Source organism: Desulfobulbaceae bacterium DB1, from assembly GCA_001914235.1.
GTDB lineage: Bacteria > Desulfobacterota > Desulfobulbia > Desulfobulbales > SURF-16 > DB1.
The window spans coordinates 230,686-288,356 of record MQUF01000014.1; the positions used below are offsets into that span (position 1 = coordinate 230,686).

Consider the following 57,671-nt stretch of genomic DNA (forward strand, 5'->3'; position numbering starts at 1 on the left):
GCATGAAAGCGCGGCCCCGCTTTTTTTGCCTCCAGCACGGTGATGTCGTGGGGCAGCAGCTCATTGAGTTCCGCCGACAGGGTGCCGGGCTCAAGGCTTGCGGTGGCGGCCAGGTGGGCGGTGAAGCGCAGGGCGTGAACCCCGGCATCGGTGCGGCCGTTTCCCTGAATATCAACCGGGCCGCCCACGAGGGTTTCCGCGGCATGCTGCAGGGCGCCTTGGACGGTACGGGCGTCGGCCTGCTTCTGCCAGCCGCTGTAGCGGCCGCCGTCATATTCGATGGTCAGTTTGTATATCTGCTCCGTGTCGGTCATGGTTTGACTTTTGCCTGATCTTTTGCTGTACTGAGTTTATGAAGGAAAGATGGGGTAATACCATCTTCGTGATGAGGAATCATTGCGCACCATATATCATGATGCCGGAAAAAGAAAGTGTCGCCGTCGGGCCGGTCGCCCCGCACGGACGAATATGGCGGCAGCGGTTTTTTGATTTTTTTACTTGTAAGGACGAAATCATTCATGAGTGAGCAGCAGGCCAATAACCCCTTGCACGGCGTCACCCTGGAGCAGGTCATCACCAGCCTGGTTGACCATTACGGCTGGGAGGCGCTGGGCAAACGCATCGCTGTCCGCTGTTTCACCAGCGACCCATCCGTGGCGTCCAGCCTCAAATTTTTGCGTAAAACCCCATGGGCCAGGAAAAAAGTGGAGAATTTATACGTCGCCACGCTGAAACGCGCGGGGAAAAGAGGGCGGTCGCATGACGGGTGACGGGCAGTATTTCAGGGCCGGGGTGGGGGCGGTCATCAGCGACGGAAAAGGGCGGGTGCTGGCCTTTGAGCGGGTCGATACGGCGGGTGCCTGGCAGCTTCCCCAGGGTGGACTTGAGGCGGAAGAGGAGCCGCTGCAGGGGGTTCTGCGGGAAATCCGGGAAGAAACGGGAATTCCGGCGGCGGCGCTTGCGCTCGTCACCGCGTATCCGGAACCCCTGGCCTATGAGCTGCCTCCCCATGTCCGGAGCAAAAAAACCGGGCGCGGCCAGGTGTTGTACTGGTTTTTTTTCAGGTTGCGCGACGAAAACGTCATTGATCTTGCGTTAAGCGGCGAGTTCCGGGCATGGCGCTGGCTGGCTTTGCGGAATCTCGCCGCGACGACGGTTGTCTTCCGTCGTTCCCTTTACCGGCGGCTTGCGGATTATCATGCGGCGAGCAACCCCCATGATCAGGGGGGCGGGACGTGAAGGATTTTTGCGGAAACAGCGCTTGTTTTGTGGTATCAAGGGATGCGGCTGTCGGTTTCGCCGGGGATCCGGGGGATCGGAAACCAGACATAACGTTTCGAATCGGCAGCGGAGTTGCGGAGAAAAGGATGAAATGAAAAAAAAAGACAATCTTTCCAGGATTCTTGTCATTGATGATGACCCGGATATGTTGCGGTTGGTGGAGTCGATGCTCGTCCCCGTCGGCTACCAGGTGCTGACCGCCCCCAGCGGCAGGATGGGGCTGGAATTGGCGGAAATCTCCAGGGGGAATGTCGATCTGCTGCTTACCGATGTCGTCATGCCGGAGATGGGAGGCGAGGAGGTGGCCCTGGCTTTCAAGCGCACCTATCCGGGGACGCGGGTCTTGTTCATGTCCGCCTATCTGAAGCCGTCCATGGGAAAATACGGCGATGTGTTCGGGTCTGTCGAGTTCATCGTCAAACCTTTTACCTCGGCGAAATTACTTGGGAAAGTGAAGAAGATGCTCGTCTGATTTTTTGCCCGCATGATTTTTTCAGCAAATCAAAAATCCTTGCCATGCCTTTCAAGAAAAATGCGCACGTTTTTTCTTGCCCGCCTGATCCGGCCATTTTTTTGGAGCAATTTCTGAATTATTTTGCCCTGTTCATCTTTTTACGGTTAAAGTAGCCGATGATGCTTTCTTATTGGAATTTTGCGGAGGGAACATGGGGGGACGGATAAAGGGAAAAGAGAATGAGCCGCCGGTGCAGGAGCTGTTGCGGGCAATTCCGAAGGTGGATGAATTCCTGGGTTGGCTGGGCACTGTTGATGCCCCGGCACGGTTTGTCAAGGGCGCCGTCCGGGAGGTGCTGGCGATTGAGCGGCAAGAGATCCTGAGTGGGAGCCCCCGCCGGGACACGGATCTGTCCAGGGAAGTCTTGTCGGCGAAATTCGAAAAGCGGCTGCGCGATAAGCTGACCCCGAATTTTCGCCGGGTGATCAATGCCACCGGAGTTATTGTTCATACCAACATGGGCCGCTCGCTTCTGCCGTGGGAGGCCATGGATGGACTTGTCAGGGCCGGCAGCCGTTATTCCAACCTTGAATTTGATCTTGCCACCGGGAAAAGGGGCAGCCGCTACAGCCTGGTGGAGGATCTGCTTTGTGAATTGACCGGGGCCGAGGCCGGACTGGTGGTGAACAATAATGCCGCCGCGGTGCTGCTTTGTCTCGATGCCCTGGCCAAGGGGCGGGAGGTGATTGTTTCCCGCGGCCAGCTGGTTGAAATCGGCGGTTCATTCCGCATCCCCGAGGTGATGGAAAAAAGCGGCGCCCGGCTGCGGGAGGTGGGCGCCACCAACCGGACCCATCTGCGCGATTACGAACAGGCGATCTGCGCTGAGACCGCCCTGCTGCTGAAGGTGCACATGAGCAACTACCGCATCATCGGCTTTACTTCCGAAGTGTCGTTGTCGGAATTGGTGGATCTGGGCCGCAGGCATGGCCTGCCGGTCATGGATGATCTGGGCAGCGGCAGCCTGGTTGATCTGACCCGGTTCGGCCTGGAAAAGGAGCCGACGGTGGGCGAAGCCGTGCAGGCGGGGGTCGACGTGGTTACCTTCAGCGGCGACAAGCTGCTTGGCGGTCCGCAGGCGGGTCTCATTGTCGGTAAGCGGGAAATTATCCAGACCATCAAGCGCAATCCGCTTAATCGGGCCCTGCGCATCGACAAATTTACCCTGGCGGCCCTGGAGGCGGTTCTGCGGCTTTATGCCGACGAGGAGCAGGCACTGGTGAAAATCCCCACCCTGGCCATGATGGGGATGCCGCTGCGCACCATTGAACAACGGGCGTCGCGGCTGTCGCGCCGGATCAAAAAAAGACTTGGCGAGGTCTGTCGGGTGGGGATCGAGGCCGCGACCTCCCGTGTGGGTGGCGGCGCCATGCCGGAGCAGGATTTGCCGAGCCGCGCGGTGGTTCTGCGGCCGCTTTTCATGAAGATGAGCGATCTGGAAAGAAAATTGCGGGACAATGAGCTGCCGGTGATCGGCCGCATCGTTGATGAGGGGTATCTGCTCGATATGCGCACGGTGGCTGATGATGAAATTGCACCCTTGGCCTCCGTGCTGCTGGCCGTTTTTGAGGTGGAGACGTCATGACTTTTCCTTTTGACTGCAGCGTCAAAGAGCTGGTGGAGGCGGATCTCGATCTTTTTTCTTTGGAGTTTGCCGATATCGTTTCCCTCTTTTTTTCGTGCCGGCAGGTTGGTTTCGCCGGCGCCGGCCCGACCGGGGCGATGGGCCCCGACCGGCAGGCCGGGGTGGAGATGGTTCGCAACGAGCTGAAGCCGGTGGTGGAAAGTGGAGAAGCGGACCGGCTTTTTCTTCCCTTGTGGAGTGGAGAGTCCCTGGTGGGGGTTGCGATCCTCGACGGGGACAAGGGAACGTTTCAGGAGGCCTCTTCGCCCGTGCTGTTGGAAAAAAGCCGGCTTGTCTCCCGCCTGCTGAAGCCGGCCAGGCAGTCGCTGCTTGATCCGGTCACCGGTTTGCCTAATATCGTTTTTCTGGAAAGAAGGCTGCGGGACCTGTGCGAGACCCAGGTCGAAGAAGGCGAGTCCGCGCCTTTTTCCCTTTCCCTGCTGGAAATTCACCCGCGGGCCAGGGATGCGGCGCAGGCCATGGCGCTTATTGCCGGCAGCGCATCCTTTCTGGAATCGCTCATTGGTCACCTCTGCACGCTGTGTCATCTCGGCAACGGTATTTTCGCCTTTGTTCTGGAAAAGACCGGTGAGGCACAGGCCATGAAGCTCGCGGACATGTTGTTGCGCTGGCTGAAGAGGGAAGGGGTGGCGCGAAGCCGTATCGGCATCAGCACCCGAGAGGGAGAAAGCGGGCAAGCGGATGCCCGGCTGTTGCTCGAACAGGCCTGGGATGCCCTGGGAATTGCCAGGAAGCGCGGACCCTTCGCCCTTTGTTCCTTTCAGGCCATGAGCGGCCGGGGCGCCCACCCCCTGTGCCCGCCTTCCGCCCGGGTTTTCTTTGAGTTGAAGAAGCTGTGGCGGGATGCCGATCGGTTCGCCCTGATACTGCTTCATCCGGACCAGATGCGGGAAGGTCTTGTTGTGCCCTGGGATGAATGTGTTGATGAGCCGATGGTGCGGATCGATGATCAGGAGGCCTTTGTGTTTCTTGAAAATGCCGGCCTGGAAAAAGCCGAGGCATGGTGCCGGGATTTCCAGCTGCGGGCCAGGGAGCCAAATCTCAGCTTCTCCATCGGCGGGGCCCTTTATCCGCAGGGCAATTTCAAAAAAGCGGAATTGCCGGCAAATTGCCGCAAGGCGCTGGTTCATACCGGTTTCTTCGGGGCAGGCTCCGTGACATTTTTCAGCGGCGTCAGCCTGAACATCAGCGGTGATATATTTTACAACGAGGGAGATCCGGCCAGGGCGGTGCGTGAGTACAGGCTTGGGCTGCGGCTTGATCCGCACAACATCAATCTGCTCAACAGTCTCGGCGTCAGTTTTGCGCAGATGAATCTTTATAAAAAGGCCATCCCCCTTTTTCAGCAGGTGCTTGGTCATGATCCGCTCAATTTCATGGCCCTGTTCAATCTGGGATTCGCCTATCTGGCCTGTCATCAGGAAGGGCCGGCCTTGGAAAGTTTTGAACAGGCGCTTACGCTTGACGACACCAATTTCGACCTGCTGCTCCAGCTCGGCAAACTGTATTGCAAGGTGGGGCGCTATGGTGAAGCGGTCAAGGTGCTGGGCAAAGGTGAGCAGGTGGGGCCGGTCGGCACGCGGGATATAAGCCACGGAGCCGTTTATCGCTTCCTCGGCGAGGCCCGCAAGGGGCTTGGCGAAAACGTGCAGGCCATGATCAGTCTGCAGAAGGCGGTGCGCCATAATCCCCGGGATGCCGCAGCGCTCAGCATGCTGGGGGAGCTTTACTGCAGGGAAAAACAAGGCGGTGAGATAGCCCTTTCCCTTTGTCGGCAGGCGGTTGAGCTGGATGGGGCCGATTGGCGGCATTGGTCTCGCCTTGGTTTTGTGCTGCTTGCGCTGGAAAGGGATGATGAGGCGTTGCGGGCCCTCCGCAAAGGCCTGGCCCTTTCCGGTCGGAACCCGGAGTTGCTTTGCCGCTTGGCCCTTCTTTATGAAAAGCGGGGCAAAACCGGACTGGCGGAGAAGATGTACAAAAAGATTCTGCGGGCGGACCCGGGGCATCCGCGGGCGGCGAACGGGTTGGCTGCGCTGGCGCGGGCCCGCGGATGAATTTAATCGGACGGAGTTTGATGGATGAAGATGAAATATAGCGGTAACGGGGAGAATCAGCAGTACTGGCTGGATAATTTCAAGGCAGGGGACTCCTGGCGGCTTTTTCGCATCATGTCCGAATTCGTCGACGGCTTCGATTCCCTGGCCGCGGTCAAGAGGCCGGTGGTTTCGGTTTTCGGTTCGGCCCGTACCCCGGAGGACGACCCCTATTACCAGCTCGCCGTGGAGATAAGCCGGCGGCTGGCGGAAAGCGGCTATGCCATCATGACCGGCGGCGGCCCCGGCATCATGGAGGCGGGGAATCGCGGCGCCGCCGAGGTGGGCGCCCTGTCCATCGGTTTAAACATCAGTCTCCCCTTTGAACAGGAAGGGAACAAGTACGCCAATCTTCCCCTTGAATTCAAGTATTTTTTCGTCCGCAAGGTGATGCTGATCAAGTATGCCATGGCCTTTATCGCCATGCCGGGCGGATTCGGCACCATGGATGAGCTTTTCGAGGCCATTACCCTGATTCAGACCAGACGCATCAAGCCCTTTCCCATTGTTCTCGTCGGCAAGGATTACTGGGCCGGCCTGGTTGAGTGGATGCGTTCCACCTTGCTTGCCGCCGGCAATATCAAGGAAGACGATCTCTTTATTTTTCAGGTATTGGACAGCGCCGACGATATCGTCAACTACATTCGCCGCACGGTTATCATCTGACGATTTCCCTTTTCCCGGAAGTACCCTCCACTTTGTACCCACTCAGGCAAAATTTTTTTTCTTCCGCCGATTTTTCTTTCATTGAGCTGTTCTTTACCATATATTGCGCGCTGAAAAGAAAATGGCACAATATATGGTGAGCAGCTCTGTCTGACCTCCTTTTTCCCTGTTGTTGTCCCAGTTTTCCTTTATATTTCTTCTTGACACTTTTGTTCTTTGCTTCGTATAAGTATCGTATTGTGGTGTAAAGTGGGGTAAAAGGGTGAGCAGGGGTGTAAAGGGACATGAGTGAGCAATTTGTAAGAAATCAACCGAGCCGTTTTCGCGGCAGATCGGAGCATGCGCTTGACGGCAAGGGAAGACTGAATGTGCCGTCCCGCTTCCGTGATGTGTTGCTGCGCGACTACGATGATCGGCTGTTGATAACTCCGCCCTGGCGCAACTGTCTCCGGATTTATCCTCTTCCCGAGTGGGAGAAAATGGAGGCCACCCTGCTGGACAAGGAGAAAAAGGATCCGCGTTTTCAGAAGATGATCCGGTATCTCATCGGTGGTTCCATTGAGTGTCAGATAGATAAGAACAGCCGCATTCTCCTTCCCGTGCATCTCCGTAACCTCCTCAATCTGAAAAAGGATGTGGTGATGAACGGCATGGGCCCTTTTTTTGAGATTTGGGACAAGGAGACCTGGGAGGCTGAGAGCATCATGACGGAGCAGGATTTTGACGCTTTTGATGCGACACTCCATGACCTCGGCCTCTTTTAGGTGAAGAAGATGCCGCCGGTCCATCAGCCGGTTCTACTGGATGCGGTTATCCGCTATCTGGCGCCCAGGGATGGCGGGCTTTATGTGGACGGCAATCTGGGGCTTGGCGGTCATAGCGGGGCAATCCTTGCGGCCAGCGGTCCCGGCGGCAGGGTGATAGGGTTTGACTGGGATGAAGAGGCCGTTCGCCGGGCCGGCGAAAACCTGGGGGAGTATGGGGCCCGCATTACCATTGTCCGGCGGAATTTTGCCGAAATCCGCGCCGTGCTTGAAGAACAGGGAGAGGCCGGGGTGGACGGTCTGCTCCTTGATCTCGGGCTTTCTTCCATGCAGCTTGATGTCAGCGGCCGGGGGTTTACCTTTCAGGGTTCCGAGCCCCTGGACATGCGCATGGATTGTCGATCGGCGGAAACAGCGGCGGATTTGCTCAACCGAGCCGCCGAAGGGGAGCTGGCCGACATCTTTTTTTATTACGGCGAAGAGCGGCAGGCGCGCCGCATCGCCTCACGGGTGGTTGAGTACCGCAAGCGAACGCCGTTTGCAACCACCGCTCAGCTGGTGGAAATAGTCGAGGATGCGATTCCGCGCCGCTTCCGGCCGAAAAAGATTCATGTGGCGACAAAGGTGTTTCAGGCGCTTCGGATAGCGGTGAACAAGGAGTTGGACAATCTGGAGAAAATTCTGGCCGACCTGGATGAGATCGTCAAACCGGGTGGCCGTGTCTGCATCATTTCCTTTCATTCGCTGGAGGACCGTCTGGTGAAAAATGCCTTTCGCAATAATCCGAAATTGACGACGCTGACCACAAAACCGGTCATGGCTGATGAAAGGGAGTTGCTGGCTAACCCCAGGGCGAGAAGCGCCAGGATGCGGGTGGCTGAAATGATGATGGGGTCGTAGAAAAGGCAGAAGGGGGAGGAGAAATGATAACAGGGTATACGTCACGGTATGGGGTCGCCATCGGCAGAAGAGTTGTCCGGCAAAAAGTAAGCCGGGATGTGGTCTTGAACGGCTGGTTCTGGAAGTTGTGCGGCGGGGTGGTAATCGCCGCCACCCTCATGGCTTTGGTGGGCAGTTGCTGGTTTTCCTGGAGCATAAAACGCGGACTGGGGGACATGGCCGCCGAAATGGTGAGAAAACAGGAACTGCAGAAGCAACACTCTGAGCTGATCGGGCAAAAAAACAAACTTTTTTCCCGCAGTCGCATTGAGGTGGTTGCCGCGAGCAGGCTTGCTCTGTATCCACCGGATGAAAAGGATCTTGGGGGTGGGCTTGTTGTCAGGGTGCCGAGGTAGATGAAAAAAGGCAGAAGCCCCATTCTTGACGGCTGGCGGAAAAGAGGAGAAAAAGACAGGCAGGCGGAAAATAAAAAAAGACTGATCATGCTGGGCGTCATTACCGCGGCAGCAGTAGCTTCCCTGCTGGTCTGGTGGTATTTCAGCCGGGACAATGCGCCTGCTCCCGAAGTGAAGCCGGTGGGCCGGCAGGAAAAGAAGGTCGCCGTGCCGGCCGGGAAGGATGAGGTCAAGCGCAAAACGATTTTCGATCGGAATTATCATGAACTGGCCCTGAGTTTCAATGTCAACTCAATTTATGTCAAGCCGCTGGAATTTGATGATATCGAAAAAACCGTCCTGAAGCTGGCAAGAGCGCTTGATCTTGATGAGCAAAGGGTGCTCACTGAAGTGAAAACCCAACGGAGCTACAAGTGGCTGGTAAAATATATCCCGCCTGAAAAGGCTCGTCAGGTTCGGGAGTTGAAGCTTCCCGGCGTTTATTTTTATGAACAGGAACAACGGTATTATCCGCATCGTCAGGAAACGGCCCATATCATCGGTGAAGTGAAAGACGGGCACGGCCTGTCCGGCATCGAATATTTTTATGACGGCTTGCTGTTCGGCGTTCCGCCGGAGGGCACGGGTGGAAAACAGGGCGCAAAGGGCAAGGATCTGCTTCTTTCCCTTGATGTGAAAATCCAGAAGCTTCTGGAGCAGGAAATGGCCCAACTGCTGGAAAAAATAACGGGGCACGATGGCGAATCGGCGAACAACCGCACCGGGGTGAATTCCCTGCTGATGGACGCGCGGACCGGCGAGGTGCTGGCCTGGAGCAGATTTCCTTCCTTTGTCGACATGGAAGTCTCCGGCGGCGCGATGGACCGGGAAGACAAACTGCTTTCCGGCGTGGTGGAGCCGGGCATGCTGTCCATGATTTTTAAAGTCGGTGCAGCCTTTGAGGAGAACATCTCTCTCGACGGATCGGAACCCGGCGAGGCGGATGAAATCAAACATCTGGTGCCGCGGAAAATGAAAATAGTTCACGGCGGGCCGCTGAAGCCGGAGTGGGTGGAGCTCCCTGATGGCGGATATGTATCGGAGTGGCTGGCCGGTGCTTTGTCCGAGGAGGCTGTCGCAACACTGAGCGATTTTGACGATTATTTTGACGATACGGGGGGATGCACCATTGATTTGCCGGGCAGTAACGGCGGGGAAAAAACCGGAATTTCACATTTGTGTCTGTTTGCCTCGATGCTGAATGGGGGTGACAAAATTGTGCCGCATTTCATGAAGGCATCGATTGCAAATGAGGGGCAGGAGGAAAAATGGCAGGCATCTGCCGGGGAAAATAAGGTCATAGGCGCGGAAGCGAGCCGTGACCTTATTCGTTTTTTGCGTGAATCAATGCCGCGGGGCGCGAACGTACTGACCGCGGAGATGCTGCAGCCGGTGAAAAACGACTCTGCATCGGAGGAGCAGGAGGGAGCAATCGCTTCCATTCCGCATGCGGTTACCCCGATCCCTGGTGCGCAAACACCGGTCAAAGGCGGCAGGATTCCCAAAAGTATCCGCTGTAACGGCGTCGTCCTGGCAGCCGCCCCCGCATCGGTGCCGCAACTTGTCCTGCTGCTGCTTGCCGATGATGCCCGGGTTGATATCGAGGGTTTCTCCCCGTTTAAACAGCATGCAACCATTTTCATGGAAAAGGCGTTGAGGCTCCATATGCAAAGAGAAGGTCGCCGCGCGGTCTCCTTGAAAACGTCACGGGAATCGCTGTTTCAGGAATGGCTCCGCCAGGGGGGGAGGATCGGCGGGGAAGTCAAACCGGCCGAGGACAAAGAAAAGGACGTTATGATTGACCTGCGCGGCATGAGCCTGCGCAAGGCGCTGCAGGAGCTGGATCGCTATCACGTCAAAGTGGTGGTTGAAGGGTCAGGCGCGGTAACACGACAACATCCGCCCAAGGGAAGCAGGGTGCGGAAGGGAAGCGTGGTCGTGTTGCAGGCGGAGTCAAAGTAGGTTGTTCATGGAAAAAACGCTGGGGAAGACACTGGGCACGCTTTGCGAGGCCCTCGGCATATCCTGCCCGAATGGCGCGGATCAGGTCATGATAAGCGGCATTACGGATGATTCCCGCGCTGCCGGGGCGGGAATGCTGTTTGTCGCCGTTGCCGGCATGCGGGTGGACGGTCATCGCTATATCGGAAACGCGTTGGAAAACGGGTGTGCCGCGGTTCTTGTATCGCAGGACATGCGGGAAGACTGGACGGTGCCGATGATTCGAGTGAAGGATACCTCCCAGGCACTTGGCATTCTTGCCGCTGCATTTTATGATTATCCCGGCAGTCGGATGACCATGATCGGAATCACCGGAACAAACGGCAAAACCACCAGCAGCTATCTGCTGGAATCCGTGATCCGGGCAAGCGGCGGCACCCCCGGAGTCATCGGCACCGTTGCCGTGCGTTTCCAGGGGCATGAAACCCCGGCATCGCTCACCACGCCGCAGCCGGTGGAGCTGCAGAAGCTGCTTTGGCGGATGCGGGAAGCCGGGGTCACCCACGTGGTGATGGAGGTTTCTTCCCATGCCCTGGCCCAGCACCGGGTCAACGGCTTGCTTTTTGACGTGGCGCTTTTCACCAACATCAGCAGGGATCATCTCGATTTTCACGGCACCATGGAAAATTATTTCTGCGCCAAGGAAAAGTTGTTTGCCGATTATCTGAAAAATGGCGGGCGCGGGGTGCTTGTTCTGGACAGCGACCCGCAAGCAATGTCGGGTCAGGCGGGCTGGATCGAAAGGTTGACTGATGTGCTGGGGCAATCGGGCCGCAAATGTTATACCTGCGGAATCGGAGCAGGCGACATCGCAGTCGAACAATTTCATTTTGATCTGCAGGGTATAACCGCCCATGTCGCTGCGCCGGCATGGACGCTCGCGGTGAAGAGTCCGCTGGTGGGAGAATTTAATCTCAAAAATATCGTTGGGGTCATCGGTTGCGGAGTGGCCCTTGGTTTTGCGCCGACTGCAATCAGCTCTGGAATCGGCCGGCTTCATGGGGTTCCCGGTCGGCTGGAAAGGGTGGTTGCCGATGAAGGGGATGGACAGGCCGGCAAGGAAGAATTCTCGGTATTTGTTGATTATGCCCATACGCCGGATGCCCTGGAAAAGGTGCTGCAAACCCTGCGGGAACTCAATCCTGCCCGGTTGATCGTCGTCTTCGGCTGCGGCGGGGATCGCGATCGGGGAAAGCGAGCGCTGATGGGGAATGTCGCGGGCCGCATGGCGGATGTGGTGGTGATCACCTCGGACAATCCCCGCAGTGAAGCTCCTGCCGGGATTCTTGAGGAAATAGAAAAAGGGGTGCGCCTGGTCGGTCTGGAGAAGATCGACGCGGCGCGGCTTCTCCAGACCGTCGACCGCAAGGGGTATGATGTTGTCGAGGACCGGGCGGAAGCGATCAGGATTGCCGTATGCGGCGCGTCCAAAGGTGATGTCGTCCTGATAAGCGGCAAGGGACACGAGTGCTATCAGATCATTGGCGACAAAAAGTTTGTTTTTGATGACCGGCAGCAGGCCCGAGAGCAGCTGCGTAAAACCGGAAAAGCAGCATAAGTGAAAAAGGAGAATGGGTCATGGAACTTGGAAGAAGTCCGGAGAAAGAGTTTTGCCGGCATGCAACCGGCCGGTCGATTACAGATTTCGGCTACGGGTTTAATACGATGCAGGATCCGGTCTGGTCATTAAGCCAGGTGTTGATGGCCACGGGAGGGCGGTTTGTTTCCGGCCCGGCCGATGCCAAGTTTCGGGCAATTTCCACCGATAGCCGGACGCTGCAGCCGGGGGATCTTTTTCTTGCATTGTCCGGTGATCGCTTTGACGGGCAGCAGTTCATTCCGGAAGCGATAAAAAAAGGAGCGGCTGGAATTGTTGTCGGGTCGGTTCCTGAAATGGCCGTGCCGGTGCCGGTCATTCTGGTGCCGGACCCACTGCGGGCCCTGGGTGATCTCGCCGCTTACCGCCGGGCGCTGATGGCTAATCTGCAGGTCATTGCCGTAACCGGCAGTTCCGGCAAAACCACGGTTAAGGAGATGTGCGCGTCGATTCTCAAGCAGGAATACAATGTGCTGAAAACCGAAGGCAACCTGAACAATCTCATCGGCATGCCGCTGTCCCTGCTGCGGGTCGATTCCCGCCATGACGTGGCGGTGCTGGAAATGGGGATGAACCGGCCCGGGGAAATTGCCAGGATGACGGAGATAGCCGACCCTGATATCGCCTGCATCATCAATGTCCAGGGCGCGCATCTGGCCGGACTGCGGACCATCAATGGGGTGGCGAGGGCCAAGGGGGAACTCTTCCGGGGCGGCAAGACATGGGCCAAGTTCTGTGTCAATGTCGATGACAAGCATGTGCGTGAGCTGGCCAGGGAATGCCCCCAGGAACAGATCACCTTCGGTTTGACCCGCAAGGCATTTATCCGGGCCACCCACGTCAAGAATCTCGGCGAAGAAGGAATGCTCTTTACCCTGCATGTCGGACAGTGCAAAAACCGCATTCATCTGCACGGCCTCGGCGAGCATAATGTCGGCAATGCGCTGGCCGCGGCAGCCATGGCGCATGCGGCCGGATGCCGCATGGAGCAGATAGTCAACGGACTGATTGCATTCATGCCTTATGACAAACGTCTGCAGGTGGTAAACGTCGGCGGGCTGAAGGTGGTCAATGACTGTTACAACGCCAATCCTTCCTCCATGCTCGCCGCCTTGAACGCGGTGAAGGGGATGAAGAAAAACAGAAAAATTGTTGCCGTGCTGGGTGATATGCTGGAACTGGGCAGCGAGAGCGAAAAGGAGCACCGCCGCTTGGGTGAAACGGTAGCCTGTAAAGGGTTTGATTATCTTTTTGCCATCGGCGAGTTTGCCAGGAAGGTGGTCGAAGGGGCGCTGGATGCACGAATGACCATGAAGCAGGCCCGGCAGTTGGAAAGCAAGGAGGAGATCGTTGATTCCATCGTCAAGCTGATCGCCCTGGGCGAACTGGAAAAAGGAGATTATGTGCTGGTCAAGGGATCACGGGGCATGAGGATGGAAACCATTATCGAGCAGCTCGACAAGAGACTCTAAGCGCGGCAAGCCATGCTTTATCATCTGCTTTATCCTCTTCATACCCTGTTCGGCGGATTTAATGTATTTCGGTACATTACCTTCCGTTGTATCGGCGCTATTGTCACCGGGTTTCTGATTACCATCATCCTCGGACCCCGGTTTATCGCCTTCATGAAGAGCAGGCAGGTCGGACAGGTGGTGCGGGATGACGGGCCGGAATCCCATTTCAGCAAACGCGGGGTACCGACCATGGGTGGATTGCTCATCATCGGTTCGGTAACGATGTCCACCCTGCTGTGGGTTGATCTGACCAATCTGTATGTCTGGTTGATACTGGCGCTGACCCTCTGGTATGCGGCAATAGGCGGCATCGATGACTACCGGAAGATAAAAAAGAAGAACAGCAAGGGGCTGAGCGGCAAGGCGAAAATGGTGCTGCAGATAGCCGGAGCAATGACGGTCGGGGCAATTTTGTTGAATCAGCCGGGTTTTGATACCTCGCTGAGTTTTCCTTTTTTAAAGGACATCCAACCGGAACTTGGCTGGTTTTACCTGCTGTTCATGGTGCTGGTGGTTGCCGGGGCATCCAATGCCGTCAACCTCACCGACGGACTTGACGGTCTGGCCACCGGCCCCACGGTGGTGACAAGCGGCGTCTACCTGCTTTTTTCCTATCTGGCCGGGCATGCGGGGCTGGCTGCTTATCTGCAGATTCCTTTTGTGCACGGAGCAGGCGAAGTGACTGTTTTCTGCGGGGCCCTGGCCGGGGCAAGTCTCGGTTTTCTCTGGTTCAACGCATTTCCCGCCCAGGTCTTCATGGGGGATGTGGGTTCTTTGTCCATCGGCGGCGCCCTCGGTATCGTGGCGGTTATCACCAAGCAGGAAATCTTGCTGGTGCTGGTGGGGGGCGTTTTTGTCATGGAAGCGATTTCCGTCATCCTTCAAGTCGGTTATTTCAAGATTTCCGGCGGCAAAAGGATTTTTCTCATGGCGCCGTTCCATCACCATTTTGAAAAAAAAGGCTGGCAGGAGCCGAAAGTGGTGATCCGCTTTTGGATCATTTCCATCATCCTCGGCCTGATGGCCCTGGCAACCTTGAAGCTCAGGTAACATCGATGGAATTGATAGATAAATTGAAAAAGAATCCGGCCGGTTGCAAGGTTCTGGTGGTCGGTTCGGCAAAATCCGGATTCGCCGCCCTGAAAATGCTGCATAAAATGGGCGCGCGGGTAATGCTCAGTGAAAAGTCGCCGGAAACTTCCCTTGACAGGGAGCTGGTCGATTGGTTGCTGGTCAATAAGGTGCCCTGTGAAACGGGCGGTCATAGCCCGGCGCACTTTCTTGAAGCTGATTTTATCGTGGTCAGCCCCGGAGTGCCGTTGGATATGAAAGAGCTTTGCGCCGCCCGGACGGCGGGCAAGGAGATAATAGGCGAACTGGGGATGGCTGCGGCGTTTCTGCAAATACCGATTGTCGCCGTGACCGGCACCAACGGGAAAACAACCGTTACCCAGTTGATCAACGACTTGCTGGTTTTCGCAGGCCGCAAGGTATTTCTCGGGGGCAACATCGGAACTCCGCTCACCGAATACCTGCTGGGGGAGCAGGATGCAGAGGTGGCGGTGCTGGAGGTGAGCAGTTACCAGCTCGATACGGCGGGAGACTTCAGGCCAGGTGTGGCGCTGTTGTTGAACATCAGTCCGGATCATCTTGACCGGTATGCATCGTACGCTGATTATGCTGCGTCGAAAATGAAAATTTTCATGAATCAGAAGCCGGATGATGCCGCCATTCTCAATGTTGACGATCGGGAAACCTTGCGTAACCTGCCGAATTTTTCCGTGACGGCGGAAAAATTCTGGTTTGGACACAAACTTGACGACGGAAACGGCGCCTGCGCCGGAGCGGAGGAGAATGAGATCGTCCTGCGCGGCACCATGGAGGGGGAAAGATATCGGTTGCCGGAAAGTCTCGGGAAATCGCCGAACAGTGAAAATGCCATGGCAGCGGTGCTTGCCGCCAGGTTGATGGGCTGTTCCCCGGAAATTGTGCAGGAAGGTCTGCTGCGCTTCCAGCGTCCGGCACATCGACTTTACCGGGTGGCGGAAATAAACGGGGTGACCTATATCGACGACTCCAAGGCCACCAATGTCGGGGCGGTGAAATCGGCCCTGGACGGCATGACCCAGCCGGTGATACTTATCGCCGGGGGACGAGATAAGGGTGGTGATTACCGTTATCTTGCCGACAGCATTCGCGCCAGGGTGAAAACAATGGTGCTCATCGGCGAGGCCCGGGAGAAAATGGCGCACTCATTGGCCGGACTGACGGAGATAAAAATGGCGGACAGCCTGCGTGATGCGGTGGAAAAAGCCTGCCGTGCCGCGCAAACCGGTGATGCCGTGCTTCTTTCACCGGCCTGTGCGAGTTTTGATATGTTTAAAAGTTATGCGGACAGGGGGGAAAAATTTCAGCTTGAAGTGAAACGTTTGCATGAACGGAGCTGATTGGTTTGTTTGCATGTTTTTGCAGCTCGGCAGTGGTCGTTTGAGAAATGACCACCGGGACGCAATTGAAAAATGACCGAAGTGTAACTGAAAAATGATGCTGTGTCACTGGGAAGGGGAAAATGGAAAAAATATGCTGTCGCTGCAGGCGAAATGAACGTGAGGGGCGGTGGGTGCCGATCAAGGATGAAAATGAGAAAAATTTTTCATATGGATATTGCCCGAACTGCTACCAGGAAACCATGGCGGAAATAAAAATGGCTTTTGAGTACAGGCTTGAAAAAACAGCCGACTTGCGGATGTGAAAAGAAGCAAACCATGATGGGGCGGAGGGAGATTCGAATTGTTGTCAGCGGCGGAGGAACCGGAGGTCATCTTTTTCCCGGCATAGCGGTGGCCGAAGAGGTCATGGCGCGGTATCCAGGCAGCGAGGTGCTTTTTGTCGGCACCGGACGTCCCACCGATGAACGGGTGCTGGCCGGGAAAAAGTTCACGAAAACCTCAATTCGCTGCGCCGGCTTAAAGGGGAAATCCCTTTGGCAGAAAATGTCGGCAATGGTGCAGCTCCCCCTGGCGACATTTGCCGCGGCACGGCTGATGCGCGCATTCCGGCCGCGGGTAGTGCTGGGCGTGGGAGGATACGTGACCGGTCCGGTGTTGCTGGCGGCAAGACTTCTGGGGGTTCCGACCTGTATTCATGAACAGAATTCTGTTCCCGGCATGGCAAATCGCAAGCTGGGCAGAATGGTTGATCGGGTCTTTCTTTCCATTCCGGGCAGTGAACGATATTTTCCCCCGGAAAAATGCGTATTGACCGGCAACCCGTTGCGGCAAGAATTGATGAGGGCTGCTGCAGCGGCACTTCCGGTAAGAAAAAAGAAAACTTTGCTGGTACTCGGCGGCAGCCTTGGCGCGCATCGGATCAATACCCTGATGGTGGAGGCCATGGAGTTGTTGATGAAGGGCACGATGGAGGGTTTGAAGATTATCCACCAAACCGGGCCGGCGGATGAAATAATGGTTGGCGAGGGCTACAGAGAGAACGGGGTTGAGGCGGAGGTCGCGCCTTTTTTTGACGATATGGCGGGCTTGTACGCCGGGGCCGATCTGGTGGTGTCCCGGGCCGGAGCCACATCGCTTGCCGAAATGACCCTGTTTGGACTGCCCATGATCCTCATTCCCTATCCCTTTGCTGCGGATGATCATCAGCGCAAAAACGGAGAATATCTGGTGCGGGGTGGGGCTGCGCAGCTTTTTGACCAGGATGCGTTGACCCCGGGAAAACTGGCCGATGCCATCGGCAAACTGATCAATGACCCGGAAAAAATGGCCCAAATGGGGCGGGCGGCAAAAAAATTCGCCCGGCCCGATGCGACAGGGGAAATTGTTGCGCAGTGTGTGAACCTCATACAATAAGATGAATGCAAACGCGCCGGTATCGAATCGGCGACTGGGTTAAATAAAACATTGTATAATAAAACGAAACATATTCATTTTGTCGGCATCGGCGGCATCGGTATGAGCGGCATCGCCGAACTGCTCCTGAATCTCGGCTACAAGGTGAGCGGATCCGACCTGCGTGAAACCGACATCACCAGAAGACTGGCTGCTCTCGGCGGCAGGATCCATAAAGGCCATGAAGGGGCATGGGTGGAAAATGCCGATGTGGTGGTTATTTCTTCGGCAGTGAAAGAAGACAATCCGGAGGTGATCGCGGCGCGCGCGGCCTTTATTCCGGTAATCCCCAGGGCGGAAATGCTGGCTGAGCTCATGCGGCTTAAGAAATTCGGTATTGCCGTGGCCGGCAGCCACGGCAAGACATCCACCACCTCCCTGGTCGGCTGGATTCTCGGCCAGGCAGGTTTTGACCCGACGGTGGTGATCGGCGGAAAGGTCAACAGCCTCGGCACCAATGCCAAGCTTGGCGAAGGAGAGTTTCTGGTGGCGGAGGCGGATGAAAGCGACGGTTCTTTTCTCCAGCTTTCGCCGGTGATTGAGGTGGTAACCAACATTGATCTGGAACATCTTGATTTTTATGAAAATATTCATCAAATCAAGCACGTTTTTCTGGAGTTCATCAACAAGATTCCTTTTTATGGAGTGGCCGTGGTCTGTCTTGATGACGACAATATCGCCTCGCTGCTGCCGCATATCAAGAAAAGGGTTATCACCTATGGGTTGACGACTCAGGCGGATTACAGCGGTCGCTTGATCAGGACGGAAGGATTGACCACCCGTTACGAGGTTTGCCGGGGCAGCGAGGTGCTGGGTGAGGTGCGACTGGCATTTCCGGGCAGGCACAATGTGTTGAACAGCATTGCCGCCCTGGCGGTCGGTCTGGAGCTGCAGATTCCCTTTGCCCGAATAGTGGAAGCCCTTGCCTCGTTTTCCGGGGTGCAGCGGCGTCTGCAGATTAAGGGTGACGTCCGGGGAATAACGGTTATTGATGATTACGGCCATCATCCGACGGAAATCAAGGCGACACTGTCCTCCATCCGCGATGCCTGGCCGAGCCGCCGAATTGTCGTCATGTTTCAGCCGCATCGTTATTCGCGCACGCAGGGACTGTTCAAGGAGTTCTGTACCGCCTTTCATGATGCGGATGTGCTTTTTTTGACGGAAATTTATCCTGCCAGTGAAAAGCCCATCCCGGGAGTCACTGCGGAAAGCCTGATGGTCGGGATCAAGGAGCATGGACAACGTCAGGTCTTTTTGGCGGAAAAGATTGATGATGTTGCCGCGTTGGTACTGCCCGTGCTGGAAGAAGGGGATGTCGTGCTCAGCCTGGGAGCCGGTGATATCTGGCAGGCCGGTGAGCAGATTGTCGCCGCATTGTCCTGAGCGGTGATTGTGTTTTGCCGGTGGTTGCCGGGACGGCGTCGGATCAGGCAAATGCAGAGGTCGAAGGCATATGGGTGGAGTAAAGACACGCGGGGTTAATGAAGGCGAAACGACCTCGCCTGCCGGCAATGAAGCAAAAAAACCGGACTGGGCCGACCTGTTCAACGACGGGATAGCTGATTTCTGGAACGGCGAGGTTCACTGGAATGCCTCCATGGCTGCTTACACCACCTTCAAGGTCGGCGGCCCGGCTGAAGCGATTGTTTTTCCCCGGGGGCGCAATGAACTTTCGCTGCTCATTCAGGGTTTGCGAAAAATCAATGTTCCCTGGCATTTGCTTGGCCGCGGCAGTAATGTGCTGGTGGCGGATCAAGGGGTAAAGGGCGTGGTGATTGTCCTTGGTCGTGATTACGGGGCCATTGAGGTGGACCACCAGTATGCGGATGGGGCGCTTGTCCGGGTGGAAGCGGGCTGCGGCCTGGGTCGGCTGGTCAACTGGACGGCGCGGCATGGATTGAGCGGCCTGGAGTTTGCCGTTGGAATTCCCGGCAGCGTCGGCGGTGCGATCGTGATGAATGCCGGGGCGTGGCAAAAAGAAATGAAAGATGTTCTCGCCCTGGTGACGGTGATGAACGGCAGGGGGTGCTGCTCGGTGAAAAAAACCGAAGAAATGCACTTCGCCTACCGGACATGGGGAGAAAAAAAAGGAATAATAGCCCTGGAAGGCTATTTTCGCCTGCAGTCGGATGATCCGGAAACAATACGGGGCAGGTGCGTGCATTACCAGGAATTGCGCAAGGAGCGGCAGCCGCACATGGTGGCAAGCGGCGGTTCGTTTTTTAAAAATCCGTGCAAGGGTAAATCCGCCGGGCAGCTGATTGATGAGGCGGGGCTGAAAGGTGTGTCGGTGGGTGCGGCCATGGTCTCGCCGGTTCATGCCAATTTCATTGTCAACACCGGCGGGGCGACGGCCGGCGAAATCGTGCTGCTGATGGAGCTTGTGCAGGCGAAGGTGAAAGAACAATCCGGTGTGTGGCTTGAGCCGGAAGTCAGAATGCTGGGCATGGAATGCGTCATGCCTTCTTTACGCTCTCTTGCTGTGGAAGAATGATGCCATGAAAAGAACAAAAAGAGGATTGCAGGTACAGCGGGCCGGGGAAAAAAGCTGGTCCGGGGAGCATCTGCTGAAAACGGCGGGTGTTGGCTTGGGCGTGGTTTGTGTCGTTGTCGTCTTTCTTTTTGCCGCATACCAGGGCCTCAGCCGGACTGTTTTTTTTCAGATCGAAGAGGTGAAGGTTTCCGGCTGTGAACGAATGACGGCAACCCAGATTCTTGCCTGCACAGGGCTTGACGTGCAGACGAATTTGTGGGCAATACGAACCGGTCGCATCCGGAAGCAGCTTGAAGAGCAGGACTGGATTGGAAAAGCCGAGGTCGCGAGAAACTGGCCGAACAAGGTGTCTGTCGTCATCAAGGAGCGGGTGGCCGTTGCCCTGGTAAGCAAGAAAGCAGGGCTTTTCTATGTTGACGGCAACGGCGAGGTGTTTGCCGAGGCGACGCCCGAGGATGACCATGATTTTCCGGTTATAACCGGCCTGGAAAAATGGGAAGGGGAAAATAACGGGCAGGAAAGGCTGCGGGAGGCGTTGCAGTTTATTTTTCTGGCCGGCAACGGCTCGGTGACGCTGCCGAAACAAAATATTTCGGAGATTCACGTGACGCCGGAAGGGGGACTCGTTCTTTTCATGGCGGACAACGCCTTCCCGATATGGCTCGGCAGCGGGGAGATGAAAAAGAAATATAGTCAATTAACCCGTGTGCTTTCCTGGATCTATCGGAAAAATCAATTTGAGCAGGCCACGTTTATTGATTTGAATTACATGGCGGGCATTGATTCTGAAGAGAAAAAACAAAACCGGGTGCTCGTTCGTTTTGCTGAATCCTGAATCGCTCGATTTGGGAGAAGATAAGGCTGCGTTTTGAGGAACAATATGGCGAATCAGGAAAGAGGGGAATTGGTTGTCGGTCTCGATATCGGCACGACGAAAATCTGTGCCGTTGTCGGTGAGGTGCTCGATAATCAGGTTGATATAATCGGCGTCGGCACGCACCCTTCCGTCGGGCTGCGCAAAGGGGTCGTCGTCAATATTGAAAGCACGGTCAATTCCATTAAAAAAGCGGTGGCGGAAGCGGAAATGATGGCCGGGTGCAATATCTCGTCCGTTTATGTGGGAATTGCCGGCAGTCACGTCACCGGAGTTAACAGTGACGGCGTCATTGCCGTGAAGAATCGGGAGATTCGCCAGGAAGAAATCGATAAGGTGGTTGAAAACGCCAAGGCGATTCCCCTGGGACAGGATCAGGAGGTCATTCATGTTCTGCCCCAGGAATTCAAGGTGGACGGACAGGGAGGCATTCAGGATCCCCTGGGGATGACCGGGGTGCGGTTGGAGGCGAAGGTGCATATCGTCACCGGTTCGGTGACCGCCGTGCACAATATCATCAAGTGCTGCAATCGGGCGGGACTGGAAGTCGATGATGTCGTGCTGGAACCCATTGCCTCGGCTGAAGCGGTGCTGACCCCGGAAGAAAAAGAGCTGGGCGTGGCATTGATTGATATCGGAGGAGGAACATCGGATCTGGCGGTGTTTGCGGAAAATTGCATTCAGCGCACCTATGTGCTCGGCATCGGCGGGCACAATCTGACCAATGATCTGTCCATCGGACTGCGGACGCCTTTAAAGGCCGCGGAAAAGTTGAAGGAAAATTACGGCTGTGCCGTTTCTTCCATGATCGATAAAGATCAGGCGATCGAAGTGCCCAGTGTCGGGGGCAGGAAATCGCGCAAGCTGTCCCAACGGGTAATGGGCGAAATACTGGAGCCCCGGGTGGAGGAGATGCTCAGTCTGATCAACCACGAACTGGTCAATTCCGGCACCAAGCATATGGTGAACGCCGGGCTTGTCCTGACCGGCGGCACGGCAATGCTGACCCATATTTCCGATCTTGCTGAACAGATATTCGACCTGGCGGTCCGCATCGGCTATCCGCGCAATATCGGCGGAGTGACTGATGTGGTCAACACGCCGCAATGCGCCACCGGGGTCGGTCTGGTGATATACGGCATGAAGTGCGAGAACGAAAGAGGCATCAGGGATCGTGGTACAAAGGGGATAGGCGGGCTGGCCAGAAAAATTAAAGGTCTTTTCGGAAAAATAATATAGAGATGTTAGTGGTTTAGTTGTATCATGGATGATGTCTCTTTTTAGGGGTGGCAATGTTGGGCGGCATAAGTGAGAAGGGGGTCGGTATGGAGTTCAAAATGGCGGAAGAATCATCGCGGGCCAAGATTAAGGTCTTCGGCATTGGCGGCGGCGGGGGAAACGCCGTGAACACCATGGTTGAAAGCAAACTTCAGGGTGTTGAATTTATTGCCGCGAATACGGATTTGCAGGCATTGGAACATTCCAAGGCGGATATCAAACTGCAGCTCGGTCCCACGGTCAGCAAAGGCCTGGGCGCAGGGGCGAAACCGGAGAAAGGCCGGGAATCCGCGGAAGAGAGTCTCGATGCCATCCGCAGCTGCTTGAAAGGTTGTGACATGGTGTTCATCACCGCCGGACTTGGCGGCGGCACCGGCACCGGCGCTGCACCCATTGTGGCCAAGATGAGCAAGGAGCTGGGCGCGCTGACCGTGGCGGTCGTAACCAAGCCCTTTGTTTTCGAGGGCAAGGCGCGGATGAAAAATGCCGAGGCCGGCTGGGAGCAGCTGAAAAAACATGTGGACACCATTATCACCATTCCCAATGACCGTATTCTTTCCCTGACCCAGAAAAACACCAAATTTCTCGACGGCATGAAAATGGCCGACAATGTGCTGGTGCAGGCGGTCAAGGGGATCACCGATCTCATCAACCTGCCCGGCTATATCAACCCTGATTTCGCCGATGTGCGCACGGTGATGAACGAAATGGGTCCGGCGCTGATGGGGGCCGGGGTAAGCGTGGGTGAAAACCGGGCGATTGAGGCGGTCAATATGGCCATAGCCAGCCCGTTGCTGCAGGACATCAGTATTGACGGGGCCAAGGGTGTGCTGGTGAATATTTCCGCCAGGGAGGATACCTTGACCATGGCGGAAGTGACCGAGGCCACCAGCAAGATTTATGAAGAAGTGCATGATGATGCCAACATCATCCTGGGCGTCATTTTTGATGATTCCCTGGGCGATGAGCTGCGGGTGACCGTGGTTGCCACCGGTATCCGGGTGGAAGAGGAGCTTGAACCCCTGCCGGAAAAAGTGACCCAACTGGTGAAAAAACCGGAGGTCAAACCGGTGAACGGCAAATTCTCCTTTGTCAACGAGGAAAAGCTTCCTCAGACGGTAAACGGTTTTATGTCCCAGGAGCCCAAAAAAAAATCCTATAAGATCAACATATTCGACGAGGATGAACTGGACGAGCCGACATTCATGCGCCGCAACGAAAATTAACCGTTTTTTTGTCGGTGAAGAGATGACGTCGAAGTCTTTTCAGGTGAACACAACACACAGCTTGTAGAGATTTGCATGAGAGGCTATAGCCCGTCAGTCCACGAAACCGGCACCATTCGCAAAAAGTGGACGGGAAGGCTGCCGGTCGCGCTTCTCTTTCCCAATGTTTACAGGCTGGGCATGTCGAATCTGGGCATGCAGCTTGTCTACCGTCTTGTCAATGAGCATCCCGCCATTGTCTGCGAACGGATCTTTCTGCCGGAGGGAGCAGCTGCTCCCCGGTCAATCGAATCTTCCCGTCCCGTATCCGATTTTCCCGTTATTCTCTGCGCACTCAGTTTTGAGCAGGATTATGTCAATCTCATCCGGCTGCTTGTCAAAGGCGGCATTGCACCGTTGGCTGCGGCTCGGGACAGCGCGGGCGGAATTGAACCGGGAAATCCGCTGGTTATTGCCGGTGGTGTCGCAACCTTCATCAACCCCGAACCCCTGGCCCCCTTTATCGATATGTTTGTGCTCGGCGAGGCCGAACCGGTGCTGGGCGCGGTGCTGGAAAGGCTGCTTGTCGCTCGGGACAAAGGTTTTGCCGGTCGGGAAGAGTTGCTTGTTGATATGGCGAAAAATGTCGGGAACTGTTACGTCCCGCGTTTCTATGAGATGATTTCCGGCAATGACGGGCGACTCGCCTCAATTTCCGTTCGGCATAATGTCCCGTTTCCGGTGCGCAAGGCCACGTTATCGGATTGCGGAACAGCAGGGCACTCCCAGTTGCTGACGCCGGACACGGAATTTTCCGATCTTTTTCTCATTGAACTGGGACGCGGCTGCAGCCGGGGCTGCCGTTTTTGCGCCGCGGGATTTGTTTACCGTCCGCCGAGGCTGTGGGATGTCGAGGCCATAACCGCGGCCCTGGCTGAAAAAGGCGATGAGGTACAGAGGGTCGGACTGCTCGGCATGGAAATGGCCCGGCCGCATGAGCTGGCCCGACTTGCCGAGACATTGATCGGTTCCTCCTGTTCTCTTTCCTTTTCCTCGCTGCGAGCGGACGCCCTGGGCCCGGAACTTGTTTCACTGTTGCGGGCAAGCGGTTTGAAAACAGCGGCCATCGCCCCGGACGGCGGCTCGGAACGGCTGCGGCGGGTTATCAACAAAGGGCTTGCCGAGGAAGACGTGCTCCGTGCCGCCGAGCTTTTGGTGGGGGCGGGGGTGACCAATTTAAAGCTTTATTTTATGGTGGGTCTGCCCACGGAAACGGATGAGGATCTCGAAGAGCTTGTTGATTTCACCTTCAGGATCCGCGAGCGAATCGGCGGGGTGGGCAGGGCGAGGGGGCTGCTTGCCGCCCTGACGGTGAGTCTCAACTGTTTTGTGCCCAAGGCCTGGACCCCTTTTCAATACGCACAATTTGCCGGTGTTCCCGCATTGAAGAAAAAAATTCAGTACCTGCGCGGCCGTTTCTCGGGTCAGTCAAATCTCCATTTGAATGTCGACAAGCCGGACAACGCTTTTTTTCAGGCGGTGCTGGCTCGTGGTGACAGAAGGGTGGGAGGCTTGCTCCTGCATTTGGCTGCGTCGGAGAAAAACTGGCGCCAACTTTTCCGGCTGCATGGTGTTGACGCGGAGGAGTATACCCGGTCCCGGCAGCGCGATGAGGTTTTTCCGTGGGACGTGGTTGATCACGGGGTCAGGCGGGACTACCTGTGGGCTGAATATCAAAGGGCGCTCGTTGCAAAAAAGACGGCTGCCTGTGATACCGTCAAATGCAGACGTTGCGGAGTGTGTCATGGTAAATAATACGGACGGCGACATGGTCAACCTGAAGCCGTTCCGGCTGGTGAAGTTTTTCTCCTTTACCAGTCTGGGGGTGATTCTTGTCACCTCGTTGGTGCTTTCTTTTGTTATTTCAAATTATGCCAAAAATGTTCTGCTTGAGCGCAGTAAGGCATATACCATGGTTTTGGCGGAAAATATCGGGCATCAGGTTTTTCAGCAGTTTGTGCTGCCCCTTGCCTTGCAGAACCGTCAGATCGCCGTGGAAGATCCCCGGCAGTTTCAACAGCTCGACCGGGTGGTCCGCAGTGCCACCCATGGGATGAACATTCATTCCGTCACCATTTTTTCCAAAAAGGAAAATCAGATTTCCTACAGCACCATCAGCGAACTTGTCGGCAAGAAAGGTGTCGGCCAGCAGGAGTACCAGCGGGCACTCAATGGGGAAAGCATCTCGGCGCTCAAAATAAAAGGCCCTCTTTTTAATTTCCTGTGGGGGTCGGACAAAACCGCATGCCAGTTGCGAACCTTTATTCCCCTGCGGAAGGAAAAACCGTTCAGCCCCACCAGGGATGTCATGGGGGTCATCGAGATCGTTCAAGACCTGACCGATGAGGTCGAGGATCTGATCCAGTTGCAGTTGACGATTATTTTGACTTCTTTTGTTATCATGGGCGGACTCTTTCTGGCCCTGCGTTTTATCGTTGCCAGGGCTGATCGTATCATCGAGGCCAGGGCCGACGAGCGAAGCAGGCTGGAAGTCAAGCTGAATCATGCGGAACGGTTGGCGTCGCTTGGCAAGATGGTGGCATCGGTTTCCCATGAGATAAAAAATCCACTGGGCATTATCAGGAGCACGGCGGAGATCCTGGGGAAAAGGCTCGGCAAAATAGCGCCGGAAAACGGACATCTGGCGGATATCATTGTTCAGGAAACAAGTCGGCTGGATCGCATTGTCCGTGAATTTTTGGACTTCGCCCGTCCCCAGCAGCCCCTTTTAAAGGAAATGAACATCAACGAGGTGCTGCTCAGGGTGTTGGATTTCATGGCGCAGGAGTTCCGGAGTCTGGATATTGAGGTCCAGGCGAATTACGGGGAGGATCTGCCGAAAATTCAGGGAGACTTTGATCTGCTGTACCAGGCGTTTCTCAATATCCTGGTCAACGCGGTCCAGGCAATGGAGGAAGGGGGGGCGATATTTATCACCAGCTGCCTGGCCCCTGAGAAGAAAAGAGTCGTGGTAACAGTCGCCGACACGGGATCGGGCATGTCCGCCGAGATGATTGCCCAGATTTTCACTCCGTTTTATACGAAGAAAAACAGGGGGACCGGTTTAGGGCTCGCCATTGTTAAAAATATCATTGACGGCCATCATGGGAAAATTTCCGTGGTGAGCGAGGAGGGGCAGGGAACGGAATTCGTCATTGAATTTCCCTTCTGAGTTGTTTCAGCCGGGAGCATGTGGTACCTTTTTGAACATTCAATGTCCGCTGGTCGTCATCTTAAAACAAAAGGAGGAGAAATGCTTGCCAGGGACCTGGCCCAATTCATCAGTCAAAACAGAGAAACTGTAGCCGCGCTTTTTGACCGTTATCGCAAAAGCGGCAAAACCCTTTTCCTTCATTCCGATTTGTGGGACGAATGCAAAGTTTTTTGTCGGGAGTATTGTGCCGGCGAATACCTTGATTCCCCTCTGGCGGAAATGATTTCCAAGACCCAGGAGGCCACCGTGGTCCACCCGTGGTTTTGTTTTGAGGTGCGGCCCCGTGTCGCCCATTGGCAATATTTCCGTTTCCATCTTGAAACCCTGGACGTAAACGAGATCACCATCGCAGAATTTCTCCGCGTCAAGGAGAGTGTTGTCGGCTGTCACAGCGGAGACTGGCAGCTGGAAATCGATCTGGGGCCATTTGAGCGGAATTTCCCGAAAATGAGCCAGACACGCTCCATCGGCCGCGGCGTTGAGTACCTGAATCGGCGATTAAGCGGCAGGCTTTCGCATGATCTGACCAGGGGGGATGAGCTGATTTTGTCCTTTCTGCGGGTGCACAGCCACCAGGGCGTTCCCTTCATGATCAGCAATCAGATAAACAGTGTCGAATCCCTGCAGAATTCTCTTCGACTGGCCATGGAGCATCTTGAAAAATTCGGTGAAGAGACGCCATGGTCCGAACTCGCTGGTTTTTTAGGTAAAATAGGCTTTGAACCGGGCTGGGGAAGAACGGGAAAACGAATTGCCGAAAATTTCAGTCTGCTGGCCGACATACTGGAAGCACCGGATTATCGGGCCATTGAAAAATTCTTCAGCCGCATTCCCATGATTTTCAATATCGTTATTCTCTCGCCCCACGGCTATTTCGGGCAGGAAAACGTGTTGGGCCTGCCGGATACCGGCGGACAAGTGGTCTATATCCTCGATCAGGTCAGGGCTCTGGAGAAGGAGATGCGCCGACGGATCCATGAGCAGGGACTTGATGTGATTCCCCGCATTCTCATTGTTACCCGATTGATTCCCGAGGCGGGTGAAACCACCTGTGATCAGCGGGTGGAAAAGGTTTTTGGCACGGAAAACGTGCACATTCTTCGCGTTCCTTTCCGCAGCGCGACAGGCCAAGTGATTCCGCACTGGATTTCCCGTTTTGAAATCTGGCCGTTTCTCGAACGCTTTGCCGCTGATGTGAAGGAAGAAATAATATCGGAGCTCGGTTGTCGTCCTGATCTGATTATCGGCAACTATTCGGACGGCAATCTGGTGGCCTATCTTCTTTCTCATGCCCTGGGGGTCACCCAGTGTAATATCGCCCATGCCTTGGAGAAGACCAAATATCTCTTTTCAGCTCTCTACTGGCGGGACATGGAGGAAAAATATCATTTTTCCTGTCAGTTTACCGCCGACCTCATTGCCATGAATGCGGCTGACTTCATCATAACCAGCACCTATCAGGAAATAGCCGGAAGTGAAGCGATCGTAGGCCAGTATGAAAGTTATGCCACCTTTACCATGCCCGGCCTCTATCGGGTGATTGACGGTATTGATGTTTTTGATCCCAAGTTCAACATCGTTTCGCCCGGCGCGGATGAGGATGTCTATTTTCCCTATTTTGATGAAGAGCGACGCCATGGCCACCTGCATGATGAGATCAGTGAGCTTTTGTTTGGAGGGGCGGACAGACCGGATGGGCGGGGCATGCTGGCGGACCCGGAAAAGCCGTTACTGTTCACCATGGCCCGACTGGATAAAATCAAAAATCTGACCGGACTTGTTGCGTGGTATGGCGAAAGTGAGCGGCTGCGCAGCCAGGCAAATCTGCTGGTGGTCGGTGGGGCAATAGATCCCGCCCTGTCATCCGACCATGAAGAGCAGGCGCAGATCCGATTGATGCACGATCTTTTTGACCGGTATGGTCTTGACAATCAGGTGCGCTGGCTCGGGGTGCGTCTGGAAAAGAACCTGTCCGGCGAAATTTACCGCTATATCGCCGATCGCCGCGGTGCATTTGTGCAGCCTGCTTTTTTCGAGGCCTTCGGGTTGACGGTGATCGAGTCCATGGCCTCGGGGCTGCCCACCTTTGCCACTCGATATGGCGGGCCGCTGGAAATTATCGAAAACGGGGTCTCCGGGTTTCATATCGATCCGAACCATGGCGAACGGGCGGCGGAAATCATTGCCGAATTTTTTGAACAATGCGAAACCGATGAGGCATATTGGCATGCCCTCTCCCAGGGAGCGATAAACCGGGTGCAGGCGAAATATACCTGGGCGCGTTATGCAAACCGGCTGGTGTCGCTCTCCTGTATCTACGGGTTCTGGAAGTTCGCCACCAATCTGGAGCGGCAGGAAACCGGAAGATATCTTGAAATGTTTTATAACCTGCAATTCAAAAGGCAGGCGGCGACCCTCGGCGTCCCCTAAAACACTTCCTGCGTCTCATTGAAAGGCAAAGAGAACACACTGATCCCGGATATGGAAATCTTCCGGGCGACTGCTTTTGCTCAGAGTGTTCTCCAGTGCCGTGGGAAAGGAAAGGGTTTTGTTTAGCAGCCACAACTCTTGCTCGAACAGGTGCCTTCGCAACTTCCGCCGGAATGGGGAAGGGGTCGTTCGGAGGAAAGGGAAAAGCCACCGCCGGCACCTGTCCCGCAACCGCATCCGGAACGGGAAGGCTCAATGAAGTCGATTTTGACCTTTCCGCACATGTCGGTCAGGTCGCTGCGGATGAGAATTCGCAGCGAGCCTATTTCCGTGACACTGTCGCCTTCCTTCTGCTCGTCCAGAGAAAGCCCCAGTGATGGTCCGGAACAACCGTTCATGGCAAAAACGCGCACCGCTGAATCAATGTTGTTTTCTGTCAGGTATTGTTTTATCTTTTTTTCTGCAACAGCTGTCAGTTCGATCATGTTTTCTCCTTGGTAGGTAAAAATAGAAAAGAAAAGGCCGGACATGCGGAGCGGCGACATTGCAACGTACAACCCATGTCCGACCTTCATCCCTGGTTATATTTCCTTGGGCTCGGGGACGTCATTGCCATGACATTCCGTGCAGTTGTTCTGGGCGGTAATGCCGTATTCCGCTGATTGCGAACCGTGTTCCGCTTCGTACGTTCCGTCCGCCCATTTGTTGAGCAGAACCACGGTGTGATATGCAACATCCGCCGCAACCCGGGCGCAGCGGTCTTTTCGTTCCGGACTCTTGAGGGACACCCCTTCTTTCTTCATCCATTTTCCAACTGACACATGGCAAAGCGGCGAGTCGCTGATATTGGTGCTTTTGAAGGTGGCCTTGGGATTTGCCGGTTTGTATATCGGCAGTTCGGTGTCGCCATACCAGGCGATGACATCGTTTAAAATTGCTTCGCCTTCCTTGCCGGCGGCGAAACTGGTGACAATTCCCGCGCCGTTCAGGGTGCCGCAGAGAGTGCCCCAGCCAACCGCGCCGCCGTGGCCCCAGATAAAAGCCTCGGCCGGCAGATGCTGGTAAGCGCCGCCGACTTTTTCTCGAAGCTGGTCGACGATGGCGGCGGTAACCGCGTAACAGCAGTAATGCTTGTACCAGTTTTCATAGGCCAGATCGGCCGTTTTCCGAGGGTCAAGTTTGACATATCCCCAAGGAGTCTGCTTCGGCGCATCAGCGGCGCCGGCTCTGTTGAGCAACCCGCCACCGGCTGAGAGAAGAGCGGCGCCGACCGCGATTTTCCCGGTTTCAGCCAAAAGATTTCTCCGGCTCACATTGACTTCATTTGACTGATTGTTTTCTTTCTTCATTTCATGATCTCCTGTGACAGGTTAACGGTTTCTCCCGCATCATGGGCGGAAGGGCTTGAAGCAGATGCGTTTTTCATGTCGGTTCAGTCAGCGCCTTGCCGCAGGCATTCCGCACCAGAGCGGCGACGTTGTTACGGGAAAAATTGCGTGATTTCATCATTTCTTTCGATGCATTGATAAGTCCGGTGCGGATTTTACGGCCACGGGCCGCCTCTGCCGCTTGTTTCAATTGCTGCCGCAAGGAGTTCCGGGCCTTGCCTTCAGCCCTGCCCAGGGGGCCGAGTTCGGCAACCCTTCCGGTAAAGGAGGTGATGATCTTGACAAAATTTGGGCCCTCCGCGGCGGATGCCCAGTCGATGAGGAATCGCTCCGGGGCAATGTCCAGCCGGGCAAGCAGCTCATGCACCAGGGCGGCTGACACCAGGGCGTGATAATTGCCGTCCTGGTAATGGCATTCGCCAGGGTGACAGCCGCCGACAAAAATACCGTCAGCGCCATTGGCCAGGCCCTCCAGGGGAAAGCAAGGGTCGAGCCGACCCGTGCACATGATGCGGATGATTCGTAGATTGGGGGGATACTGGTAGCGGCCCACCCCTGCCGAATCAGCGGCGGTGTAGCAGCACCAGTTGCACAAAAAACCGAGGATGTGGGGGCGATATTCATTGCTCATTCTTTTGTTTCTCCAGGGTGAAATGCATGGATCTGGGACATGATCCCCTCGAAGGTAAAACGTCCCATGTCGATGGCCAGAGTCGGACAGCGGGCGGCGCAAACCCCGCAGCCCTTGCACGATGCGGTTATGGTGCCGGCCTTGCGCAGTTTTCCTTCCTTGTAGATATGGATAGCCTTATAGGGGCAGAAGAATTCACAGGCCCCGCAACCGATGCATTTTTGCGGATCAACATGGGAGACTATGGGTTCGGGGGTGATGAAGCCGTGGGCCAGGGGTTGGCACGCGCGCCCGGCGGCCGCCTGGGCCTGACTTATTGTCTCATCGATGGATTTGGGGGAATGGGCCAGGCCGCAGACATAGACGCCGTCAACCGGCAAATCGACCGGCCGTAGTTTGACATGGGCCTCCAGGAAAAAATTGTCCGCGGTGACCGGTACCTTGAGCATCTTGGCGAGGGAGTCGGTATCCTCCGGCACAATACCCACGGACAGGACGAGCAAATCCGCCTGCCTTTCAACCTCCTCTCCCAGTATCGGATCACGATATCTGACCATCGGGTTGCTTTGTGCGTTTTTTCCGACGGACACCTCGGGAATTGCATCCGCCGTGAAGCGTGTAAAGATGATACCCATTTCCCGCGCCTTCCGGTAATCGTCTTCCATGAACCCATAAGTGCGCATATCACGAAACAGTATGGTTATTGAGGCTTCCGGGAGTCGTTCCTTCAGTCGCAGGGCGTTTTTCACCGCCTGGCCGCAGCATACCCGGCTGCAATAGGCGAGATCCTGGCCCCGTGAGCCGACGCACTGGATCATGACAATGTTCCGGCATGAAATAGGAAGCGGTCGTTTGACGGCCAACCTCTTTTCCAGCTCTAGCGCGGTCAGGATTCTCCGGGATGTGCCGTATCCGTACTGGGTCGGCTGGTAGGGGCGGCCGCCGGTGGCCAGCACTATCACGCCGTGATTGATGACCTCGCTTCTGTCCGCAGCCGTAATGGTGGAGGTGAAGTTGCCCACGTAGCCGGAAATGGCGGTAAGTGACGTTTCGGTATAAACCTTGATTTTCGGGTGGTTGGTGACTTTGGAGATCAGTTGCGCGATTTTTTTTCGGGGATCATTGCCGTAGCGGTCCTGGGTCAACAGCAGGGTCCGTCCGCCCAGCTTCGTCTTTTTCTCCACCAGGGTGCAGGGGAAACCCTGATTCGCTATGGTGAGAGCCGCGCTCATTCCTGCCAGGCCGCCTCCGACAACTAAGGCCGATGGGGTAACCGGCAATGCCTCCTCCTTTAGGGGTGACAGCAGGGACGCCTTGGCAACTGCCATCCGCACCAGGTCTTTCGCTTTATCCGTCGCCGCCGAGGGTTCATGCATGTGGACCCAGGAGCACTGATCTCTGATATTGGCCATTTCAAAAAGTGCGCGATTCAGTCCGGCCTCGCGCATGGTTGCCTGGAAAAGCGGTTCATGGGTGCGGGGGGTGCAGGCGGCGACAACCAGTCGGTTCAACCGGTGTTCGGTGATGATGTCGATCAGGTGTTTTTGGGCATCCTGGGAACAGCTGTAAAGATTGTCGGTGGCGTAAACCACGTTGGGCAATGTTTGCGCATAGTCGCGGACCACCGGGACATTGACCACTCCGCCGATGTTGATGCCACAGTGGCAGACAAAAACTCCGACCCGCGGCTCCTGTCCCTCGATAATTTTTTCCCGCGGGTAGGACGGCACCACTGTTTCACTGTTTCTGGCTTCAGTCAGCAGTCCGGCGCAGAGGCCTGCCGCGCCGCCTGCCTGGGTCACGCTGTCCGGAATATCCTTTGGTCCCTGGAAGGCACCGATGACGTAGACCCCGGGCCGACTGGCGGCTAGCGGCGCGAAAGAATCGGTCATGGCAAACTGGTAGCGGTTTAAGTCGATGCCGGCGGCGCGGGCGATATTTTCAGCGTCATCCGGAGCTTCGAGGCCCTGGGAGAGCACCACCAGGTCAAATTTTTCGTAATAATGCCGTCCTGTATCATCAATCCAGGTCAGCAGCAGACCGCCGCTGAAGACACCCTCAACGCGGGGCGGTCGACTGTAAATGACCCGAAAACCTTTTTCCGACACCGCCCGCTCCCGCGCTGCGTCAAAGCCCTTGCCGTGGGTGCGGACATCCATGTAGAAGAGGGTTATTTCTGTGTCAGGGTCATGCTCGCGGGCCAGGGTTGCCTGTTTGACGGCATACATGCAGCAGACCGAGGAGCAGTAATTGTTGCCGCAATTTTCATCGCGGGAGCCGATACACTGGAGAAAGGCGATTTTCTTCGGATGTTTTTCGTCGGAGGGCCGGACGATCTCGCCGCCGGTGGGGCCGCTGGCGCACATCAGGCGTTCATGCTCGAAGGCGGTCACCACATCGGCGAACTTTCCCCAGCCGTAGGAGCGGAGTACCTTTTCGCTAACTCGACCGAAGCCCGGTGCCAGCACCACCGCACCGACCGTAAGGTTCAGGATTTGCTCTTGGTCGTCAAAGCGGATGGCGCCTGCCCTGCAGGCCACGGCGCAGAGGCCGCAGGTGTCAAAATTGAGCCGCAAGCAGCTTTTGGGGTCGATATGGTAGCTGGCGGGCACCGCCTGGGAGTAATCAATATGAGCGGCGGCGGTGCGGCAAAGATTCTCGTTGTAATCGTCATTGATTTGCTTGAGGCAATAAAGGGTGCATTGCCCGCAGCCGGTGCAGACCTCTTCATCAATATAGCGAGGCTGTTTTTTTATCCTGGCGATGAAGTTGCCGGCTTCCCCTGCCAGGGAATCAAGTTCTGATTTGGTGAGAATAACGATGTTGCCGTCCCGACCGGCCTCCACCAGTTTCGGCGCGAGGATGCAAAGGGAGCAGTCATTGGTGGGAAACGTTTTGTCCAGCCGGGCCATGACGCCGCCGACGGCCGAACTTTTTTCCACCAGATAAACCTTATAGCCAAGGGCGGAGAGGTCAAGAGCCGCCTGGACTCCGGCTACTCCGCCGCCGACCACCAGGACCGCGCCGCTGGCGGAATTGACCTGGTTGTTTGAAACTGGGGTATTCACGAGAACTTCCTCCTTCATGGTTCAGATGCATTTCGTGCCTGAGAAAAACAGGCTTTTTGCCTTCTGCGACCCTGAAAACAGGAAATTCCTTCAGGTGCTGGATCTGCTCAGCAAGGGAAGGGGAAGAGAAGGCAGTGCCCCTGTCATGATCGCTACCCGGACCGGGCGGCTTATCAGGCGTAACCTTCAGTATGATGGACGGATGAAATGTTTCATTTTTTTTCGGTGAAAGGGGTTGGTAAATTGTAATCGGCACTATTTACCAAAAAAAACCCTATGGGTCAAATAGAAAATTCCTATTATTGGCAAGGCGGACGATTGAAAACCCTTTCATGTGACGAATTGTTTCGTCTGAATTGTCGGGCATCAAAGAAATTTGAAATGGGTCAGGCCGTCAATGATGCCGCCGGCATGTTTGCGCTTGCTGAAAAAAATGCGCGACCGTCCGTGCAGATGGTTCAGTTCCTTGCTGTGATTGGCCACCACCAGTCCGCAGCACTGGCTGCGCAGCATGTCTTCATCGTTGCCGGAATCACCGGCCACCATGATGTCTTCCGCTGCAATCTCCCATTTATATTTGAGGTATCTGACGGCCTTGCCCTTGGAGGCTCGATGGGGCAGGATATCGAGAAAGCGTCCGTGGGAAAAGATGACATTGCAGCGAAGTCTGGCGTCTTTCAGGGCCTGAAATACCATTTGCAGCAGTTCCGGCTTGTCCTCCATGTAATAGCTCAGTTTGTAGCGCCGTTGTCCTTCTCCTCCCTGGGGGTTGAGAAAATCAAGACCACTCATGGTGTTTCTGATTTCTTCAGGTTTCCAGCTGTGACTGAGATGCTGTTGCCATCCCTTGTCGATTCTCAGGCTTGGCCCATAATAAATTTCCGTGCCCACGGAGCAGATGAGGATATCGGGAATAGGGATGCTTTGATCGGTCATGATCTCCAATGTCATTTCCAGGCTGCGACCGGTTGAAACACCCCAGCCGATGGTTTCGCGGTTCTTGTCGAGCAGTTCCAACAGGTCGTTCAGGCTTTCGGGGTCTCCCACCAGGGTGTTGTCCACATCAGTGATGAGGAGTTTGTTAACGGCGGTGAGCCTGCTGCCGAAGGGCTCTTTTGTCGCGGCTTTTTGTTGTTCCTTTGTGTGATGGGCGAAGTGTTCGGGGAGCAGCCCCTTGATGTGATCGATGGTTCGTTCACAGTGGAAGGCCCATGAGTAATGTTTGCGCACGCCGTTAATGCCGTTGCGCGAGCATGCCTCCCATTTTTCCTGATCAACGAGCAGTTCTTTGATGGCTTCGGCAATTTTTTTCGGTTGGGTGACATCCACCAGGGCGCCGTTTTGGCAGTTGGAGACAATATCAACCGGGCCGCCGTCATTGGTGGCGATAATCGGCAATCCGCAGGCCGAGGCCTCGATCAGGGTCAGGCCGAAGGGTTCGACCATGGCCGGGTTGACGAAAACGCCGCCGCTGTCGGCGCAAAGCCGGTACAGTTCGGGAACCTCGGTGGCAAAGTCATGTTTTTTCGGGATGGCGAGCTTGCCGTAAAGATCATAAAAATCCATTTTCAACAGCATGTCGGTCAGCACATTACGCTCGTTGTCTTCCATGTCCATGATGTCCTTGCGGATGCCTGCAAAAATGGCCAGGTTTGCCATGGCCCGCAGGTCTGGGTCCGTGCCGTATGCCTCGATCAATCCGGAAATGTTTTTCCGTTGATCAGGCCGGCAGAGAGCCAGGATAAAAGGTTTTTGCGGGTCGGGCCAGAAGCGCTGCAGTTCGCGAAGCAATGTCATGCGTATCTGTTTGCTCGGTTCATTTTGTTCCTTTGCGGCAAGCTGGTTGTGATAATAGGGATAAAAGATGTCAAGATCGATGCCGGGAGGGATAACAGTGAAATTTTTCCCTGCCGAGTTGTTGTAAAGTCCGTACTGTTTTTCGATTTCCTGGCTGGTGCTGGTAATAATCAGTTCGGCTTTTTTGAGTATTTCCTCTTCGACGCTGATCCGGGTTTCCATTTTGTATCGTTTGTCGATCTCGGACTGAGAGATGTCGTTGTCCAGCAGTTTGGCTTTTTTATTACGTCCCAGGGAATGGCCGGTAAAAATAAATGGTTTGTTGAACGCCGAGGACAATTCCATTGCAACATAACCCGCGTCGGCATAGTGACCGTGGAAGATGTCGGGAATGCGGGCCTGTGCCTTGATCAATTTCAAGGTCTTGTCGATAAATTCATCAAGATGGGGCCAGAGAAGCTCCTTGCGGATGTATTTTTTGCCGCCGCACTGGATGCGAATAATGCGGGCATTTTTGCTGATCTGCTCCATGGGTGCGGCGTAAATCGGGGAAAGGTGCTTTTCCTCGATCAACCGGGTGAAAAGGTCGACCTGGCCGACCTCGGGATGGTCGCCCAAGGCGCGGGCCAGTTCCAGGACATATTTGACCTGACCGCCGGTGTCGGCGTCATAGCCGAGTTGGGGAGATTCGCCGCGGATGAGTCCGTGAACGCTGAAGAGTTGCAGGTAGAGGCCTGAGTTATTCATGGTGATCCGCCTTGTCCGGGTTAAAATTTGAAATCCGACATTGACGGGGTGGCGCCGCGGCGACCGGCAACAAAAGAGCCGCGTTTGTTTGCCCGTTCCAGGCACAAGCGCCAGGGCAGCTTGTCGATGATGCCGTCGATAAGCGTGGCGAAAAAGGCGTCCCCCGCGCCAACCGTGTCTGTCACCTGCACCGGGAAACCGGGATGAGTATAAATGCCGTCCGTGCTGATCAGCATTGCTCCTTTTTCTCCCAGGGTCACAACCAGGGCAAGAAGATCGAAGCGGTTGAAAAGATCTTCCGCTCTTTTTTGCGGCCGGCCGGGTGCAATGTCGCACCAGTCCGCAACCTGATCAAGTTCGGTATCGTTGAGTTTCACCACGTCAGCCACGGTCAGGGAGGGGGAAACTGTTTCCTTTGGTGTGAAGGGCGGGCGCAGGTTCACATCATAAAAAAGCAGCTCGGCATTTTGCCAGAGAGAGCGGATGGCGGCTCGGCTTACGGAGTTGCGCTGGGCCAGGCTGCCGAAGACCAGGTGATACGGTTTCTCTGTAAAAGCGGTGGGAAAAAGGCCGGAATCAATTTCGTCCCAGGCTGCGGGAGCGATGATGTCAAAAGCGGGCTGGCCCTGTGCGGAAAGGGTCACGATGACCCGACCGGTCGGCAGACGCGGATCGTGCTGGATGTAGCAGGTGTCAAGGCCGATATCGGAAATTTGCTGAATGGCGAGATCCGCCGGCGAGTCACAGCCGATGCGGCTTATCAGCCCGGCCTGGCGGTCAAGGTTGGCGAGATGGTAGGCCACATTAAGCGGAGCGCCGCCCAGGATCTTTTTGTCGCCGAAAATATCCCAGACGATTTCGCCGATTGAGAAAATCATTGTTCCTTGAGGTTGATTCGTTTTCAAGAGTGATTGTGAAAAACGGGGTCGAAGTCGCGTTCCGTTCGATTTCAAGGATACTGCAATGGTATAGGAAATGGGAGCAAAAGTCAAACCAGGGGGGAGGTGTCGAGGCCGACGAGCGAATCAGGCAGCCTGATTTTCCTTGAGAATACCGGGATTCCCGGAGTTGATCTCGGGAAGATACGAGCAGCTTTGCAGGGCGGGAATCAGATCGTTGCGGCTGCGGATGAGGTGACGCGGCGCAGGTGTTTATCGGCGGGCAACCCTCGGCGCAGTTCCTTGAATGGGCCGACGAGAAGAAAATAGCCCCGGCTTGTGGTGTATTCCACGCCGAAAACGACGCATAGACCGTTTTTCTGAACCCCTTCATTGCCAGAGAGTTTCTGGTCGCCATGGTGTCATGGTCGGTGATGCAAACACCCGAGACTTCGCGCTGTTGCAAGCTGAATCTGCTGATGGTCTCGGTCGACCGAAAAGAGGATTGGCGCCATCTGGTGCCGCCGGTGGTGCCCCGGCTGGCGGAAAGTTCGAATTTACGACAGCGGTTGCTGTCCGTTAATTCAGGGGAGGAAGGGGACCTGATTTTTGCTCGCACATACAAAAGACCACGACAACACGTGCCGCGGTCTTTTGTATGTGTGTCTTGTATCGATGAGGGAGAAATTATTGTTTCTTCTGCTTTTCCAGTTTTTCCTGCAGCCGATCGCGCTCGGCCTTGAGTTCTTCGAAGGTGCGGATCGCCTCTTTTTCCTTCTCCACCCGTTTTTCCTTCATCTCGGCAGACTTTGCCTTGATTTTTTCTTCCCTGATTTTGAGGTCGTTGGTGCCGAAGAGCGAAGAGGCAAGGTACTTGAAAGAAAACTTCAGCAGGGCTATGTCGTCCTCCTTGATCGCGTCAAGCGTTGCCTGTTCAATTTCATAGGTGTCAAGGAAGGAGCTGTTGAAAATGAACTCCTTGAATTTGTCAAGATCGGTGCTCACCATGAAAAATATCTTTTTGGCCTGCTCGCTGAGTGTCGCCTGGAAGCCGAATGATTTGCGGCGCATGACAAGTTCAAGCCATTCCTTGTTCATCTCATCGCACAGATCAACGCCCTGATCGGCTCGCCATTCGCGGATGGTCCATTCCTTGTCTTCCTCATGGCCCTTGCAGTGGGCTTCCTTGACGAGAAAGAAAAATCTTTCAGACTCAACGCCTTCTTCGCCTCCTTCATGGAAATTGGCCATGCCCACCGGATAATAACGGCAGGCGGAAGGTCGCTCGGGATAGATGGTGCATCCTTCGTCGGTGACAAACGGGCAGCGGCCGTTTTCATCAAGGTGAATTTTCACCCCGGGCATGTCCGTTTTTTCAATATAGATGGGGGTGGTAAATCTGAGCAGAAACTCAGAAGCCGGCAAGTTGAGATATTTTCTCAGTCGCAGAATGTCAAAAGGAGTGAGGATGATATCGATATTGCCGCAACAGGCGGTGAAGCAGGAAACACCGGGATGGCAGCGGAATTTTATTTTGCTGTCCAGGGTATATTTCTGGGGAAGGATGTTGGTGGGGTTTTTATCGTAACCAAAAAGGTTTTTATCCGTATCCGTCATTGTAATTCCTCTGTTATCGGTATATATAGTTTTGTGTTCTTGCACAATTCCTTCGGAAATTAATCATCCTGGTCGAGGTTGTCAAACTGAAAAAAAACGACAAGTCAGGGCTGGTCGGAAAAGTGGAATTTCAGCCAGACTTTTTTTCTTGACATTTGCAGGGCGAAAATTTATAGAACAAATGATTCAGAAAATGAGTGACCCCTCATTTTTTGGCATTGTGGTTTTACGTTGGTTTAGCACAGGTAATATAAAAAAACCGATTTCGCATTTTGTGGAATCAAACTAATCAACCCAATTGAGGAGGTAAATTAATGCCAAGCTATGTAGATCCTTCCAAATGTGACGGTTGCAAGGGCGGTGACAAAACAGCATGTATGTACATCTGCCCCAACGACCTGATGGTTCTCAACAAAGAGGAGATGCGGGCCTACAACCAGGAGCCCGATGCATGCTGGGAATGCTACTCATGTGTTAAGATCTGCCCCCAGGGTGCTATCATGGTACGCGGTTATGATGACTTCGTACCGATGGGCGGCCAGGTTCATCCGATGAGAAGCTCTGATTCCATTATGTGGACGGTTAAATTTCGTAATGGCAACATCAAACGCTTCAAATTCCCCATCCGTACAACTGCTGAAGGTGCTGCCAATGCCTATGTCGGCCAGACTGGCTCCAACCTCGATGATGAATGTCTGCTCCTCGAGTCTGCACTGCCGCAGCCGACCAAACTTGCGAAATAATTAAGTTTCTCAGTTAAGGTTCATTGTTTACTTAAGACTATTTTAAGGAGATAGAATATGGCATTACCTAATAAACCACTTGGCGAACTGCCTGCCGTTGCAAATCCCGAAATCAAGGAGCATGAATGTGATGTTCTGATCGTTGGCGGCGGTATGGCTGCTTGCGGCGCTGCTTTCGAGATCAAGAAATGGGCACCCGCTGGCATGAAAATCATCCTTTGCGACAAAGCATCCATGGAGCGTTCCGGTGCTGTTGCCCAGGGTCTTTCCGCAATCAATACCTACATCGGCAGCAATCCGATCGAGAACTACGTAAAGATGGTCCGTAACGACCTGATGGGCGTTGTTCGCGAGGACCTGATCTATGACCTCGGCCGTCACGTTGACGAGTCTGTAAAGCTGTTTGAGGAGTGGGGTCTGCCCATCTGGAAGAAAGATGCGGACGGCGAAACCCTTGACGGTGCTCAGCCTGCAAAAACACTGCGTGAAGGCGGTGAGCCGGTTCGTACCGGTAAATGGCAGATCATGATCAACGGTGAGTCCTACAAGTGCATCGTTGCCGAGCCTGCTAAAACCGCACTGGGCGAGGAAAACTGCCTTGAGCGTGTTTTCATCGTTAAAATGCTGCTGGACAAGAACAAACCGAACCAGATTGCCGGTGCGGTAGGTTTCTCCACCCGTGAAAACAAAGTTCATGTTTTCAAATGCAAAACCGCTCTCGTAGCCTGCGGTGGTGCGGTTAACATCTTCCGTCCCCGGTCCACCGGTGAAGGCAAGGGTCGCGCCTGGTACCCCGTATGGAACGCAGGTTCTACCTACACCATGTGTGCTCAGGTAGGTGCTACCCTGACCATGATGGAAAACCGCTTCACCCCCGCCCGTTTCAAAGACGGTTACGGCCCGGTTGGTGCATGGTTCCTTCTCTTCAAGGCCAAAGTACAGAACGGTCTGGGCGAGTTCTATGCAAACAGTGATTCCGTAAAAGAAGAACTGGCAAAATTTATGCCTTACGGCGCATCCGCCGTTACCCCCACCTGTCTGCGTAACCACCTGATGCTGAATGAGCTGAAGGCTGGTCGCGGTCCGATCTACATGGCTACCGACGTTGCTTTGAACGCCTTCCTGGATGATCGCCGCGCCAAAGGCATGGATGAGAAGGCTGTTAAAAAATACTGGAAACACCTCGAGTCCGAGGCATGGGAAGACTTCCTTGATATGTCCGTTGGTCAGGCCGGTCTGTGGGCAGGTATGAACATCGAGCCCGAGAAAGTCGGTTCCGAGATCATGCCGACCGAACCCTACATGCTTGGTTCTCACTCAGGCTGCTGCGGTATCTGGACTTCCGGTCCGAACGAAGACTGGGTTCCGACTGTTGACGGTACCCGTGCACATCAGTACAAATGGGGCTACAACAGGATGACCACTGTTGACGGTCTCTTCACCGCCGGTGACGGCGTTGGTGCTTCCGGACATAAATTTTCTTCAGGGTCTCATGCTGAGGGTCGTATCGTCGCCAAGCAGATGGTTAAATTCTGCCGTGACAATGCATCCTTCAAGCCCGAGCTGAAACAAACCGCTCAGGAGCTGGCCGATGAGATCTACGCACCGGTTAAACGTTACCTTGAGTTTGTCGGCGCATCCACCGCAGCCAACGTTAACCCCAACTACTGCAAGCCCGCCGGTATCATGATGCGACTCATGAAAGCTACCGACGAGTACGGCGGCGGTGTTGCTACCTACTACATGACCTCCGGCAAGCTGCTGAACATCTGCCTTGACCTTCTCCGCATGCTTCGTGAAGATGCTGAGTTGATGGCAGCCGGCGACCTGCATGAGCTTATGCGTGCATGGGAAAACTACCACCGCATCTGGTGTGTTGAGGCTCATATCCGTCACATCGAGTTCCGTAAAGAAAGCCGCTACCCCGGCTTCTACTACAGATCAGACTTCCCGACCTGTGATGACGAGAACTGGAAAGTATTCGTAAACTCCACCTTTGACCCGAATACCAAAGAGTGGAAATGCGAGAAGGTTAAATGCATCAACATCGTCGAGACCGATCCGTGGATCTGATTTGCATTAGCAAATTAACGTCTTGAAAAATAAAATCTCCAGGTACCTGAGTCGAGGTGCCTGGAGATTTTAGTATGGGGGGGTATATTTAATAAAAAAGTTGTTGCCCACCCTTGTAAAGTTGATTTGCCGGAAACTTTCTGGTAAATGAAGAAACCATAATTTGTTTAAGTGTTAAGTTTTCGGTTTTAAAGGCGGTTTTTGACATCTTGCGGACCGCATTTGCCGAGATTCGCCCTTGTTTAAAACGGAAATCTTAACACTTAAAACTTCCAAACATAACACCTACTAATGGAGGAGTGGCATGACAGAACAGAATGCATCCGGTACAGGAGCAGTGCTGGTCGTTGGTGGCGGCATCAGCGGTTTAACAGCTGCCCTGGAAGCCGCTGAGGTTGGGAAAGATGTCTTTCTGATAGAAAAGAATCCCTACCTAGGAGGCCGCGTCGCGCAGCTGAATCAGTATTTCCCCAAACTTTGTCCCCCGTCTTGCGGACTTGAAATCAATTTTAAACGGGTAAAGAGCAATCGCAGGATTCGCATGTACACCATGACCCAGGTGAAAAGCGTTTCCGGATCCGCAGGCAGCTATGAGGTCACCTGTGAAACCGCACCCCGTTATGTGAATAATAATTGCACGGGCTGCGGCGCTTGTTCCGATGCCTGTGCTGATGAGCGTGTTGACGAATTCAACTTCGGCATGGGCAAAACCAAGGCTATTTATCGGCCGCATGAGATGTCCTTTCCAATGAAATATGTCCTGGATAAAAATGCCTGCAGCGCCGATACCCTGGCTAAAATCAAGGATGCGTGCAAGTATGACGCAATTGATACGGAAATGGAATCCAAGACATTCACCTTGAATGTTTCCTCCATCGTCTGGGCAACCGGCTGGAATCCTTATGATCCCACCAAAATGGATAACCTCAAATATAACGAGAGCGAAGCCATTATTACCAATATGCAGATGGAGCGTCTTGCCGCGCCGAACGGACCCACCGGCGGACAGATCCTGCGTCCCGGCGACAACAAGGAACCTGCCAGTTTTGGTTTTGTCCAGTGTGCCGGCAGCCGTGACGAAAATCATCTCGAATATTGTTCCTATATCTGCTGCATGGCATCCATGAAGCAGATTACCTATATCCGCGAGCGGTATCCGAGTGCCCCTATTTATGTGTTCTACATCGATCTTCGTACACCGGGTAAATATGAAAAATTCCGTGAGAAATTGATGTCTGATCCCAATACCCATTTTATCAAAGGAAAAGTTGCCGATATTATCCCGGAGGCAGATGGAGTTACTCTTGTTGCCGAGAATGCCGTGACCGGCGACAAGGTGCGGCAGAAAGTTGATCTGTGCGTCCTGGCAACCGGTATGGAGCCGGCAATCAAATCTCAGGCTGCTGCTCTCGGTCTTGATGTCGACAGCAATGGATTTGTTGTGGGTAATGAAGGCAAAGGTATGTTTTCCGCCGGTTGTGCCAAAAAAGCTGCTGATGTTGTAACCAGCGCCCAGAGCGCTACCGCCGCAGCCCTGAAAGCTATTCAAGCAGCTAAGTAGGAGGAAGATCAATGGATAAAAAATATGGTGCATATATTTGCACAGGATGTGGAATTGGTGAGGCACTCGATGTTGACGCCTTGATAAAGGCTGCCGGTGAACACGGCATGCAGGCAAAGACCCATGAGGCGCTTTGCGGTGCTGCCGGCCGGCAGATGATTGAAGCAGATATCAACAATGACGGAGTGAATGTCGCTGTTGTTTGTGCCTGCTCTCCTCGTGTGATGCAGGACGAGTTTAATTTCGGTGATGACAAGATCACCATTCGCGGAAACATCCGGGAGCAGGCTGCCTGGTGCAAGGAACAGCCCTCAGATAATCGGGATGAAGACACGATCAAGGAATACTACACAGAGGTTGGCCAGGATTATGTCCGCATGGCCTGCGTTCAGGCGAAGAAGACGGAAATGCCCGAACCCTACAAACTTGACACCATGAACAGAAAAATTCTGGTGTTGGGTGGCGGTATCGCAGGTCTGACCGCTGCCAAGGAAGCCGCCAAGTCAGGGTACGAAGTAACCCTTGTCGAAAAAACCGATGCCCTCGGCGGCAAAGCACTTGGCTGGACAAAACAGTTCCCGACCAAAGCTCCTTATGCGACGCTCGAGGAGCCGACCATCGGCGCCTTGGTTGCCGAAGTTGAGGGCAATGCGAAGATCACCATCAAAAAAGCTACCGAGGTTGCACGTATCGGCGGCGCTCCCGGTAATTTTTCCGCGACATTTAAAGCAGCCGGCACCAAGAGTGAGTGGGATGCTCCCGCTAAAGTGGGTGTGGATGAACAGGATCGCATCTCCAAGGGACAGATGGAAGATCCCAACGCCGGTCTGAAGAATTACATGGAAGAAGATCCTGCCGCTGAAAAATACGGCGCCGTCATTCTTGCCACCGGTTGGGTTCCCGCTGATGTCAGTGAATTCGAGCATCTCGGTTACAAAGACAGCGACAAGGTCGTCACCAATGCCGAGTTTGAGAAAATGGTGAAAGAGGGCAAGCTTGCCGGTGTCAATTCCGTGGCCTTTATTCAGAGCCCCGGCGGGGAAGCGCATGATATGGATTTCCCCTATGCCAACTCCGTCACCAGCATGGTTGCCCTGAAACAGGCAAAATATGTGCGTGAGGCCAATGCGGATGCCAAGGCCTATATCCTTTATCAGCACATGCGCACCCCCGGCAACATGGAGATGTTCTATAAGGGAATTCAGCAGGATGATGGTATTTTCCTGACCAAAGCCACAGTCACCAAGGTCGAGGATTCCGGAAACGGCTGCACGGTAACGGCCAAGGATACCCTCCTCGGTGAAGACCTCAATCTTGATGTGGATCTGGTTGTCCTTGCCGCCGGCATGGTACCCACGACATGCCATGAGTCGTCCATCAATCTTGCTTATCGTCAAGGGCCGGCCTTCCTCGACTTGGACCTTTTTGACGGATACGCTGATTCGCACTTTATTTGTTTTCCCTACGAAACACGACGGACAGGTATCTACACCTGCGGCGGCGTCCGTAAGGCCATGCCCATGGACGAAACAATCGATGATGCGACCGGCGCCGCATTGAAGGCCATCCAGGCAATGGAATGCGCTGATCGTGGTGTGGCGGTTCATCCCCGTTCAGGTGATCAGACCTTTCCCGAGTTTTTCTTCCAGAGATGTACCCAGTGTAAGCGTTGTACGGAGGAGTGCCCCTTCGGCGCACTTGATGATGATGAGAAGGGTACACCGAAACCGAACCCCACCCGCTGCCGTCGTTGCGGTACCTGCATGGGTGCTTGTCCGGAGCGTATCATCGGTTTCAAGAATTACAATATTGATATGATCGGTTCCATGATCAAGGCCATTGAGGTACCGGATGATGATGAGGACAAGCTCCGTATTCTGGCTCTTGTCTGCGAAAACGATGCATACCCGGCACTCGATATGGCTGCCATGCGCAAGCATTCCTTGAATGCCTTGGTTCGTTTCATTCCGGTGCGCTGTCTCGGTTCAGTCAATATGGCCTGGATCAAGGATGCGCTGTCGTCCGGTATGGACGGTGCCATTCTGCTTGGCTGCAAATACGGTGATGACTATCAGTGCCATTTTGTCAAAGGCAGTGAAATTGCCAACAAACGTATGGATAATATCGGTGAGACCCTTGGATCTCTCGGTCTTGAGCCTGAGCGCTGCGCGGTGCGGCAGATTGCCATTACCGATTATGACAAGGTGCCGGAAATCATAAATGAGTTCGTAGAAGAAATTGTCGGCCTCGGTCCGAATCCGTTCAAGGGATTCTAATTCCGTTTCGTAGCGTCGTTTGGCAGCGTCTGTCCGCTGCCAAACGACTTTTTATATGAGCTTAAACTTACCGGGATGTTTTTTTCATACCGGTGTATTCGGTGCCGGTTATTGTGAAATAACCAAGAAAGGAGAAATGAGATGAAGGTGAATCCTGATTTAGACTTCATAAAGTATATGAAAAGTGCCGGTGGAGATACGCTGAAAAAGTGTTACCAATGTGCCACCTGTTCTGTTGTCTGTCCTCTTTCCAAAGATGGAAAGCCATTTCCCCGGAAGGAAATGATCTGGGCACAATGGGGTCTCAAGGATAAGTTGATTGCCGACCCCGATGTTATGCTCTGTCATCAGTGTGGCGACTGCACCGCCTATTGTCCTCGCGGAGCAAAACCCGGTGATGTCCTCGGAGCTATTCGAGCATATGCCTATACCCATTATGGCTTTCCTTCCGGCTTGGCGAAAATGGTCAGCAGCGCAAAGAATCTGCCGCTCATTATCGGCATTCCGTCCTTGATCGTGCTCGTTATGTGGATTATATCCGGAGGAATGCATGTTCCCTCTTCCGAAGATCTTGCCGCATACGGTTTCGGCCACTTTTTCGGTCATTGGGATTGGCCCTGGTTGACGAAAAATGTATTGTTTATCGATATTATTATGGTGCCGGCCGCCGGTCTTGCCGTCTACTCGGCATACCGGGGGGTATCAGCCATGTGGGCGGCGATGGAAAAACAGTATAATGTGAGCGCCAATTATCGGCCTTCCGTTATTCAATTTATCCAGCAATTTCTGGTTCCGGCGATCAAGGAAATCCTTGCTCACACCCGCTTTCGTGAATGCGGAACCAATGCGAATCGTGTAACCGGCCATTTGCCGTTGATGCTGGCCTTTATAGCTCTTCTTTTTGTTACAGCGTACAGCGCTTTTACGCAGGACGTGCTTGGCATTTTCTTTCCCGAGCTGCACGGCCCGATGAGCTTGATGAATCCGGTGAAAATCGTGGCCAACGTCGCGGCCATTGCCCTCATTTTCGGCATCGGCGTTCTTTGGTCAAACCGCGCCGCAGCCGAGGCGGAATCAGGATCAACCGGATCATTTTACGACTGGTTCCTTATCTGGGAAATCATGGCGGTAGGCGTCACCGGGCTTTGTGCTGAGATTGGCCGGTTGGTCGGCGTGCCCGTGCTGGCTTACTTTTTTTACTATCTGCATCTGGTGACAGTCCTGATGCTGTTCCTCTATATGCCGTATACAAAGTTCGCCCATATGGTGTACCGGACCTTTGCCATGGCTTTTGAAATTTACCGCGAAAGCCAGTTTGTCTCTAAAAAATGAAGAGGCATAGTGGTAACTCCCGGGGAAAACGAGTAATCCTAAGGAAAGAAGTACCAGGTAACAATTGGGATCATCTCCTCTTGGAGAAAACGTGTCCCACGTGGTAATCCAACATACCGCGGGAATGAGTTTTCCCGATTTAGTGACAACCACAACTTATTGCACCTTGAGCTGTATTTTTTTATTTCGTCACTGAGATTTAAAGAGACACCGTAATCGCTTCATCACAAAAATGCCATTGTCGGAATGGTGAAAAGGTTGTTTCTGAGGGTATTTCGGACTCTGTAAGCAGCTTCGTCCCTTACCGGCAAAGCCGCACAATGTGAAAAAAAGGTTGATTTTTGCCTGTGAAGCGATTACGGTGTTTCGGTTTTCTTTTCGCTGGCGTAGCTCAATTGGTAGAGCAGCTGATTTGTAATCAGCAGGTTGCGGGTTCGAGTCCCATCGCCAGCTCCAGATGTGAAAAAAAACATTGTAAATTATTTCTAATTCTTGTTTAATAGCAAATTCCTTTGTGAATTTGGAGGGGTTCCCGAGCGGCCAAAGGGAACAGACTGTAAATCTGTCGGCGACGCCTTCGGAGGTTCGAATCCTCCCCCCTCCACCATTTATTTTGGGAAGTTCATGCCGAGCCGGGTCCACTGGTCGGGCTCGTAGAGGCGGGAATAGCTCAATTGGTAGAGCATCAGCCTTCCAAGCTGAGGGTTGCGGGTTCGAGACCCGTTTCCCGCTCCATAAGAGAACAGCAGTAAATTAAACAGCGCGACTTTACGTCTCATGCTCACGTAGCTCAGTAGGTAGAGCACTTCCTTGGTAAGGAAGAGGCCATCGGTTCAAGTCCGATCGTGAGCTCCATTTTTTTTGGAATGAATATTTGGGCCTGTCACCTGTAAAAAAAATCTAAATCAGTCTGAGGAGATTGGACATGGCAAAGCAAAAGTTTGAACGGACTAAACCCCATGTAAATATTGGAACAATCGGTCACATTGATCACGGAAAGACCACATTGACCGCAGCGATCACCCAGGTGCTTGCAACCAAGGGATATGCCAAGAAGACCGATTTCAGTGAGATTGACAAGGCTCCGGAAGAAAAAGAGCGTGGTATCACCATTGCGACGGCCCATGTCGAGTATGAGACGGACAACCGTCATTATGCCCATGTCGACTGTCCGGGCCATGCGGATTATATCAAGAACATGATCACCGGCGCAGCGCAGATGGACGGGGCGATCCTCGTAGTAGGCGCAGATGACGGACCGATGCCGCAGACCCGTGAGCACATTCTTCTTGCCCGTCAGGTAGGTGTGCCCGCCATTGTTGTTTTTCTGAATAAATGCGACATGGTTGACGATGCAGAGCTGATTGAGCTGGTCGACATGGAGCTGCGCGAGCTTTTGAGCAAATACGAATTTCCGGGAGACGATACCCCGATCGTTCAGGGCAGTGCCTTGAAGGCTCTGGAGAATCCGACGGACCCGGAAGCGGCAAAATGTATCTGGGATCTGATGGCTGCGGTGGATTCATTTGTTCCCGAGCCGAAACGTGACATTGACAAGCCGTTTTTGATGCCTGTCGAGGATGTTTTTTCCATTTCCGGACGTGGTACGGTAGCGACCGGACGTATCGAGCGCGGCATCATCAAGGTGGGTGATGAGGTTGAGATCGTTGGTATTCGCGACACGCAGAAGACGACGGTAACCGGGGTTGAGATGTTCCGGAAGATCCTGGATCAGGGTCAGGCCGGTGATAATGTCGGTATCCTGCTGCGCGGCACCAAGCGTGAGGACATCGAGCGCGGCCAGGTACTGGCGGCACAGAAGAGCATCACGCCCCATGTGAAGTTCAAGGCTGAGTGTTACATCCTGAGCAAGGAAGAGGGCGGCCGTCATACACCCTTTTTCAACGGATACCGGCCGCAGTTTTATTTTCGTACCACCGACGTAACCGGTATCGTCACCCTGCCCGAAGGGGTGGAGATGGTCATGCCGGGCGACAACGTCACCATAGAGGGCGCCCTGATCACCCCGATTGCCATGGAAGCAGGACTTCGTTTTGCAATCCGTGAGGGTGGCCGTACAGTTGGGGCCGGTGTCATTAACGAGATTATTGAATAATTTAAGAACAGGTAGCTGGCAATGAGAGATATAATTACACTCGGTTGTACCGAGTGCAAACAACGGAATTATACGACGACGAAAAACAAGCGACAGACTCCCAATAAGCTTGAATTCAAGAAGTATTGTCGTTTTTGTAAAAGCCATACTCTGCACAAAGAAACACGTAAATAACCAAAAGGCCAGTAGCTCTAATGGTAGAGCGCCGGACTCCAAATCCGGAAGTTGGGGGTTCGAGTCCCTCCTGGCCTGCCAATAAATTAATGCTTCGTTAATAGGTTTTTAGCGAAGCATTAATTTATTTTGAGAATTCCTGAGATACGAAGATACACTATGGCAAACAAAACAGAAAAAAACTCAAAAGATCAAGATGTTAAGAAAAAGTCTGTCGCAGAAGAAGGTGCGAAATTTGATCTGAGCAAAATAAATGTGTTTGCCGGTGAGGTGAAAGCTGAATTCGGTAAGGTTGCCTGGCCTGACAAAAAGCATACATTTGCCACAACCGGAGTCGTGGTTGTGTTGGTATTTATGATTTCCTTTTATCTGGGCGCTGTTGATCTGATTCTGGGAAAACTGATTGGTTTGCTGATTAAATAGATGAAAAGCATCCTGAGATAACATCTGCTGGAAAGAAATATATGGCGAGAGCATGGTACATACTGCATACCTATTCGGGATTTGAAGAAAAGGTAAAGACGGCAATGCAGGAGAGAGTGAAAAAAGCCGGACAGGAGGAAATGTTCGGTGAAATCCTGGTGCCGACCGAACAGGTTGTTGAGATGATCAAGGGCTCCAAGAAAACCTCCTCGAGAAAGTTTTTCCCCGGCTACATCCTGTTGAATGTCGACCTGAATGATGAGACCTGGCATATCGTCCGTGATACGCCGAAAGTAACCGGATTTGTCGGTAATGATCTGAATCCGGAGCCGCTTTCCGACAAGGAAGCGATGAAGATCATCAGTAGAATAAAGGACGGTGCGGTTAAGCCGAAGCCAAAAGTAACTTTTGATGTCGGTGATGTCGTACGGGTAATTGACGGGCCGTTTTCCAATTTTCAGGGAGTCGTGGAAACCGTATTTCCAGACAAGGGCAGGGTTAGGGTCACGGTGAGTATATTCGGAAGAGAAACACCTGTCGAACTTGAATATGTCCAGGTTTCAAAAGGGTAGTCGTTATTGATTGATATCGATCACAGTTAGGGAAATTGCATTCATATATGCTTTATTTATAGTTAGGAGAGAAAAATGGCGAAAAAAATTACCGGATATATAAAATTACAGATTCCGGCCGGCAAGGCGAATCCCTCCCCACCGGTCGGACCGGCTCTCGGTCAGCACGGTGTTAATATCATGGAATTCTGCAAGGCATTTAACGCGAGGACGCAGAACGAGGGAGATATGATCATACCGGTTGTGATTACGGTTTTTGCGGATCGTTCTTTTACTTTTATTACAAAAACGCCCCCTGCTTCCGTGCTTTTGTTCAAAAAGCTCGGTTTGAAAGGCGGGTCAAGTAATCCTAAAAAAGATCGTGTTGCAAAAATTACACAAGACCAGATCAGAGAGATCGCGGAACTTAAAATGCCTGATCTGAATGCGTACGATGTCGATAAGGCGATGAAAATTATTGCCGGTACAGCAAAAAGTTGCGGTATAACAATTGTTGATTGAGCAAAATCAAAGGTGTAGCCATGGCTAAAAGAGGAAAAAAATATCGAAATTCCGTAGAGAGTCTCGATAGAATGAAAATGTATACATTGCCTGATGCGGTTGAGTCCTTATTGAAGGCGCGATACGCTGCTTTTGACGAGTCCATTGACGTCGCCGTTAAATTAGGTGTTGACCCGCGGCACGCAGATCAGATGGTGCGCAGCACGGTCGTTCTTCCCAATGGAACCGGCAAAACAGAGCGTGTTCTCGTCTTTGCGAAAGGCGACAAGGTGAAGGAAGCTCTGGATGCAGGAGCTGATTACGCCGGTGGCGATGAATTCGTTGAAAAAATTCAAGCAGGGTGGCTTGAGTTTGATCGTACCATCGCCACACCGGACATGATGGGCACCGTCGGAAAAATCGGACGTGTTCTCGGTCCCCGGGGTCTGATGCCCAACGCCAAACTCGGCACGGTGACCTTTGATGTCGGCCGCGTTGTCAATGATATCAAATCCGGTAAAGTTGATTTCAAAGTCGATAAGGCTGGTATCGTCCATGCCATGATCGGCAAGGCTTCCTTTGGTGTCACCAAAATTCAGGAAAATCTGCTTGCCTTCATTGATAAGATTTTGCAACTGAAACCTTCATCCTCAAAGGGTATCTATATGAAGGGCGTCAGTATCACCAGCACCATGGGTCCCGGTATCAAGATTGATCCCATGGAGTTGCGTGTTCTCGTTAAACAGGCGTAGGTAATTTCATGTCAGCAACGTGCATGAGAAATTCATTTGTCATGCACGTTTTCAAAGTAGTATTGATGTCGAAGACAGCAGGTACGAAGGTTTAATCCTTTATTCAGGGCCTGCCGAGACGAATATGTTGCGCGAGCAACAAAAAAACAAGTGTGACGCATACGTCATCGTTTGATGTGTCGTGTCCTCTTTTCCGCGGGAAGAGTTTGTGTTCATCACTTGTCTGTCCTCATCGACTTCAACTGCTTTTAATTCCAAAAGGCTTATTGGTGTCAATAAGCTTTCAATTGTCTGCCGGATTTTTTAAGATTCGGCGTAGTGAGTCAATGATGCGATGTGAGTTTAAGGAGGTAGGACATTGAATCGTGATGAAAAAGCTGCGGTAGTAGCCGAACTCAGCGACAAATTTGACAAAGCCAAATTTGCCGTTGTCGCCGACTATCGCGGGGTTACCGTATCCACATTTGAAGAACTTCGGCGTGAGCTGAAAAAAAACAATGCAGAGATACGCGTTGCCAAAAATACGCTGCTCCGCAGGGCTGTGCAGGGGACTCCTTTTGAGGTCATGAGTGATCATCTCAAGGGGACGACTGCAGTGACTGTATCCTACGAGGATCCTGTCGCGCCGGCCAAAATCCTGACTGAGTTTGTCAAGAATCACCCGGAACTCATTCTGCGCGGTGGAGTTCTGGAGGGGAAACATCTGAGTCCCGACGACCTGAAAGCGTTGTCGTCTCTGCCGAGCAAGGAAGTTATGCTTGCCACTCTCCTTTCCGTTATGAATGCCGTACCCACAAGCTTTGTTCAGGTTCTCAGTGCCATACCGAGAAGTTTTCTCTATACACTGACGGCCCTCAAGGAAAAGAAAGAACAGGAAAACAACTGATTTATCAAACGAATGATTTTTTAATGGAGGATTGTATAAATGTCTGTATCTAAAGAAGATGTAATCAATTTTATTGCCAATATGACCGTTCTTGAGCTGTCCGAGCTCGTCAAGGAAATGGAAGAAAAATTCGGTGTTTCCGCTGCCGCTCCGGTAGCCGTGGCTGTTGCCGGCCCCGCTGCCGGTGGTGCTGAAGCCGTCGCTGAAGAGAAAACCGAATTCGATGTTATCCTGACTTCCGCAGGCGACAAGAAAATCGGTGTTATCAAAGAAGTTCGCGCAATCACCTCTCTTGGGCTGAAAGAAGCAAAAGATTTGGTGGAGGGTGCTCCTTCACCCATCAAGGAAGGCGTTTCCAAAGCCGAGGCAGATGATATTAAAGCAAAGATCGAAGCTGCCGGCGGTACTGTTGAAATCAAATAATTATGACATTGTAGAATTTCTGTATATAGATCCGGTTCTTCATCTTCGGATGAGAATCTGAAGGATACGCAAAATATAACGCTGCAGGGTGAAAATCTCTGTAGCGTTATATTGCGTTTTTCCCCCAGCGTACTGTTGACCTGCTTAGTCCGGGAGACATGGCTAAAAAACTGAGTATCAGTTTGTAAGGCGAGGGCATAACTTAATGAAGGTTAATAAAAGAGTCAGGAAGAGTTTTGCTAAGGTCGGTGAAGTAATAGAAAAACCGCATCTGATCGATATGCAGCGGGTGTCCTATGAAAAATTTTTGCAGATTGATGTTGATCCTGATGAGCGAGACGAGTCAGGGTTGCAGGCAATTTATAAGTCAGTTTTTCCCATTCAGGATTTTAATGGACTCTGTACGTTGGAATTCGTCCGCTATAATTTCGGTGAACCGAAATATACGGTGGAAGAATGCGTCGAAAGGGGGATGACCTTCGAGGTGCCGATCAAAATTACCGTTCGCCTCGTTTCGTATGATCTCGATCCGGAAACGGATGTGAAAAATATTCGTGATATCAAGGAACAATCCGTTTACCTCGGTTCGATACCGCTCATGACCAAAGCAGGTGTTTTTGTCGTGAATGGTACGGAACGGGTAATCGTCAGCCAGTTACAGCGTTCTCCCGGACTTTTTTATGCCCATGACGGCGGCAAAACCCATTCCGGCGGCAAGCTGCTCTACTCCGCCCGCATCATTCCCGTCCGGGGGTCGTGGGTAGATCTTGAGTTTGACGCCAAGGATATTCTTCATGTCCGAATTGATCGGCGTCGTAAATTTCCCGTGAGCACTCTGCTCAAAGCCTTGGGACATAGCGGCCCCGAACTGTTGCGCTTCTTTTATGACACGGAAAAAATCAGTTTTTCCGGGGAGAAGATTTTTAAGAAATTTAATGCTGCCATGGTGGTTGGACACCGAGCCCCGCATGACCTCCTTCATCCTGAAACCGGTGAGATTCTCGCCAAGCAGAACAGGAAAATCGGTAAAGCCCTTGCTCTCCGTCTGCAGGAAGCCGGAATCGAAGTGCTGGAAGTTGATGCCGACAGTCTCATTGGTCAGTTTGTCGCCGAGGATATTATCAATTCCGCGACAGGGGAAGTCATCCTGCCCTGTAACGCTGAAATCACCGAATCAATTCTCGAAGATATTCGTCAATCAGGCGTCCAGTCCATGGAGATCCTGTTCATTGACGGCATCAAGGTTACGGATTCTTTCCGGCGGACACTTGCCCTTGATAAGGCCGAAACAGCTGAAGACGCATTGCTTGAGATTTATCGCAGGCTGCGTCCGAGCAGTCCTCCTACCGCCGAGGTCGCGGTAAAGTTTTTTGAAAATCTTTTCTTTAACCCTGATACCTATGATCTCTCCGAAGTCGGACGATTCAAGATCAACGCAAAATTGGGACTGAACACGGATATTGAAACAAAAACGCTGACCAAGGAAGACATCATGGAAGCGGTCAAATATCTGTTGCGTCTTAAAGATTCACAGGGGCCTGTTGATGATATTGACCACTTGGGCAACAGGCGTGTCCGTACCGTGGGCGAACTGGTGGAAAATCAATATCGTATGGGGCTGGTCCGCATGGAACGCGCCATCCGCGAAAGGATGAGCCTGCAGGAAGTTGAAACACTGATGCCTCATGACCTTATTAATCCGAAACCGATCACTGCGGCAATCAAGGAATTTTTCGGAACCAGCCAGCTGTCCCAGTTCATGGACCAGACCAACCCGCTTTCCGAGGTGACGCACAAGAGAAGGCTCAGTGCCCTTGGACCCGGTGGTCTTTCCCGCGAGCGCGCTGGGTTTGAGGTCCGCGACGTTCATCCGACCCACTATGGAAGAATCTGCCCGGTTGAGACCCCTGAGGGACCGAATATCGGCCTCATTGTTTCATTGGCGGGATTTGCCAAGGTCAACCAGTACGGCTTTATCGAGACCCCCTATCGGAAGGTCGAGAACCGGAAAGTTACCGATGAAGTTGTTTATATGACGGCTTTGAAGGAAAAAAACGAAGTTTTTGTTCCGGCAATTGTTGAAGTCGACGCCAAGGGTGTTCTGGTGGCCGATAACCTGATTGCCCGCGAGGAGGGCGAGGTTGTTCTCACCAGCGCGGACAAGGTGACCTGCATGGATGTGTCACCGAATCAGCTGGTCAGCGTCGCCGCTTCGATGATTCCTTTTCTTGATAACGACGACGCGAACCGTGCCCTGATGGGATCCAACATGCAACGTCAGGGGGTTCCCCTGCTGCGCACGGCCGCCCCGATTATCGGTACCGGCATGGAAAAAAAGGTTGCCTGTGATTCCGGCGTCTGTCTGCTGGCCGGCGGTGACGGTGTTGTTGAAGAAGTTGATGCCAATCGCGTTGTCATTCGATACGACCAGCCGGGAACAGACGGCTTTGATACCGGCATTGGTGTTTACCGGCTTGATAAATACAGGAAATCAAATCAGTCCACCTGCTTTAATCAGCGGCCTCTCGTTCTGCCCGGGCAAAAGGTTGTGAAGAATGAAATCCTGGCCGACGGTCCGGCCGTGGAAAAGGGTGAATTGGCCCTTGGCAAGAATGTAACCATTGCCTTTATGCCTTGGCGCGGTTTTAACTTTGAGGATTCCATTCTTGTCAGTGAGCGGTTGTTGCGCGATGATACCTACACCTCACTTCATATCGAAGTCTTTGAAACCGTGGCGCGCGATACCAAACTCGGCAAGGAAGAGATTACCCGCGATATTCCCAATGTCAGCGAGGAAAGTCTGCGCAATCTCGATGAAAGCGGCGTTGTCCGCATCGGAGCTGAAATAAAACCGGGCGACACCATGGTCGGCAAGGTGACACCGAAAGGGGAAACCCAGCTTTCTCCAGAGGAAAAACTTCTGCGGGCGATTTTCGGCGAAAAGGCAGGGGATGTGAAAGATACCTCCCTGCGGGTTCCGCCGGGTGTTGAGGGAGTTGTTATTGATGCCAAGGTTTTCTCTCGCAAAGGGGTGGAGAAGGATGAAAGAACCCTTACCATTGAAAAAATGGAAATTCGCCGTCTTGAGCGTGACCATGATGACGAAGTCAGCTGCCTGAAAAAGGCTGTGAAAAACAGCTTGGCTGAAATTCTGGGGCAGGAAAAAGCCAACTCGGTCGTCCTTTCGAAAAACGGCGAGGTTCTGCTGGAAGAGGGCGGTAAAATTACCACTGAGATTCTCGAGAAAATGGCCCTTGCCGATGTGAAGAGAATTGATTTCACGAACCGGGAAAAGCTGCAGGGCGAAGTAGATCTCCTGTTTGACCGTTTTGACAAGCAGGTTGATGTGGTCAATGAGCGGTACAAGGCGCGCATTGAACGCTTGAAAAAAGGCGATGATCTTCCTCCGGGCGTCATCAAGATGGTCAAGGTGTATGTTGCCACCAAGCGCAAGCTCGCGGTGGGTGATAAAATGGCCGGTCGTCATGGAAACAAGGGTGTTGTTTCCAGGATTTTGCCGGAAGAGGACATGCCCTATTTTGCCGACGGAACACCGGTTGATGTGGTGCTGAATCCTTTGGGCGTACCTTCGCGAATGAACGTGGGTCAGGTGCTTGAAGTCCATCTGGGCCGCGCTGCCAAAATGCTGGGTGAACAGATCCAGCAGCTGGCGGAAAAAAACGAGATTGCCGCCATGAAGGCGAAACTGCAAAAGATTTATTCCGCCAAGGAATACGCGGAACTGACTGACGGCCTCACCGATCAGGATCTGCTTGATATGGGCCGGAAAATGGGAACAGGCATTCATATCGCCACCCCGGTTTTTGACGGCGCCACCGAGGCGGAAATTCGCGGCATGCTGGTTGAGTCAGGCTGCGAGGAGGTTGGGCAGTCCGTCCTGTATGACGGGCTCACCGGCGATATGTTCGAAAATAAAGTCACCGTCGGCACCATGTATATCATGAAACTGCATCATCTTGTTGATGATAAGATTCATGCCCGTTCCACCGGACCGTATTCACTGGTAACCCAGCAGCCCTTGGGCGGCAAGGCCCAGTTCGGCGGTCAGCGACTCGGTGAGATGGAGGTGTGGGCCATGGAGGCATACGGTGCGGCCTATACGTTGCAGGAGTTCCTCACCGTTAAGTCGGATGATGTGAGCGGCCGGACAAAAATGTACGAAAAAATAGTGAAAGGCAACAATTTCCTGACAGCCGGTCTTCCGGAGTCGTTCCATGTTCTTATCAAGGAACTGCAAGGCCTCTGCCTTGACATGGAACTGTTGGAGTAAAGAGGTCCGGATTACAATTTGAGAACAGGAGTCAAGCTTCTCAAACGGTTTTGCGACATGATCTCTGTCCTTACCGACTGAACGAAACGAAAAATTGCTTACAAGGGTGCTGCCGTGGATGAACTTTTCAGCTTTTTTAATAATGAAAAAAAGCCTTTTAAATTTAATTCTGTCCGGATTTCTCTCGCCTCTCCGGAAAAAATTCTCGACTGGTCACACGGAGAAGTAAAAAAACCGGAGACGATTAATTACAGAACATTCAAACCGGAACGCGACGGGCTTTTCTGCGCGAAAATATTCGGTCCCGTCAAGGATTATGAATGTAATTGCGGCAAGTATAAGCGGATGAAGCATCGCGGCGTAATCTGCGAAAAATGCGGGGTCGAAGTCATTCAGTCCAAAGTGCGGCGTGAAAGGCTCGGTCATATTGAACTTGCTTCCCCGGTTGCCCATATCTGGTTTTTGAAAAGTCTCCCGAGTAAAATCGGCAATCTCTGCGACATGACGCTCAAGGAATTGGAAAAGGTTCTTTATTTCGATTCCTATGTCGTTGTTTCTTCCGATGAGCCGTCCC

At 53.4% G+C, this 57,671-nt stretch carries 48 protein-coding genes and 5 tRNA genes (2 of these 53 only partly in view); 45 read left to right on the forward strand and 8 right to left on the reverse strand.

Going from position 1 to position 57,671, the window contains the following annotated elements:
* A protein-coding gene (locus BM485_12735) for a tRNA pseudouridine(38-40) synthase TruA (GenBank protein ID OKY74699.1) crosses the window boundary here: on the reverse strand, positions 1 to 314 show its 5' end (the start). The gene continues 484 nt to the left of window position 1, outside the view; only the first 314 of its 798 coding nucleotides appear in the window; it begins with the start codon at positions 312 to 314; its stop codon lies beyond the left edge, outside the window.
* A gap of 204 nt (positions 315 to 518) precedes the next feature.
* Here BM485_12735 and BM485_12740 point away from each other — a divergent pair, with 204 nt between their 5' ends.
* The 24 genes from BM485_12740 (at position 519) to BM485_12855 (ending at position 28,869) form a co-directional block, all read left to right on the forward strand.
* Positions 519 to 770, forward strand: a complete 252-nt coding sequence (locus BM485_12740) for a transporter (protein OKY74700.1) — start codon at positions 519 to 521, stop codon at positions 768 to 770.
* On the forward strand, positions 760 to 1,239 hold the full coding sequence (locus tag BM485_12745; GenBank protein ID OKY74701.1) for a hypothetical protein: 480 nt from the start codon (positions 760 to 762) through the stop codon (positions 1,237 to 1,239). The genes BM485_12740 and BM485_12745 overlap by 11 nt, the downstream gene beginning before the upstream one ends.
* Before the next feature lie 133 nt (positions 1,240 to 1,372).
* Positions 1,373 to 1,753, forward strand: coding sequence for a hypothetical protein (locus tag BM485_12750; protein ID OKY74702.1), 381 nt, complete (start codon positions 1,373 to 1,375; stop codon positions 1,751 to 1,753).
* A 193-nt stretch (positions 1,754 to 1,946) separates the two neighbouring features.
* Complete coding sequence (locus BM485_12755; GenBank protein OKY74703.1) at positions 1,947 to 3,380, forward strand: L-seryl-tRNA(Sec) selenium transferase; 1,434 nt, start codon at positions 1,947 to 1,949, stop codon at positions 3,378 to 3,380.
* Complete coding sequence (locus BM485_12760) at positions 3,377 to 5,494, forward strand: hypothetical protein (GenBank protein ID OKY74704.1); 2,118 nt, start codon at positions 3,377 to 3,379, stop codon at positions 5,492 to 5,494. The genes BM485_12755 and BM485_12760 overlap by 4 nt, the downstream gene beginning before the upstream one ends.
* A gap of 24 nt (positions 5,495 to 5,518) precedes the next feature.
* Entirely contained in the window at positions 5,519 to 6,199 is a 681-nt protein-coding gene (locus tag BM485_12765; protein ID OKY74705.1) for a Rossman fold protein, TIGR00730 family, read from the forward strand.
* 284 nt (positions 6,200 to 6,483) lie between these two features.
* Positions 6,484 to 6,963: a division/cell wall cluster transcriptional repressor MraZ gene (locus tag BM485_12770; GenBank protein OKY74706.1), complete on the forward strand. Its 480-nt coding sequence runs from the start codon at positions 6,484 to 6,486 to the stop codon at positions 6,961 to 6,963.
* 9 nt (positions 6,964 to 6,972) lie between these two features.
* Positions 6,973 to 7,863 (forward strand): 16S rRNA (cytosine(1402)-N(4))-methyltransferase, encoded by an 891-nt coding sequence (locus BM485_12775; GenBank protein OKY74707.1) that lies wholly within the window; start codon positions 6,973 to 6,975, stop codon positions 7,861 to 7,863.
* Between the two features lie 23 nt (positions 7,864 to 7,886).
* A complete protein-coding gene (locus BM485_12780) occupies positions 7,887 to 8,258 on the forward strand; it encodes a hypothetical protein (protein OKY74708.1) in 372 nt (123 codons plus the stop codon).
* Positions 8,259 to 10,259 (forward strand): hypothetical protein, encoded by a 2,001-nt coding sequence (locus tag BM485_12785; protein ID OKY74709.1) that lies wholly within the window; start codon positions 8,259 to 8,261, stop codon positions 10,257 to 10,259.
* 7 nt (positions 10,260 to 10,266) lie between these two features.
* The gene (locus BM485_12790) at positions 10,267 to 11,856 is read left to right on the forward strand and encodes a UDP-N-acetylmuramoyl-L-alanyl-D-glutamate--2,6-diaminopimelate ligase (GenBank protein OKY74801.1); all 1,590 of its coding nucleotides are present in this window, start codon (positions 10,267 to 10,269) and stop codon (positions 11,854 to 11,856) included.
* Between the two features lie 107 nt (positions 11,857 to 11,963).
* Entirely contained in the window at positions 11,964 to 13,367 is a 1,404-nt protein-coding gene (locus BM485_12795) for a UDP-N-acetylmuramoylalanyl-D-glutamate--2,6-diaminopimelate ligase (GenBank protein ID OKY74802.1), read from the forward strand.
* Between the two features lie 12 nt (positions 13,368 to 13,379).
* Complete coding sequence (locus BM485_12800; GenBank protein OKY74710.1) at positions 13,380 to 14,459, forward strand: phospho-N-acetylmuramoyl-pentapeptide-transferase; 1,080 nt, start codon at positions 13,380 to 13,382, stop codon at positions 14,457 to 14,459.
* Positions 14,460 to 14,464: 5 nt separating this feature from the next.
* Positions 14,465 to 15,856, forward strand: coding sequence for a UDP-N-acetylmuramoylalanine--D-glutamate ligase (locus tag BM485_12805; GenBank protein OKY74711.1), 1,392 nt, complete (start codon positions 14,465 to 14,467; stop codon positions 15,854 to 15,856).
* Positions 15,857 to 15,978: 122 nt separating this feature from the next.
* Positions 15,979 to 16,161 carry a hypothetical protein gene (locus BM485_12810; GenBank protein OKY74712.1) on the forward strand — a complete coding sequence of 61 codons (183 nt, stop codon included), beginning with the start codon at positions 15,979 to 15,981 and terminating at the stop codon, positions 16,159 to 16,161.
* A gap of 13 nt (positions 16,162 to 16,174) precedes the next feature.
* Complete coding sequence (locus BM485_12815; GenBank protein OKY74713.1) at positions 16,175 to 17,272, forward strand: undecaprenyldiphospho-muramoylpentapeptide beta-N-acetylglucosaminyltransferase; 1,098 nt, start codon at positions 16,175 to 16,177, stop codon at positions 17,270 to 17,272.
* A gap of 51 nt (positions 17,273 to 17,323) precedes the next feature.
* Positions 17,324 to 18,697 (forward strand): UDP-N-acetylmuramate--L-alanine ligase, encoded by a 1,374-nt coding sequence (locus BM485_12820; protein OKY74714.1) that lies wholly within the window; start codon positions 17,324 to 17,326, stop codon positions 18,695 to 18,697.
* Between the two features lie 157 nt (positions 18,698 to 18,854).
* On the forward strand, positions 18,855 to 19,808 hold the full coding sequence (locus BM485_12825) for a UDP-N-acetylenolpyruvoylglucosamine reductase (GenBank protein OKY74803.1): 954 nt from the start codon (positions 18,855 to 18,857) through the stop codon (positions 19,806 to 19,808).
* Positions 19,809 to 19,812: 4 nt separating this feature from the next.
* Complete coding sequence (locus tag BM485_12830; protein OKY74715.1) at positions 19,813 to 20,643, forward strand: hypothetical protein; 831 nt, start codon at positions 19,813 to 19,815, stop codon at positions 20,641 to 20,643.
* Between the two features lie 45 nt (positions 20,644 to 20,688).
* Positions 20,689 to 21,921 carry a cell division protein FtsA gene (locus tag BM485_12835; GenBank protein OKY74716.1) on the forward strand — a complete coding sequence of 411 codons (1,233 nt, stop codon included), beginning with the start codon at positions 20,689 to 20,691 and terminating at the stop codon, positions 21,919 to 21,921.
* Between the two features lie 86 nt (positions 21,922 to 22,007).
* Entirely contained in the window at positions 22,008 to 23,186 is a 1,179-nt protein-coding gene (locus BM485_12840; GenBank protein OKY74717.1) for a cell division protein FtsZ, read from the forward strand.
* A 75-nt stretch (positions 23,187 to 23,261) separates the two neighbouring features.
* Complete coding sequence (locus BM485_12845) at positions 23,262 to 24,980, forward strand: hypothetical protein (GenBank protein OKY74718.1); 1,719 nt, start codon at positions 23,262 to 23,264, stop codon at positions 24,978 to 24,980.
* Positions 24,970 to 26,397, forward strand: a complete 1,428-nt coding sequence (locus tag BM485_12850) for a hypothetical protein (GenBank protein OKY74719.1) — start codon at positions 24,970 to 24,972, stop codon at positions 26,395 to 26,397. The genes BM485_12845 and BM485_12850 overlap by 11 nt, the downstream gene beginning before the upstream one ends.
* A gap of 81 nt (positions 26,398 to 26,478) precedes the next feature.
* A complete protein-coding gene (locus BM485_12855) occupies positions 26,479 to 28,869 on the forward strand; it encodes a sucrose synthase (protein OKY74720.1) in 2,391 nt (796 codons plus the stop codon).
* Between the two features lie 122 nt (positions 28,870 to 28,991).
* Here BM485_12855 and BM485_12860 read toward each other — a convergent pair whose 3' ends face one another.
* The 4 genes from BM485_12860 to BM485_12875 all read right to left on the reverse strand — a co-directional run bounded on the left by BM485_12860 (position 28,992) and on the right by BM485_12875 (position 33,974).
* Positions 28,992 to 29,354: a hypothetical protein gene (locus tag BM485_12860; protein ID OKY74804.1), complete on the reverse strand. Its 363-nt coding sequence runs from the start codon at positions 29,352 to 29,354 to the stop codon at positions 28,992 to 28,994.
* Positions 29,355 to 29,450: 96 nt separating this feature from the next.
* Complete coding sequence (locus tag BM485_12865; GenBank protein OKY74721.1) at positions 29,451 to 30,218, reverse strand: hypothetical protein; 768 nt, start codon at positions 30,216 to 30,218, stop codon at positions 29,451 to 29,453.
* 73 nt (positions 30,219 to 30,291) lie between these two features.
* Positions 30,292 to 30,888, reverse strand: coding sequence for a hypothetical protein (locus BM485_12870; GenBank protein ID OKY74722.1), 597 nt, complete (start codon positions 30,886 to 30,888; stop codon positions 30,292 to 30,294).
* Positions 30,885 to 33,974 carry a pyridine nucleotide-disulfide oxidoreductase gene (locus BM485_12875; GenBank protein OKY74723.1) on the reverse strand — a complete coding sequence of 1,030 codons (3,090 nt, stop codon included), beginning with the start codon at positions 33,972 to 33,974 and terminating at the stop codon, positions 30,885 to 30,887. The genes BM485_12870 and BM485_12875 overlap by 4 nt, the downstream gene beginning before the upstream one ends.
* Between BM485_12875 and BM485_12880 the strand changes: the two genes are divergently transcribed.
* On the forward strand, positions 33,973 to 34,185 hold the full coding sequence (locus BM485_12880; protein OKY74724.1) for a hypothetical protein: 213 nt from the start codon (positions 33,973 to 33,975) through the stop codon (positions 34,183 to 34,185). The genes BM485_12875 and BM485_12880 overlap by 2 nt on opposite strands.
* A 137-nt stretch (positions 34,186 to 34,322) precedes the next feature.
* Here the strand turns inward: BM485_12880 and BM485_12885 are convergent, their stop codons facing one another.
* The 3 genes from BM485_12885 to BM485_12895 form a co-directional block, all read right to left on the reverse strand.
* Complete coding sequence (locus BM485_12885) at positions 34,323 to 36,500, reverse strand: glycosyl transferase family 1 (protein ID OKY74725.1); 2,178 nt, start codon at positions 36,498 to 36,500, stop codon at positions 34,323 to 34,325.
* 20 nt (positions 36,501 to 36,520) lie between these two features.
* Positions 36,521 to 37,378 (reverse strand): hypothetical protein, encoded by an 858-nt coding sequence (locus BM485_12890; GenBank protein ID OKY74726.1) that lies wholly within the window; start codon positions 37,376 to 37,378, stop codon positions 36,521 to 36,523.
* Positions 37,379 to 38,065: 687 nt separating this feature from the next.
* On the reverse strand, positions 38,066 to 38,995 hold the full coding sequence (locus BM485_12895) for a zinc/iron-chelating domain-containing protein (protein ID OKY74727.1): 930 nt from the start codon (positions 38,993 to 38,995) through the stop codon (positions 38,066 to 38,068).
* Between the two features lie 314 nt (positions 38,996 to 39,309).
* On the opposite strand from BM485_12895, the gene BM485_12900 reads away from it, so the two are divergent.
* From BM485_12900 to BM485_12995, 20 genes are all read left to right on the forward strand, one after another.
* A complete protein-coding gene (locus BM485_12900; GenBank protein ID OKY74728.1) occupies positions 39,310 to 39,738 on the forward strand; it encodes an adenylyl-sulfate reductase subunit beta in 429 nt (142 codons plus the stop codon).
* Between the two features lie 57 nt (positions 39,739 to 39,795).
* Positions 39,796 to 41,811, forward strand: coding sequence for an adenylyl-sulfate reductase subunit alpha (locus BM485_12905; protein OKY74729.1), 2,016 nt, complete (start codon positions 39,796 to 39,798; stop codon positions 41,809 to 41,811).
* A 304-nt stretch (positions 41,812 to 42,115) separates the two neighbouring features.
* Entirely contained in the window at positions 42,116 to 43,372 is a 1,257-nt protein-coding gene (locus BM485_12910; GenBank protein ID OKY74730.1) for a heterodisulfide reductase subunit A, read from the forward strand.
* 11 nt (positions 43,373 to 43,383) lie between these two features.
* Positions 43,384 to 45,648: a heterodisulfide reductase subunit A gene (locus BM485_12915; GenBank protein ID OKY74731.1), complete on the forward strand. Its 2,265-nt coding sequence runs from the start codon at positions 43,384 to 43,386 to the stop codon at positions 45,646 to 45,648.
* 141 nt (positions 45,649 to 45,789) lie between these two features.
* Positions 45,790 to 46,980 (forward strand): heterodisulfide reductase, encoded by a 1,191-nt coding sequence (locus tag BM485_12920; GenBank protein ID OKY74732.1) that lies wholly within the window; start codon positions 45,790 to 45,792, stop codon positions 46,978 to 46,980.
* 380 nt (positions 46,981 to 47,360) lie between these two features.
* Positions 47,361 to 47,436, forward strand: a tRNA-Thr gene (locus BM485_12925).
* Positions 47,437 to 47,502: 66 nt separating this feature from the next.
* Positions 47,503 to 47,587 (forward strand) — tRNA-Tyr (locus tag BM485_12930).
* A gap of 52 nt (positions 47,588 to 47,639) precedes the next feature.
* Positions 47,640 to 47,715: transfer RNA gene (locus BM485_12935), tRNA-Gly, on the forward strand.
* A 44-nt stretch (positions 47,716 to 47,759) separates the two neighbouring features.
* Positions 47,760 to 47,835, forward strand: a tRNA-Thr gene (locus tag BM485_12940).
* A gap of 70 nt (positions 47,836 to 47,905) precedes the next feature.
* On the forward strand, positions 47,906 to 49,096 hold the full coding sequence (locus tag BM485_12945; GenBank protein ID OKY74733.1) for a translation elongation factor Tu: 1,191 nt from the start codon (positions 47,906 to 47,908) through the stop codon (positions 49,094 to 49,096).
* Between the two features lie 21 nt (positions 49,097 to 49,117).
* Positions 49,118 to 49,270, forward strand: a complete 153-nt coding sequence (locus BM485_12950; GenBank protein ID OKY74734.1) for a 50S ribosomal protein L33 — start codon at positions 49,118 to 49,120, stop codon at positions 49,268 to 49,270.
* Positions 49,271 to 49,275: 5 nt separating this feature from the next.
* Positions 49,276 to 49,351: transfer RNA gene (locus BM485_12955), tRNA-Trp, on the forward strand.
* Positions 49,352 to 49,510: 159 nt separating this feature from the next.
* Entirely contained in the window at positions 49,511 to 49,693 is a 183-nt protein-coding gene (locus BM485_12960) for a preprotein translocase subunit SecE (GenBank protein OKY74805.1), read from the forward strand.
* A gap of 41 nt (positions 49,694 to 49,734) precedes the next feature.
* Positions 49,735 to 50,265, forward strand: coding sequence for a transcription termination/antitermination factor NusG (locus BM485_12965; protein OKY74735.1), 531 nt, complete (start codon positions 49,735 to 49,737; stop codon positions 50,263 to 50,265).
* Between the two features lie 75 nt (positions 50,266 to 50,340).
* On the forward strand, positions 50,341 to 50,766 hold the full coding sequence (locus BM485_12970) for a 50S ribosomal protein L11 (protein ID OKY74736.1): 426 nt from the start codon (positions 50,341 to 50,343) through the stop codon (positions 50,764 to 50,766).
* 20 nt (positions 50,767 to 50,786) lie between these two features.
* The gene (locus BM485_12975) at positions 50,787 to 51,497 is read left to right on the forward strand and encodes a 50S ribosomal protein L1 (GenBank protein OKY74737.1); all 711 of its coding nucleotides are present in this window, start codon (positions 50,787 to 50,789) and stop codon (positions 51,495 to 51,497) included.
* Positions 51,498 to 51,855: 358 nt separating this feature from the next.
* A complete protein-coding gene (locus tag BM485_12980; protein ID OKY74738.1) occupies positions 51,856 to 52,383 on the forward strand; it encodes a 50S ribosomal protein L10 in 528 nt (175 codons plus the stop codon).
* Between the two features lie 39 nt (positions 52,384 to 52,422).
* Positions 52,423 to 52,806, forward strand: a complete 384-nt coding sequence (locus BM485_12985) for a 50S ribosomal protein L7/L12 (GenBank protein OKY74739.1) — start codon at positions 52,423 to 52,425, stop codon at positions 52,804 to 52,806.
* A gap of 205 nt (positions 52,807 to 53,011) precedes the next feature.
* A complete protein-coding gene (locus BM485_12990; GenBank protein ID OKY74740.1) occupies positions 53,012 to 57,097 on the forward strand; it encodes a DNA-directed RNA polymerase subunit beta in 4,086 nt (1,361 codons plus the stop codon).
* A 114-nt stretch (positions 57,098 to 57,211) separates the two neighbouring features.
* Positions 57,212 to 57,671: the start of a DNA-directed RNA polymerase subunit beta' gene (locus BM485_12995; protein OKY74741.1), read on the forward strand. The gene runs 3,596 nt beyond the window's last position; 460 of the gene's 4,056 nt are visible here — the first part of the coding sequence; the start codon lies at positions 57,212 to 57,214; its stop codon lies off the right edge, out of view.

What these genes read in the sequence shown, in the direction of transcription:
- BM485_12740 (OKY74700.1), top strand. Translation starts at nt 519, where the DNA reads ATGAGTGAGCAGCAGGCCAATAACCCCTTGCACGGCGTCACCCTGGAG.
- BM485_12745 (OKY74701.1), top strand. Translation starts at nt 760, where the DNA reads ATGACGGGTGACGGGCAGTATTTCAGGGCCGGGGTGGGGGCGGTCATC.
- BM485_12750 (OKY74702.1), top strand. Translation starts at nt 1,373, where the DNA reads ATGAAAAAAAAAGACAATCTTTCCAGGATTCTTGTCATTGATGATGAC.
- BM485_12755 (OKY74703.1), top strand. Translation starts at nt 1,947, where the DNA reads ATGGGGGGACGGATAAAGGGAAAAGAGAATGAGCCGCCGGTGCAGGAG.
- BM485_12760 (OKY74704.1), top strand. Translation starts at nt 3,377, where the DNA reads ATGACTTTTCCTTTTGACTGCAGCGTCAAAGAGCTGGTGGAGGCGGAT.
- BM485_12765 (OKY74705.1), top strand. Translation starts at nt 5,519, where the DNA reads ATGAAGATGAAATATAGCGGTAACGGGGAGAATCAGCAGTACTGGCTG.
- BM485_12770 (OKY74706.1), top strand. Translation starts at nt 6,484, where the DNA reads ATGAGTGAGCAATTTGTAAGAAATCAACCGAGCCGTTTTCGCGGCAGA.
- BM485_12775 (OKY74707.1), top strand. Translation starts at nt 6,973, where the DNA reads ATGCCGCCGGTCCATCAGCCGGTTCTACTGGATGCGGTTATCCGCTAT.
- BM485_12780 (OKY74708.1), top strand. Translation starts at nt 7,887, where the DNA reads ATGATAACAGGGTATACGTCACGGTATGGGGTCGCCATCGGCAGAAGA.
- BM485_12785 (OKY74709.1), top strand. Translation starts at nt 8,259, where the DNA reads ATGAAAAAAGGCAGAAGCCCCATTCTTGACGGCTGGCGGAAAAGAGGA.
- BM485_12790 (OKY74801.1), top strand. Translation starts at nt 10,267, where the DNA reads ATGGAAAAAACGCTGGGGAAGACACTGGGCACGCTTTGCGAGGCCCTC.
- BM485_12795 (OKY74802.1), top strand. Translation starts at nt 11,964, where the DNA reads ATGCAGGATCCGGTCTGGTCATTAAGCCAGGTGTTGATGGCCACGGGA.
- BM485_12800 (OKY74710.1), top strand. Translation starts at nt 13,380, where the DNA reads ATGCTTTATCATCTGCTTTATCCTCTTCATACCCTGTTCGGCGGATTT.
- BM485_12805 (OKY74711.1), top strand. Translation starts at nt 14,465, where the DNA reads ATGGAATTGATAGATAAATTGAAAAAGAATCCGGCCGGTTGCAAGGTT.
- BM485_12810 (OKY74712.1), top strand. Translation starts at nt 15,979, where the DNA reads ATGGAAAAAATATGCTGTCGCTGCAGGCGAAATGAACGTGAGGGGCGG.
- BM485_12815 (OKY74713.1), top strand. Translation starts at nt 16,175, where the DNA reads ATGATGGGGCGGAGGGAGATTCGAATTGTTGTCAGCGGCGGAGGAACC.
- BM485_12830 (OKY74715.1), top strand. Translation starts at nt 19,813, where the DNA reads ATGAAAAGAACAAAAAGAGGATTGCAGGTACAGCGGGCCGGGGAAAAA.
- BM485_12835 (OKY74716.1), top strand. Translation starts at nt 20,689, where the DNA reads ATGGCGAATCAGGAAAGAGGGGAATTGGTTGTCGGTCTCGATATCGGC.
- BM485_12840 (OKY74717.1), top strand. Translation starts at nt 22,008, where the DNA reads ATGGAGTTCAAAATGGCGGAAGAATCATCGCGGGCCAAGATTAAGGTC.
- BM485_12845 (OKY74718.1), top strand. Translation starts at nt 23,262, where the DNA reads ATGAGAGGCTATAGCCCGTCAGTCCACGAAACCGGCACCATTCGCAAA.
- BM485_12850 (OKY74719.1), top strand. Translation starts at nt 24,970, where the DNA reads ATGGTAAATAATACGGACGGCGACATGGTCAACCTGAAGCCGTTCCGG.
- BM485_12855 (OKY74720.1), top strand. Translation starts at nt 26,479, where the DNA reads ATGCTTGCCAGGGACCTGGCCCAATTCATCAGTCAAAACAGAGAAACT.
- BM485_12860 (OKY74804.1), bottom strand. Translation starts at nt 29,354, where the DNA reads ATGATCGAACTGACAGCTGTTGCAGAAAAAAAGATAAAACAATACCTG.
- BM485_12865 (OKY74721.1), bottom strand. Translation starts at nt 30,218, where the DNA reads ATGAAGAAAGAAAACAATCAGTCAAATGAAGTCAATGTGAGCCGGAGA.
- BM485_12870 (OKY74722.1), bottom strand. Translation starts at nt 30,888, where the DNA reads ATGAGCAATGAATATCGCCCCCACATCCTCGGTTTTTTGTGCAACTGG.
- BM485_12880 (OKY74724.1), top strand. Translation starts at nt 33,973, where the DNA reads ATGGTTCAGATGCATTTCGTGCCTGAGAAAAACAGGCTTTTTGCCTTC.
- BM485_12875 (OKY74723.1), bottom strand. Translation starts at nt 33,974, where the DNA reads ATGAAGGAGGAAGTTCTCGTGAATACCCCAGTTTCAAACAACCAGGTC.
- BM485_12885 (OKY74725.1), bottom strand. Translation starts at nt 36,500, where the DNA reads ATGAATAACTCAGGCCTCTACCTGCAACTCTTCAGCGTTCACGGACTC.
- BM485_12890 (OKY74726.1), bottom strand. Translation starts at nt 37,378, where the DNA reads ATGATTTTCTCAATCGGCGAAATCGTCTGGGATATTTTCGGCGACAAA.
- BM485_12895 (OKY74727.1), bottom strand. Translation starts at nt 38,995, where the DNA reads ATGACGGATACGGATAAAAACCTTTTTGGTTACGATAAAAACCCCACC.
- BM485_12900 (OKY74728.1), top strand. Translation starts at nt 39,310, where the DNA reads ATGCCAAGCTATGTAGATCCTTCCAAATGTGACGGTTGCAAGGGCGGT.
- BM485_12905 (OKY74729.1), top strand. Translation starts at nt 39,796, where the DNA reads ATGGCATTACCTAATAAACCACTTGGCGAACTGCCTGCCGTTGCAAAT.
- BM485_12910 (OKY74730.1), top strand. Translation starts at nt 42,116, where the DNA reads ATGACAGAACAGAATGCATCCGGTACAGGAGCAGTGCTGGTCGTTGGT.
- BM485_12915 (OKY74731.1), top strand. Translation starts at nt 43,384, where the DNA reads ATGGATAAAAAATATGGTGCATATATTTGCACAGGATGTGGAATTGGT.
- BM485_12920 (OKY74732.1), top strand. Translation starts at nt 45,790, where the DNA reads ATGAAGGTGAATCCTGATTTAGACTTCATAAAGTATATGAAAAGTGCC.
- BM485_12945 (OKY74733.1), top strand. Translation starts at nt 47,906, where the DNA reads ATGGCAAAGCAAAAGTTTGAACGGACTAAACCCCATGTAAATATTGGA.
- BM485_12950 (OKY74734.1), top strand. Translation starts at nt 49,118, where the DNA reads ATGAGAGATATAATTACACTCGGTTGTACCGAGTGCAAACAACGGAAT.
- BM485_12965 (OKY74735.1), top strand. Translation starts at nt 49,735, where the DNA reads ATGGCGAGAGCATGGTACATACTGCATACCTATTCGGGATTTGAAGAA.
- BM485_12970 (OKY74736.1), top strand. Translation starts at nt 50,341, where the DNA reads ATGGCGAAAAAAATTACCGGATATATAAAATTACAGATTCCGGCCGGC.
- BM485_12975 (OKY74737.1), top strand. Translation starts at nt 50,787, where the DNA reads ATGGCTAAAAGAGGAAAAAAATATCGAAATTCCGTAGAGAGTCTCGAT.
- BM485_12985 (OKY74739.1), top strand. Translation starts at nt 52,423, where the DNA reads ATGTCTGTATCTAAAGAAGATGTAATCAATTTTATTGCCAATATGACC.
- BM485_12990 (OKY74740.1), top strand. Translation starts at nt 53,012, where the DNA reads ATGAAGGTTAATAAAAGAGTCAGGAAGAGTTTTGCTAAGGTCGGTGAA.